General features: G+C 65.9%; 48 protein-coding genes, 3 tRNA genes and 1 pseudogene (1 of these 52 running past the window's edge). 26 read left to right on the top strand and 26 right to left on the bottom strand.

The genetic code is table 11. The features are described 5' to 3' along the window. Positions 1–1977: the 3' portion of a DEAD/DEAH box helicase gene (locus tag E3O18_RS14590; RefSeq protein WP_134394018.1), read on the top strand. It extends 165 nt beyond the left edge of the window; only the last 1977 of its 2142 coding nucleotides appear in the window; its start codon lies beyond the left edge, outside the window; the stop codon is at positions 1975–1977. Positions 1978–2071: 94 nt separating this feature from the next. Here the strand turns inward: E3O18_RS14590 and E3O18_RS14585 are convergent, their stop codons facing one another. From E3O18_RS14585 to paaI, 7 genes are all read right to left on the bottom strand, one after another. Beyond that, complete coding sequence (locus E3O18_RS14585; RefSeq protein ID WP_134394017.1) at positions 2072–4828, bottom strand: HAD-IC family P-type ATPase; 2757 nt, start codon at positions 4826–4828, stop codon at positions 2072–2074. 9 nt (positions 4829–4837) lie between these two features. Beyond that, complete coding sequence (locus tag E3O18_RS14580; RefSeq protein WP_198410568.1) at positions 4838–5350, bottom strand: universal stress protein; 513 nt, start codon at positions 5348–5350, stop codon at positions 4838–4840. 72 nt (positions 5351–5422) lie between these two features. After that, positions 5423–5767 carry a winged helix-turn-helix domain-containing protein gene (locus E3O18_RS14575; RefSeq protein WP_134418400.1) on the bottom strand — a complete coding sequence of 115 codons (345 nt, stop codon included), beginning with the start codon at positions 5765–5767 and terminating at the stop codon, positions 5423–5425. A 10-nt stretch (positions 5768–5777) separates the two neighbouring features. Further along, on the bottom strand, positions 5778–6176 hold the full coding sequence (locus E3O18_RS14570) for a hotdog fold thioesterase (protein WP_134394050.1): 399 nt from the start codon (positions 6174–6176) through the stop codon (positions 5778–5780). 54 nt (positions 6177–6230) lie between these two features. Further along, positions 6231–6866 (bottom strand): TetR/AcrR family transcriptional regulator, encoded by a 636-nt coding sequence (locus E3O18_RS14565; protein ID WP_134394015.1) that lies wholly within the window; start codon positions 6864–6866, stop codon positions 6231–6233. A 74-nt stretch (positions 6867–6940) separates the two neighbouring features. Beyond that, positions 6941–8260 carry a phenylacetate--CoA ligase PaaK gene (gene paaK / locus E3O18_RS14560; RefSeq protein WP_241973305.1) on the bottom strand — a complete coding sequence of 440 codons (1320 nt, stop codon included), beginning with the start codon at positions 8258–8260 and terminating at the stop codon, positions 6941–6943. A 24-nt stretch (positions 8261–8284) separates the two neighbouring features. After that, positions 8285–8719, bottom strand: a complete 435-nt coding sequence (gene paaI / locus E3O18_RS14555; protein ID WP_134394014.1) for a hydroxyphenylacetyl-CoA thioesterase PaaI — start codon at positions 8717–8719, stop codon at positions 8285–8287. 116 nt (positions 8720–8835) lie between these two features. Here paaI and paaA point away from each other — a divergent pair, with 116 nt between their 5' ends. Genes paaA through E3O18_RS14525 form a run of 6 tightly spaced genes read left to right on the top strand, consistent with a single transcriptional unit; the run spans position 8836 to position 13448 of the window. Then, positions 8836–9819 carry a 1,2-phenylacetyl-CoA epoxidase subunit PaaA gene (gene paaA / locus E3O18_RS14550; RefSeq protein ID WP_134394013.1) on the top strand — a complete coding sequence of 328 codons (984 nt, stop codon included), beginning with the start codon at positions 8836–8838 and terminating at the stop codon, positions 9817–9819. Then, on the top strand, positions 9819–10124 hold the full coding sequence (paaB, locus tag E3O18_RS14545; RefSeq protein WP_104102564.1) for a 1,2-phenylacetyl-CoA epoxidase subunit PaaB: 306 nt from the start codon (positions 9819–9821) through the stop codon (positions 10122–10124). Before paaA ends, paaB begins: the two co-directional genes overlap by 1 nt. Beyond that, positions 10121–10951 (top strand): 1,2-phenylacetyl-CoA epoxidase subunit PaaC, encoded by an 831-nt coding sequence (paaC, locus tag E3O18_RS14540; RefSeq protein WP_134394012.1) that lies wholly within the window; start codon positions 10121–10123, stop codon positions 10949–10951. The genes paaB and paaC overlap by 4 nt, the downstream gene beginning before the upstream one ends. Further along, complete coding sequence (gene paaD, locus E3O18_RS14535; RefSeq protein WP_134394011.1) at positions 10945–11472, top strand: 1,2-phenylacetyl-CoA epoxidase subunit PaaD; 528 nt, start codon at positions 10945–10947, stop codon at positions 11470–11472. The genes paaC and paaD overlap by 7 nt, the downstream gene beginning before the upstream one ends. A 2-nt stretch (positions 11473–11474) precedes the next feature. Further along, on the top strand, positions 11475–12626 hold the full coding sequence (paaE, locus tag E3O18_RS14530) for a 1,2-phenylacetyl-CoA epoxidase subunit PaaE (protein ID WP_134394010.1): 1152 nt from the start codon (positions 11475–11477) through the stop codon (positions 12624–12626). 48 nt (positions 12627–12674) lie between these two features. Continuing rightward, complete coding sequence (locus E3O18_RS14525) at positions 12675–13448, top strand: enoyl-CoA hydratase/isomerase family protein (protein WP_134394009.1); 774 nt, start codon at positions 12675–12677, stop codon at positions 13446–13448. A gap of 92 nt (positions 13449–13540) precedes the next feature. Here the strand turns inward: E3O18_RS14525 and E3O18_RS14520 are convergent, their stop codons facing one another. From E3O18_RS14520 to E3O18_RS14500, 5 genes are all read right to left on the bottom strand, one after another. Beyond that, positions 13541–14248: an ABC transporter ATP-binding protein gene (locus tag E3O18_RS14520; protein ID WP_134394008.1), complete on the bottom strand. Its 708-nt coding sequence runs from the start codon at positions 14246–14248 to the stop codon at positions 13541–13543. Beyond that, positions 14245–16161 (bottom strand): ATP-binding cassette domain-containing protein, encoded by a 1917-nt coding sequence (locus E3O18_RS14515; RefSeq protein ID WP_134418399.1) that lies wholly within the window; start codon positions 16159–16161, stop codon positions 14245–14247. Before E3O18_RS14515 ends, E3O18_RS14520 begins: the two co-directional genes overlap by 4 nt. A 4-nt stretch (positions 16162–16165) precedes the next feature. Next, positions 16166–17038, bottom strand: a complete 873-nt coding sequence (locus tag E3O18_RS14510; protein WP_166784560.1) for a branched-chain amino acid ABC transporter permease — start codon at positions 17036–17038, stop codon at positions 16166–16168. 2 nt (positions 17039–17040) lie between these two features. Beyond that, positions 17041–18225, bottom strand: coding sequence for an ABC transporter substrate-binding protein (locus tag E3O18_RS14505; RefSeq protein ID WP_134394005.1), 1185 nt, complete (start codon positions 18223–18225; stop codon positions 17041–17043). Positions 18226–18400: 175 nt separating this feature from the next. Then, positions 18401–19321 carry an EamA family transporter gene (locus E3O18_RS14500; protein ID WP_134394004.1) on the bottom strand — a complete coding sequence of 307 codons (921 nt, stop codon included), beginning with the start codon at positions 19319–19321 and terminating at the stop codon, positions 18401–18403. Positions 19322–19391: 70 nt separating this feature from the next. Here E3O18_RS14500 and E3O18_RS14495 point away from each other — a divergent pair, with 70 nt between their 5' ends. The 10 genes from E3O18_RS14495 (at position 19392) to E3O18_RS14450 (ending at position 32445) form a co-directional block, all read left to right on the top strand. Then, positions 19392–20048: a copper resistance CopC family protein gene (locus tag E3O18_RS14495; RefSeq protein ID WP_166784940.1), complete on the top strand. Its 657-nt coding sequence runs from the start codon at positions 19392–19394 to the stop codon at positions 20046–20048. Between the two features lie 39 nt (positions 20049–20087). Next, positions 20088–22115: a DNA helicase RecQ gene (gene recQ / locus E3O18_RS14490; RefSeq protein ID WP_166784939.1), complete on the top strand. Its 2028-nt coding sequence runs from the start codon at positions 20088–20090 to the stop codon at positions 22113–22115. 57 nt (positions 22116–22172) lie between these two features. Then, positions 22173–22871, top strand: a complete 699-nt coding sequence (locus E3O18_RS14485) for a class I SAM-dependent methyltransferase (RefSeq protein ID WP_134418398.1) — start codon at positions 22173–22175, stop codon at positions 22869–22871. Positions 22872–23114: 243 nt separating this feature from the next. Then, positions 23115–25142 (top strand): acyl-CoA dehydrogenase, encoded by a 2028-nt coding sequence (locus E3O18_RS14480; protein WP_241978208.1) that lies wholly within the window; start codon positions 23115–23117, stop codon positions 25140–25142. A gap of 201 nt (positions 25143–25343) precedes the next feature. Beyond that, a complete protein-coding gene (locus E3O18_RS14475) occupies positions 25344–26276 on the top strand; it encodes an ATP-binding cassette domain-containing protein (RefSeq protein WP_134418395.1) in 933 nt (310 codons plus the stop codon). After that, positions 26273–27154: an ABC transporter permease gene (locus E3O18_RS14470; protein WP_134418394.1), complete on the top strand. Its 882-nt coding sequence runs from the start codon at positions 26273–26275 to the stop codon at positions 27152–27154. The genes E3O18_RS14475 and E3O18_RS14470 overlap by 4 nt, the downstream gene beginning before the upstream one ends. Positions 27155–27164: 10 nt before the next feature. Continuing rightward, entirely contained in the window at positions 27165–28442 is a 1278-nt protein-coding gene (locus E3O18_RS14465; protein ID WP_241978204.1) for a histidine kinase, read from the top strand. Then, the gene (locus E3O18_RS14460) at positions 28439–29122 is read left to right on the top strand and encodes a response regulator transcription factor (RefSeq protein ID WP_134418393.1); all 684 of its coding nucleotides are present in this window, start codon (positions 28439–28441) and stop codon (positions 29120–29122) included. Before E3O18_RS14465 ends, E3O18_RS14460 begins: the two co-directional genes overlap by 4 nt. A gap of 46 nt (positions 29123–29168) precedes the next feature. After that, positions 29169–30125 (top strand): prolyl aminopeptidase, encoded by a 957-nt coding sequence (gene pip, locus E3O18_RS14455; protein ID WP_134418392.1) that lies wholly within the window; start codon positions 29169–29171, stop codon positions 30123–30125. 235 nt (positions 30126–30360) lie between these two features. Then, positions 30361–32445: an endo-1,3-alpha-glucanase family glycosylhydrolase gene (locus E3O18_RS14450; protein WP_134418391.1), complete on the top strand. Its 2085-nt coding sequence runs from the start codon at positions 30361–30363 to the stop codon at positions 32443–32445. Between the two features lie 87 nt (positions 32446–32532). Here E3O18_RS14450 and E3O18_RS14445 read toward each other — a convergent pair whose 3' ends face one another. Then, on the bottom strand, positions 32533–33987 hold the full coding sequence (locus E3O18_RS14445) for a polysaccharide biosynthesis tyrosine autokinase (protein ID WP_166784557.1): 1455 nt from the start codon (positions 33985–33987) through the stop codon (positions 32533–32535). Positions 33988–34441: 454 nt separating this feature from the next. Between E3O18_RS14445 and E3O18_RS14440 the strand changes: the two genes are divergently transcribed. After that, entirely contained in the window at positions 34442–34804 is a 363-nt protein-coding gene (locus E3O18_RS14440; protein ID WP_104102512.1) for a hypothetical protein, read from the top strand. Between the two features lie 125 nt (positions 34805–34929). Then, positions 34930–36315 (top strand): hypothetical protein, encoded by a 1386-nt coding sequence (locus tag E3O18_RS14435; RefSeq protein ID WP_206750815.1) that lies wholly within the window; start codon positions 34930–34932, stop codon positions 36313–36315. Here the strand turns inward: E3O18_RS14435 and E3O18_RS14430 are convergent. Further along, entirely contained in the window at positions 36254–37360 is a 1107-nt protein-coding gene (locus tag E3O18_RS14430; RefSeq protein ID WP_134393994.1) for a glycosyltransferase, read from the bottom strand. The genes E3O18_RS14435 and E3O18_RS14430 overlap by 62 nt on opposite strands. Beyond that, a complete protein-coding gene (locus tag E3O18_RS14425) occupies positions 37361–37963 on the bottom strand; it encodes a putative colanic acid biosynthesis acetyltransferase (RefSeq protein WP_233191495.1) in 603 nt (200 codons plus the stop codon). A 170-nt stretch (positions 37964–38133) separates the two neighbouring features. Between E3O18_RS14425 and E3O18_RS14420 the strand changes: the two genes are divergently transcribed. After that, positions 38134–39387 (top strand): hypothetical protein, encoded by a 1254-nt coding sequence (locus E3O18_RS14420; protein ID WP_134393993.1) that lies wholly within the window; start codon positions 38134–38136, stop codon positions 39385–39387. Next, entirely contained in the window at positions 39384–40088 is a 705-nt protein-coding gene (locus tag E3O18_RS14415) for a DapH/DapD/GlmU-related protein (RefSeq protein WP_104102499.1), read from the top strand. The genes E3O18_RS14420 and E3O18_RS14415 overlap by 4 nt, the downstream gene beginning before the upstream one ends. On the opposite strand, the gene E3O18_RS14410 is transcribed toward E3O18_RS14415, so the two are convergent. Further along, positions 40085–40687, bottom strand: a complete 603-nt coding sequence (locus tag E3O18_RS14410; RefSeq protein WP_233191494.1) for a CDP-alcohol phosphatidyltransferase family protein — start codon at positions 40685–40687, stop codon at positions 40085–40087. The genes E3O18_RS14415 and E3O18_RS14410 overlap by 4 nt on opposite strands. A gap of 397 nt (positions 40688–41084) precedes the next feature. On the opposite strand from E3O18_RS14410, the gene E3O18_RS14405 reads away from it, so the two are divergent. Both E3O18_RS14405 and E3O18_RS14400 read left to right on the top strand, forming a co-directional pair. Further along, complete coding sequence (locus E3O18_RS14405) at positions 41085–45158, top strand: LamG-like jellyroll fold domain-containing protein (protein ID WP_134393992.1); 4074 nt, start codon at positions 41085–41087, stop codon at positions 45156–45158. Then, the gene (locus tag E3O18_RS14400) at positions 45159–46661 is read left to right on the top strand and encodes a glycerophosphodiester phosphodiesterase family protein (RefSeq protein ID WP_134393991.1); all 1503 of its coding nucleotides are present in this window, start codon (positions 45159–45161) and stop codon (positions 46659–46661) included. A 32-nt stretch (positions 46662–46693) separates the two neighbouring features. Here E3O18_RS14400 and E3O18_RS14395 read toward each other — a convergent pair whose 3' ends face one another. From E3O18_RS14395 to E3O18_RS14370, 6 genes are all read right to left on the bottom strand, one after another. After that, positions 46694–47995 (bottom strand): glycosyltransferase, encoded by a 1302-nt coding sequence (locus E3O18_RS14395; protein WP_166784556.1) that lies wholly within the window; start codon positions 47993–47995, stop codon positions 46694–46696. Positions 47996–48003: 8 nt separating this feature from the next. Next, a complete protein-coding gene (locus E3O18_RS14390; RefSeq protein WP_134393989.1) occupies positions 48004–48981 on the bottom strand; it encodes a GDP-L-fucose synthase in 978 nt (325 codons plus the stop codon). Further along, complete coding sequence (gene gmd, locus E3O18_RS14385) at positions 48978–50105, bottom strand: GDP-mannose 4,6-dehydratase (protein WP_134393988.1); 1128 nt, start codon at positions 50103–50105, stop codon at positions 48978–48980. The genes E3O18_RS14390 and gmd overlap by 4 nt, the downstream gene beginning before the upstream one ends. Before the next feature lie 7 nt (positions 50106–50112). After that, a complete protein-coding gene (locus tag E3O18_RS14380; protein WP_134393987.1) occupies positions 50113–50622 on the bottom strand; it encodes an adenylyltransferase/cytidyltransferase family protein in 510 nt (169 codons plus the stop codon). Further along, the gene (locus tag E3O18_RS14375; RefSeq protein WP_241976517.1) at positions 50622–52160 is read right to left on the bottom strand and encodes a sugar transferase; all 1539 of its coding nucleotides are present in this window, start codon (positions 52158–52160) and stop codon (positions 50622–50624) included. Before E3O18_RS14375 ends, E3O18_RS14380 begins: the two co-directional genes overlap by 1 nt. Positions 52161–52453: 293 nt before the next feature. Beyond that, positions 52454–53446, bottom strand: coding sequence for an IS110 family transposase (locus E3O18_RS14370; protein WP_134393986.1), 993 nt, complete (start codon positions 53444–53446; stop codon positions 52454–52456). A 372-nt stretch (positions 53447–53818) separates the two neighbouring features. On the opposite strand from E3O18_RS14370, the gene E3O18_RS14365 reads away from it, so the two are divergent. Together E3O18_RS14365 and E3O18_RS16865 are read left to right on the top strand one after the other, a co-directional pair. Beyond that, positions 53819–54595 (top strand): neutral zinc metallopeptidase, encoded by a 777-nt coding sequence (locus tag E3O18_RS14365; protein ID WP_347232353.1) that lies wholly within the window; start codon positions 53819–53821, stop codon positions 54593–54595. Continuing rightward, entirely contained in the window at positions 54592–54696 is a 105-nt protein-coding gene (locus tag E3O18_RS16865; protein ID WP_347232352.1) for a neutral zinc metallopeptidase, read from the top strand. The genes E3O18_RS14365 and E3O18_RS16865 overlap by 4 nt, the downstream gene beginning before the upstream one ends. A gap of 10 nt (positions 54697–54706) precedes the next feature. Here E3O18_RS16865 and E3O18_RS14360 read toward each other — a convergent pair whose 3' ends face one another. From E3O18_RS14360 to E3O18_RS14345, 4 genes are all read right to left on the bottom strand, one after another. Next, entirely contained in the window at positions 54707–55291 is a 585-nt protein-coding gene (locus E3O18_RS14360; RefSeq protein ID WP_134393985.1) for an acyltransferase, read from the bottom strand. A 376-nt stretch (positions 55292–55667) separates the two neighbouring features. After that, positions 55668–55740, bottom strand: a tRNA-Phe gene (locus E3O18_RS14355). A 67-nt stretch (positions 55741–55807) separates the two neighbouring features. Further along, positions 55808–55881, bottom strand: a tRNA-Asp gene (locus E3O18_RS14350). 86 nt (positions 55882–55967) lie between these two features. Then, positions 55968–56040 (bottom strand) — tRNA-Glu (locus tag E3O18_RS14345). 238 nt (positions 56041–56278) lie between these two features. On the opposite strand from E3O18_RS14345, the pseudogene E3O18_RS14340 reads away from it, so the two are divergent. Further along, positions 56279–57215, top strand: a pseudogene (locus E3O18_RS14340) (hypothetical protein); the annotation flags it as partial.

Raw genomic sequence — 57215 nt, 5'->3', positions numbered from 1 at the left:
AATGACCGTCCCGCCTACGGCAACGGCCGCCCTGCCGGCAACGGCCGCCCTGCCGGCAACGACCGCCCGGCCTACGGCCAGCGCTCCGAGCGCCCCGCCTATGGCGACCGCCCGAATCGCAGCGACCGTCCCTCTTCCGGTGGAGCCCCGCGCGGAGACCGCCCGTCGTACAACAACGACCGTCCGCGCACGGACCGTCCGGCGTATAACAACGATCGTCCGTCGTACGGCGACCGCGCCCCGCGTACGGATCGTCCGTCGTACGGCGACCGCGCCCCGCGTACGGATCGTCCGTCGTACGGCGACCGCGCCCCGCGTACGGATCGTCCGTCTTATAACAACGACCGTCCGCGTACGGATCGTCCGTCTTATAACAACGACCGTCCGCGTACGGATCGTCCGGCGTATAACAACGACCGTCCGTCGTACGGCGACCGCGCTCCGCGCACGGATCGTCCGGCGTACAACAACGACCGTCCGTCCTACGGCGACCGTGCCCCGCGCACCGACCGTCCGGCGTACAACAACGACCGTTCGTCCTACGGCGACCGCGCCCCGCGCACCGACCGTCCGGCGTATAACAACGACCGTCCGTCCTACGGCGACCGTCCGGCCCGCACCGAGCGTGGCGGCTACGACCGTTCCGAGCGTTCGCACTCCGATCGTCCGGCGCGTCCGGCCCGCTCGGCATCCGATGGCGGCCACTCCAGCAACTTCTACCCCGACCGCGACACCAAGGCGCACTTCGCCGCCGGTGACGACGTCGTGCTTGAGCGCCTCGAAGCCATCGCGACCACGGCCGCCGAAGTCGTCGGCGTGACCTTCGGCGACCTGGGCCTCGGTGAGAACATCGTGCGCGAGCTCGCTACCCTCGGTGCCGCGACTCCGTTCCCGATCCAGGCCGCGACCATCCCGGACGTCCTCGCCGGGCGCGACGTGCTGGGCCGTGGCAAGACAGGTTCCGGCAAGACCATCGCCTTCGGCGCTCCCCTCGTGGAGAAGCTGCTGGAGAACAACGGCGCCAAGGACCGCAAGATGGCCCGCAAGCCTCGCGCGCTCATTCTGGCCCCGACCCGTGAGCTGGCTCTGCAGATCGACCGCACCATCCAGCCCATCGCCCGCAGCGTCGGCCTCTTCACCACCCAGATCTACGGCGGCGTTCCGCAGTACCGCCAGGTCAGCGCCCTCCAGCGTGGCGTGGACATCATCATCGGCACCGCCGGCCGCATCGAAGACCTCATCGAGCAGGGTCGCCTCGACCTGAGCGAGGTCGTCGTCACCGTCCTTGACGAGGCCGACTACATGTGCGACCTGGGCTTTCTCGAGCCGGTTCAGCGCATCCTGCGCCAGACCAAGAAGGGCGGCCAGAAGCTACTCTTCTCGGCCACCCTCGACAAGGGCGTCGCCCAGCTGGTCAAGGAATTCCTGATCAACCCGGCCGTGCACGAGGTTGCCGGCGAAGATCAGGCCTCCTCCACCATCGATCACCGCGTGCTCGTCATCGAGCACCGCGACAAGAGCGCCATCATCGGCCAGCTCGTCGACCGCCAGGGCAAGACGCTGATCTTCTCGCGCACCCGTGCCTACGCCGAACAGCTCGCCGAGCAGCTCGAAGACGCCGGCGTGAAGGCCACCAGCCTGCACGGCGACCTGAACCAGGCTCGACGCACGCGCAACCTGCAGATGCTGACCAGCGGTCGCGTCAACGTGCTGGTGGCGACGGATGTCGCGGCTCGCGGCATCCACGTGGATGACATCGACCTGGTCATCCAGGCCGACGCTCCAGACGAATACAAGACCTACCTGCACCGCTCCGGTCGTACCGGGCGCGCCGGCAAGTCCGGTACCGTCGTCACGCTCATCCCGAAGCAGCGTCGCCGCCGCATGGATGAGCTGCTGGGCCGCGCCGAGATCGAGGCCTCCTTCACGAACGCGGCCCCCGGCGACACGTCGGTGCGCGACCTCGCCGGAATGTAGTCGGCAGCAACTCCATCACCTCCTGAAATAACGCGAGAATGGGCATCCGCCGTCACGGTGGGTGCCTCTTCTCGCGTTGCGGGGCGGGCAGGCCTCAGCGGCGAGCTGCGCGATGCCCGGCTGCCCGCACGATGGCTTTTCGGGCCTCCTCGATCCAGAGCACCGACGACCCGACCAGCACGCACAGACCCCACTGGGCCGACGTGAGGGAGGTCGTGTCGAAGAGTCCCTGGAGCACGTCCAGCTGCACCACGAGGACCTGCAGGATGATCACGGCGGTGAGTGCCAGCCAGATGCTGCGGTTGGTGAACGTCTGGAGTGAGAAAACGGAGTGGGTGTCCGAGCGCACGTTGAGCAGGTTGAACACCTGGTAGAAGACGAAGGTTGTGAACGCGAGGGTGGTGGCGAAGGCCGCGTTGCCCGCACTGTCCGGGAACAGGGCGGACGCCTGGATCAACACGGTCAGGGTTCCCGCGGCCATGACGAGGCCGAGCCCGAGAATACGCAGCATCCTGTCCCGGGTGAGCAGAGGTTCGTCGGACGGGCGCGGAGGACGGCTCATCGTTCCGGGTTCGGCCGGATCCAAGCCGAGCGCCAGTGCGGGTGGGCCGTCCATGATGATGTTGACCCAGAGGATCTGAAGCGCCGTGAACGGCGCGCCCGCGGCCCACCCGGTGACGCCCGCGATCAGGAAGATGAGCACGAATCCCCACGCCGTAGTCAGCTGGAACCTGACGAACTTCAGGATGTTGGCGTAGATGCCGCGTCCCTCCCGCACCGCGGCGACGATCGTGGAGAAGTTGTCGTCGGTGAGGATCATGTTTGCGGCGCCTTTGGAGACATCCGTGCCGGTGATACCCATGGCGATGCCGATGTCGGCCTGCTTCAGGGCCGGCGCGTCGTTGACGCCATCACCGGTCATTGCAACGACATTGCCGCCGGCCTGCAACGCCCTGACCACCCGGATCTTGTGTGCCGGGGTGACCCGGGCGAGCACCCCGTAGTCAGCGGCCCGGGCGGCGAGCGCGTGGTCGTCGAGGTCGTCCAGCGTCGGACCGGCAGCAGCCTCTCCGGGCAGGCCCAGGTTGCGGGCGATGGCCGAGGCCGTCACAAGATGGTCGCCCGTGATCATGTGCACGCGGATGCCGGCGCCGAGCGCCACCGCGATGGCCTTGGCCGCCTCAACCCGGGGTGGATCGACGATTCCGACGATGGCGTAGAGGGTCAGCCCGGTGACCAGGGAGCGACCCGAGTCGTCGCCCGGAACGGTGCCGGCGTCGAGGGTGCGTCCGGCGACCATGATCGTGCGCAGACCCTCACCGGCCAGTTCCTGGATGGTGTCGTGGATTCGTTGCTGCATGGTGGCATCGAGAGGGCGGATGCCGTCGTCGGTGAGCACCGAGTCGGTCAGGGGCAGCAGTGCGCCCGGTGCGCCCTTGGCGAAGCAGCGGTGTCCGGGCGGTCGCGGCAGTCCGGTCGTCGGCTCTGCCGGCCGGTGGAATGTGGCCATGAATTTGTAGTCGGAGTCGAAGGGCACTTCGGCTACCCGGGGGTGGGTCCGCCTCGCAGCTGCGACGTCGATGCCGCCCTTCTCGGCGAGTACGGCCAGGGCTCCTTCGGTGGGGTCGCCGACCAGCATGCCGTCGTTCAGTACGGCGTCATTGCACAGGGCCATGGTCAGGAACGCCTCGGTGAGGTCAGGTAGGGGACGGTCATCGCCAGTGAGGATCCGGCCGTCGGTGGAGTAGCCCTCGCCGGTGATGCGGAAATCGCGGTCATGGGTGTGCAGTCGGCGGGCCGTCATCTCGTTCATGGTCAGCGTGCCGGTCTTATCGGTGGCGATATGGCTGACGCTGCCGAGGGTTTCCACCGCCGAGAGCTGCTTGATGATGGCGCCTCGGGCGGCCAGCCGCGAAGCGCCCATCGCCAGGGTGAACGCGACGACCGCGGTGAGACCCTCAGGAATGGTCGCCACGGCCAGCGAGACGGCGGTGATCAGCAGCTCGGTCCAGGAGTCCCCGCGCAGGAGGCCCAGCACGAAGACGATCGCCACCACGACCAGCGCCGCAACGGTGAGCAGCTGGGCCAGCTGGTCGATCCTCCGCTGCAACGGTGTTTTGTCGTTCTTCACCTCGTTCAACAGCACCGCGATGCCGCCGACGGCCGTGCCCATGCCGGTGTCGGTGACCACCATGGTGGCGCGGCCGCGGGTGACCAGGGTGTTCATGAAAAGCATGTTGGTGCGGTCTGCGAGCGGCAGTTCCGCATCGTCCAGAGCGGGAATCGTCTTCCCGACCGGCTCGGATTCCCCGGTCAGAGTCGCCTCGGCCACCTGCAAACCGGCATTCTCGATGATGCGACCGTCCGCCGGAACGGAGTCCCCGGCGTCGAGGAGCACGATGTCGCCCGGCACAAGATCGGAGAATTGCACCTCGAGTTCGGTTCCGTCCCGCCGAGCGACGGCCTTGCCTTCCGACAGTTGCTGCAGCGCCTGAAGGCTACTCTCGGCCCGCCGCTCCTGCACATAATTCAGAACGGTGTTGAGGATGATCACGACCAGGATTACGATCGGCGTCTCGAGTTCCCGCGAGACGACGGCGCTGACGACCGCGGCCACCAGGAGCACGATCGTCATCTTCTCGCCGAGAAGGCGCACGATCTTGCGCCAGGTCGGCACGCGGTTCGGCTTACGCAGCAGGTTCGGTCCGTATCGCCGACGGCGGTCGTCGACCTCGGATGCGGCGAGCCCGGTGCGGGCGTCGACGTCCTGCGCCGCCATGGTTCCAGCGGCCGAGAGGGTGTGCCAGGCGGCGTGCTCGGTGGCCGCCGCTGCGGGAGAGGTGGTGGGCATCCGTCTGGGTCAGCGATTCGGCCGTTTGCGCGTCACCAGCACCGGGCAGACCGAGAGCCGGGTGCACTGGTCGCTGACCGAGCCCAACAACAGTCCAGCCAGGTTGCCGCGCCCGCGGGAACCGACCACGAGCATCCGTGCCTCACGCGACACCTCGATCAGGCTGCGGGCAGGCCCCGCATGCACGGCCCGGTAGTCGACGCTCACGTGCGGGAAGGCATGCACCAGCACAGCGGTGTCCTCGATCAGTGCGGCCCGAACCGCCTCCGAGTATTCGGCGAACGTCGACACGTAGCCGAACTCCCAGTTCGCGGGCCTGGGTGCGGTGTCGATTGACCAGGCGCGCACGATCACGACCGGGGCGTGCAACGGTGCGGCGAGCTCGAACGCCGTGGTGAGCGCGTGGTCTGCGAAGGCCGAGCCGTCGTGGCCGACGACGATGCCACCGGCCGGCGACGGCGCCGGCGTGGATGCCTCGGCGGTTTCCGGTGTACCTGCGGGGGTGGTGCCTTCGGTGCTCACGGCGGACTCTCCGAACTGGGGGATGAATGACGCAGAAACGATCAGAACACTCCCAGATTAGCGAACTGCCGTTCAGGTGTCCAACGGGGGGGGTGGGACCGGCACGAGCACGGCGAGCAGCTCGTCGAGTTCGTGGCCTTCGGACACCGGATGCCGGAATGGTCGCCCGGGGGCGATCTGGTAGCTGTTGCGCCGCCCGACCCGGGTTCTCGTGATGTACCCGCTCGCCACGAGATCGGCGATGATCTTCTGGGCGCCGCGCTCGGTGACGCCCACCCGGGAGGCCACCTCGCGCATCCGGCACTGTGGATCCCGCGCGATCGTGACGAGCACGTGGGCGTGGTTGGTCAGGAACGTCCAGCGGGCGTCGCTCCCGGGGTTGGGCCGGGGCTCCTGGTCAGGGTCCGATGCGTTCATGTAAGTGAGATTAGTCCACCGGTCTCGCGCCGTCTTGCGCCCGGGGCACGAACGGCGGTCGGTCGGGCGCGTCGACGATCAGGTTCGTGATGCGTGCAGTGCACAGCCGACGGCCCTGGTCGTCGCTGATCACGATCTCGTGGCAGGCGATCGTACGCCCGAGCCGGATGGCCGTCGCCACCCCGGTCACGATTCCCGACCGCGCCGCGAGGTGGTGGGTCGCGTTGATGTCGAGGCCCACCGCGCTTCGCCCCGGGCCCGCATGAATCACGGCAGCCCACGAGCCGAGTGCTTCGGCGAAGGCGACGGATGCCCCGCCGTGCAGCAGCCCGAAGGACTGCCGGTTGCCCTCCACCGGCATCGTCGCGACGACCCGCTCCGCGGACTGCTCGACAATGGTCACGCCCATCTTCTCGTCAAGTTCGCCGAGCGTGATCTTCCAGTTCTCGTTCACTTTTCTCCTCTATCCGGTGGTCGGGCGCGCCGAGACCCGCGAGCCCGGCGCCACCCGCAGCCCGTCGAGCGCCACCGCGAGCACATCGTTGGCGAGTTGCCCGGCATCTTCCGGCCCCTCCGGCCGGTACCACTCCACGATCGAGTTCACCATGCCGAACAGCAGCCGGGTCACGATCCGAGGGTCGATGTCGCCGCGCAGGGAACCCTCGTCGCGGGCCTCCACCACGAGGGCGGACACGGCCCGGTCGAATGCGCGGCGGCGGGCGAGCGCGGCGCGCTCGACATCCGTGTTGCCGCGCACCCGCAGCAGCAGCGTCACGTAGGGCAGCCGGGAGGTGAGCACCTCCACGGCTCCGCGCAGCACCGCGGCGAGCCGGTCGATGGCCGGGCCGCACTGGGCGCTCTGCTTGAGCAGCACCCCTTCGAGTCCGTCGAGGGCCTCGCCGAGAGCCTGTTCCAGCAGCTCCTCCTTCGAGGTGAAGTGGTGGTAGATCGCCGATTTCGACAGGCCGAGGCGGGTCGCGAGCACGCCCATCGAGGTGGCGTCGTAACCGAACTCGTTGAAGGCGGCGACCGCCACCTCGAGGATGGCGGGCTGGTCGTATCCGGGGCGGCCACGTTTGGCCAGGGCTGGTTCAGACATAATCGAGAAGTCTGTCACGGGCCGGGTTCCCGGAGGAGCGACCGGCCCGTGGCTGCGCGGGTTGTGCGGCAGACTCAGCGCAGGTCGTAGACACGCTTGTGCTTGCCGGTGCTGCGCTCGAGCGTACCGGGTTCGACGATCAACACGTTGACGCTGGACCCGATCAGGTCCTTGATCTTATGGATCAGCAGCGCTGAGGCGATGTCGGAGGCCGCATCGCTGGCGTGCTCGTGCCGTTCGATCCGAACGGTCAGTTCGTCCATCCGATTCGGCCGGGTCAGCTCGATCACGAAGTGCGGGGAGAGGCTCGGGATGCTGAGCACGATCTCCTCGATCTGGGTCGGGAACAGGTTGACGCCGCGCAGGATGATCATGTCGTCGTTGCGACCGGTGATCTTCTCCATCCGGCGCATGCCGGGGCGGGCCGAGCCGGGCAGCAGGCGGGTCAGGTCGCGGGTTCGGTAACGGATGACCGGGAACGCTTCCTTGGTCAGTGACGTGAACACGAGCTCACCCTGGGTGCCGTCAGGCAGCACGAGTCCGCTGTCGCCGTCGATGATCTCGGGCAGGAAGTTGTCCTCCCAGAGGTGCGGCCCGTCCTTCGTCTCGATGCACTCGTTGCCCACGCCCGGGCCCATCACCTCGCTGAGCCCGTAGATATCGAGCGCGTCGAAGTCGAGGCGGTCTTCCAGCTCGAGCCGCATCTGATTGGTCCACGGCTCTGCGCCGAGCACGCCCGCTTTCAGGCTGGACGAGCGAGGGTCCATGCCGGCCGCAACCATCGCATCCGTGATCGTCAGCAGGTAGCTGGGCGTGGCCATGATGACGTCCGGTTCGAAGTCCTGGATCATCTTGACCTGCTTGTTGGTCTGGCCGCCGGACATCGGGATGGCGGTGGCGCCCAGCGCTTCGATGCCCGCGTGCGCGCCGAGGCCGCCGGTGAAGAGGCCGTAACCGTACGCGTTGTGCACGCGCATGCCGGGCCGCACGCCGGAGGCGCGAAGGCTGCGCGCCACCAGGCCCGCCCACATCCTGAGGTCATTCTTCGTGTAACCGACGACGGTCGGCAGCCCGGTGGTCCCTGAGGAGGTGTGGATGCGCGCGACCTGGTCCATCGGCACCGCGAACATGCCGAACGGGTAGGAGACGCGCAGGTCGTCCTTGGTCGTGAAGGGCAGCAGGGCCACATCGTCCAGGGTACGGATGTCGTCCGGGTGCACTCCCGCCTCGTCGAACTTGCGGGTATAGAGAGGTACGTTCTGGTAGGCGAGCCGTACGGTCTTCTGCAGCCGGGTCAGCTGTAACGCCTGCAGTTCGTCACGGGACATCCGCTCCTCGGGATCGAGTTCATCCTGGGCCGGGGCGTGCAAGCGGGTCTTGGTCATCGTTGACATGGGGCCTCCTGGTGGAATACGGATCTAAAGTAGGGGAGCGACGGAACCGGGCACGGGAAAGTTGGTGGTGCGGCTGCGCCCACGGAACTCCGCCACCGGCACACTGTGCTCGTTGGCAACGCGCACGTCATACAGTCCGGAGCGACCGCTCTTGGTGCGCAGCACGGCGGTCGCGGTGAGGGTCTGCCCGGCGGCGGTGGGCTTCAGAAAGGTGATGTCGGCGCCCGACGCGAGCGTGACGTGGTGGTCGTCGTTGCAGGCGATCGCAAACGCGGTGTCGGCCAGAGCGAAGACGATCCCGCCGTGCGTCACGTCGAAGCCGTTCATCATGTCGTCCCGCAGGAGCATGGAGACGACCGCGCGGCCGGGCTCTGAGGCGTGCACGACCATGCCGAGTGCGGCCGATGCCCGGTCGTTCTCCATCATTGCCCCGTTGGAGGGCGGTAAAACTTCCGTCATGTGGTTCTCCTCATTGAGTTCCGCGGGCCGCAACGCATGGTTGTGGGGGTCGTAGGGAAACCATATACTAACTGAACGATCGGTTGGTAAAAGTTCGCCAAACCCAGGAGTCAACGATGACAATCCCGCCAGTTCCCTACGCTATCGCTCCGGACAGCGCCGCCACGGTGTCGGCCGAGGAGCAGCAGTTCAACGACCTGATTGCCGCCGATTCGCGAATCGAGCCGCGTGATTGGATGCCGGACGGCTACCGCAAGACCCTCATCCGCCAGATTTCCCAGCACGCGCACTCCGAGATCATCGGGATGCAGCCGGAGGGCAATTGGATCACCCGGGCGCCCAGCCTGAAGCGCAAGGCGATCCTGCTGGCCAAGGTGCAGGACGAGGCCGGCCACGGCCTCTACCTCTATTCGGCCGCGCAGACCCTCGGCATCAGCCGTGACCTGATGACGGAGCAGCTCATCGCCGGCAAGGCGCGCTACTCGTCGATCTTCAACTACCCGAGCCCCACCTGGGCCGACATGGGCGCCATCGGCTGGCTCGTCGACGGCGCCGCGATCTGCAACCAGGTGCCGCTCTGCCGCGCGTCCTACGGTCCGTACGGGCGCGCCATGGTGCGCATCTGCAAGGAGGAGTCCTTCCACCAGCGGCAGGGCTTCGAGATCCTGCTCGAGCTGATGAACGGCACGACCGCCCAGCGCGAGATGGCCCAGGAATCGGTCAACCGCTGGTACTGGCCGGCCCTGCAGATGTTCGGGCCGCCCGATGACGACTCGCCCAACTCGGCGCAGTCGATGGCCTGGAACATCAAGCGGTTCTCCAACGACGACCTGCGCCAGCGCTTCGTCGGAATGCTCGTGCCGCAGGCCGAGGTGCTCGGTGTGACGCTGCCGGACCCGGACCTGCGCTGGAACGAAGACAAGGGCGCGTACGACATGGGCGAAATCGACTGGACCGAATTCCACGAGGTGCTCGCGGGCCGCGGACCGGCGAACGCCAGGCGTCTCCAGCGCCGCCGCGATGCGCACGACGAGGGTCAGTGGGTGCGTGAGGCTGCTGCCGCGTACGCCGCCAAGCAGGCCGTGAAGGCGGTCGCATAATGAGCGCTCCCGGTGCATCCGAGAAGGAGATCTGGCCCCTTTGGGAGGTTTTCGTGCGCTCCAGCCGCGGAATCAGCCACACCCACGTGGGTTCCCTGCACGCTCCCGACGCCACCCTCGCGGTGCGCAACGCGCGTGACCTCTATACCCGCCGCAATGAGGGCGTCTCGATCTGGGTCGTGCCTGCCGACGCGATCACCACGAGCGATCCGGATGCGAAGGGTGCCTTCTTCGAATCGCCCGCCGGCAAGAACTACCGCCACGCGAGCTATTACACGAAGAGCGAAGGGGTGAAGCACCTGTGAGCGACACCATCGAACAGGACGGCCACGGCCACGTCGACGTCGACACGGTCCAGCTCTCCGCGGAACTGGTCGAAGCGGCATCCGTCGCCTCGCACGACGTGGCGGAATACGCGCTTTGGCTCGGCGACGACTCGCTCGTGCTGGCCCAGAACCTGGGCTGGTGGATCTCCCGCGCCCCGGAGCTGGAAGAGGACATCGCCCTCGGAAACATCGCCCTCGACCTGATCGGGCACGCCCGTTCCCTGCTGCACTACGCCGGGGCCGAATCCGGCCGAACCGAGGACGACCTGGCGTACTGGCGTGACGAACCCCAGTGGCGCTCGGCGCACCTGTTCGAGCAGCCCAACGGCGACTTCGCGCACACGATCGCCCGGCAGTTCATCGCGGCACACTACCTGTTCGAGCTCTACAGTGCGCTGACGCGGTCGACGGATGCGACGCTCGCCGCGATCGCGGCTAAGGCCGTCAAGGAGGTCGACTACCACCGCGACCATTCCATCCAGTGGGTGCTGCGTCTCGCTCAGGGTACCGAGGAATCCCGCCGGCGCATGATCACCGGTCTCTCCGACCTATGGCCGTTCGTGGAGGAGCTCTTCGTCGACGAGCCGTCGATCGACCGGCTGGAGGGCGTCGCCGTGCGGCCGTCCTCCCTCCAGGCCTCAGTCCTGGGCGCCATGTTCCCCGTGCTCGCCGAAGCCGAGCTCGAGGTTCCCCGCGGCTTCATCTCCTCCGGGGGCGGGCGCCGCGGCGACCACTCCGAGAACCTCGGGCCGTTGCTCGCCGAGATGCAGGTGCTGGCGCGGGCGCACCCCGGCGCGAAATGGTGACCGCGGCCTCCCTCGCCCGTCCGCGTCCGGGCGACGCGGCGTCGCAGAAGGCCTGGGACATCGCCGCCGAGGTCTGCGATCCGGAGGTCCCCGTACTCACGATTGAAGACCTGGGAGTGCTCCGGTCGGTCGCCGTTTCGGCCGACGGAACCCACGTCATCCTTACGCCGACCTACAGCGGATGCCCCGCGATGGAGGCCATGCGCGACGACGTCCGGGCGGCCCTCACCGATGCCCACTACCAGAACGTCACCGTGGAACTCGTGCTCGCCCCGGCCTGGACCACCGACTGGATGAGCGAGGAGGGCAAGGCGAAGCTGGTCAGTTATGGCATCGCCGCCCCGACCGGCCACTCCGGCGTGCGCCCGACCGGCGCCGTCCGACTCCAACTCGCGGTCAAGTGCCCGCGCTGCTCCTCACTGAATACGCGGGAACTCGCCCGCTTCGGTTCGACGTCGTGCAAGGCGCTCTACGAGTGCCGGGACTGCCTCGAACCGTTCGACTACTTCAAGGTGTTGTAACCATGGCCGCACTCAATCTGGGCAGTACCGATTCAGCCGTTCTCGACCTTGCCGCCGAGCCTACGAAGCGCCGCGCCCGGTTCCACACCCTCGCCGTCGGCGAGGTGCGTCAGCTCACCCAGGACAGCGTCGAGGTGACCTTCCTGGTTCCCGAGGAATTGCAGGGGGAGTTCGACTACGACCCCGGGCAGCACCTGGCGTTGCGCGCCACGATCGGCGGCCGGGAGTTGCGCCGCAGCTACTCGATCTGTCGTCCGCACGCGCTCGGCTCGGTCAGCGTCGCGATCAAGCGCGACCTCGGCGGGGTCTTCTCCAGCTGGGCGAACACCGAACTCCGGGCCGGGGCCCGCCTTGACGTGATGAGCCCACAGGGTACGTTCACCACTGCGCTGGATACTCTGGACGACAAGCACATCGTCGGAATCGCCGCCGGCAGCGGGATCACGCCGCTGATGTCGCTCGCGCACACCGTGCTCGAACGCTCGGAGACCTCCCGCTTCACGCTCGTCTACACGAACCGCACCGCGCTCGACGTGATGTTTCTCGACGAACTCGCCGACCTGAAAGACCGGTACCCGGCCCGGCTGGCACTGCACCACGTTCTCTCGCGCCAGTCCCGCTCCTCCGCCCTGCTCTCCGGCCGGATCGACGAGGAGAAGCTGCGCCTGATGCTGGCCAGCATCATCCGTCCCGCCGCCGTCGACGAGTGGTTCCTCTGCGGGCCGTTCGAACTGGTGCAGTTGTGCCGCGACACGCTGGAGAGCGTGGACGTCGAGCCGGGCCACATCCGGTTCGAACTGTTCACGACGGGGGAGCCGACACACGCGGCCGGCGACACCGGGCGGCCGGTGGTCGTCGAAATCGGCGACAAGACCTTCGAGATCGAGTTCACGCTCGACGGCGAGAGCGCCACGGTGACCACGCCCGTCAACGCGAAGGAGAGCATCCTGAACGCAGCCCTGCGTGTGCGGCCGGACGTTCCGTTTGCCTGCGCCGGGGGAGTGTGCGGCACCTGCCGCGCCAAGCTCGTCAGCGGTGACGTCACGATGACCGAGAACTACGCCCTCGAACCGGACGAACTGGCCCGCGGCTACGTGCTCACCTGCCAGTCGCACCCAACGACCGACCGGGTCGTCGTCGACTACGACGTGTAGCGCCACTCGCCCATCAGGTATGGCGCGCAAGCGCAGAAAGCGGTTCCCGTGATCGAGCTGTCCATCCGGGACGACGTGGCCTACGTCGTCCTGAACGCCCCCGACAAGCTGAACGCGCTCGACGAGGCAGGCCTCGCCGAGCTCGCGGCCTCATACGAGACCGCGGAGGCGGCCGGCGTGCGCGCCCTCGTGCTGCGCGGCGAGGGCCGCGCATTCTGCGCGGGCCGTGACATCGCGGGCGTCGACCCGAGCGACGACGATGTGATGGGTTTCCTGGGGGGACTCGTCACGCCGTTGCTGCAGCGCATGAGCGCCTTCCCGGCGCCCACCTTCGCCGCCGCGACCGGGGCCTGCCTCGGGGTAGGCCTCGGCCTGCTGATCGCCACGGATGTCGTCTACGTGGCTGACACCGCGAAGATCGGGTCCCCGTTCGCGAACCTCGGTGCCACGCTGGATTCCGGCGGCCATGCCCTGTTCGTCGACCGGCTCGGCGCGCACCGCACTCTCGACCTGATCTACTCCGGCCGGCTCATGTCGGGCGCGGAGGCCGTGGCCTCCGGCCTGTTCAGCCAGGTCTTCCCGGCCGACGAGGTGACGGCTGCCACGTCGACGGCCGCCCAACGGGCCGCACAGGGGGCAACTCAGGCGTTCCTCGCCAGCAAGGAGCTCGTGCGCGCCCTCCGGGACGACCGGCTCGGCCTCTGGCAGAGCGTCGCCGCCGAGAACCGGGCGCAGGCGGCCCTCTGCGACACCGCTGATTACCGGGAGGGCTTCGCCGCCTTCCAGCAAAAGCGCAAGCCCGCGTTCACCGGCCGCGACTGACCGGCCGCGACTGACCGGCCGCGACTGACCGGTCCCGTCCCTGTCCGCCCGCAGCACCCGCGCGCCGCCCTTGGCGCGGGCGACGGATGCCGCTAGACGGCCGCGCCACCCAGGTAGGCGTTGTGCACCTCGGGGAGTTCCACGAGTTCGGCCGGGGTTCCCGTGAGGGCCACCCGTCCGCGGTGCATGACCACTGCCCGGTGCGCGATCTTGAACGAGGCGCGCACATTCTGTTCCACGAGGAGAACCGCGAGCTGCTTCTCGACGCAGAGCCGGGAGAGCACGTCCATGATCTCCGCGACCACCTTCGGCGCGAGGCCGATGGACGGCTCGTCCAACATGATCGCCGTCGGGTCCGCCATCAGGCCGCGCCCGATGGCCACCATCTGCTGCTCGCCACCCGAGAGGGTTCCGGCGGCCTGACCCATCCGGGTACGCAGCCGGGGGAAGAGCTCGAGGATCGAGTCGACGTCGCCGTGGCCCTTCTTCGTCCAGGCACCCAGCATGAGGTTGTCCCGCACCGAGAGGGTCGGGAAGCACAGCCGGTTCTCGGGCACATGGGTCAGGCCGAATCCGGCCATCTTCTCCGTGGGCTTCCCGGTGATCGTGCGACCCTCGAGGGTCACGCTGCCCCCGGTGGGCCGGATGAGACCACTGACGGCTCGCAGCAGGGTCGTCTTACCGGCACCGTTTGAGCCCACCACGGCCACGATCTCCCCGCGCGCCACCTCGAAGCTGACCTCGTGCAGCACCGCGAGCTTGCCATAGCCGGCGTCCAGTCCGGAAACGATCAGCGTCATGCGTGCTCCTCCAATTCGTTCAGTTCCGCTTCGGCCTCGTCGAGGTCCGTGCCCAGGTAGGCAACCACCACGGCGGGGTCGTTGCGCACCGACTCCGGGTCGCCGTGCGCGATGAGCACACCGTCGTCGAGCACCGCGACATGGTCGGCGAGGGACATCACCTGCGCCACATCGTGCTCGACGAGCACGATCGTGAGCCCGGCGGTCCGCAGCCGGCGCAGCAGCTCGGCCATCACCTCGCGCTCCGCGCCGGATAGGCCGGCCATCGGCTCGTCGAGGAGGAGCAGGGCCGGCTCGGCGGCCAGAGCCCGGCAGACCTCCATGATTCGCTGCTTGCCGAACGACAGATCTGAGGCCGAGTCGTCCGCGGCATCCGAGAGTTTCATCGACTGCAGGATCTCGAAGGACGCGGCGCGGTGGGTGCTCTGCTCACCCGACTGCAGCCCCAGCATTCCGCGGAGGACGCCCGCGCTTCCCTTGCGGTACCTGCCCATGTACACGTTGCCGACGACATCCGTCGAGGTGAAAACCTGCAGGTTCTGGAACGTGCGGGTCAGCCCGTGCGCGGCGGCGACGTGCGGCTTGCGGCCGGAGATGACCTGGCCGAGGAACGTGACGGTGCCTTCGCTTGGGGTCAGTGCTCCGGAGATCATGTTGAAGCAGGTCGTCTTGCCGGCACCGTTGGGGCCGATCAGACCCAGGATGCTGCCGGCCGGCACGGTGAGGTTCACATCGTTGACGGCGACGACGCCGCCATATCGTTTGCTCAGTCCCTCGAGGACGAGGATCGGCTCACCGGCCGCGACAGGGGTGCTGACCGCCGGGAGCTGCGGGATCGTCGTGGCATCCTCCGGTACGTGCGCATGCGCGTCGCCGGGTGGGCGCTTTCCGCCGAACGGCAACTTCTGCCACAGCGTGGTCGCCGCCTGGTGGAGGCCGCCGGGCAGGAGCAGGATCACCAGGATCAGGACGATACCGTAACCGAGCAACTGCACCTCTCCGGTGGCGCCGGGGAAGATGGCCGGGATGACGTCGCGCATGCCCTCGCCGAGGAATTGCACGAGGAAGGCGCCCGCGACGGCGCCCCAGACCGATCCCAGGCCTCCGATGACGACCATCAGCAGGATCGAGACCGACAGGTGGAATTCGGCGGTGGCGGGGCTCACGATTGCGACCTGGTAGGCGTAGAACACGCCGCCGAGACCCGCGAATCCGGCGGAGAGCACGAAGACTTTCAGCCGCAGCGCATAGGTGTTGACGCCGAGGCTCTCGGCGGCGAGTTCGGAGTCGTTGACGGCCGAGAGGGCGCGACCGGCACGGCTGTGGGTGAGGTTGAGGGCCAGGATGAGCCCGATCACCACGAACGGCGTCACGAACCAGAGGAAGAAGCCGCTGTTGTCGATCGGGATCCCGAGCACCGTGGGTCGCGAGATGCCGTAGATGCCCGTGGTTCGTCCGGTGACATCCCATTCGCGCACGCCGATCATCACGATGAAGCCGAGCCCCAGCGTCGCTAGCGCGAGGTAGTGGCCGCGCAGGCGCATCAGCGGAAGGCCTACGAGCAGGGCGACCAGCATCGCGGCGAGAACACCGACGGTGGCCGCGACCGGGCCGGGCAGATCGAGCTTGGTCAGCAGGATCGCGTGGGTGTACGCACCGATCGCGAAGAACGCGGCCTGCCCGAGGCTGACCTGCCCGGCCAGACCCATCAGCAGGTTGAGCCCGATGGCCGGCAGGGCGAAGATCATGGCGAACACGACGATGTTCATGACCGAGGAACTGGCCGTGAAGGGGACCACGATCATCAGCGCGACGAGCACGCCGCAGCCGATCAGCGTGCTCTTGTTGTTCGCCCAGAAACGCGCGCGGAGGGGGCGCGTCCCGGCGAGGCTAGGTGTGGTTGCATGTGTCATTTCGCTACACCCTGACCGCTGTGGGCTTGAGAACGAGGCCCTGGGGACGGACGACGAGCACAAGGATGAGGATGAGGAAGGCGGCGCCGTCCCTCAGGCCGGACGAGACGTACCCGGCCACGTAGGCCTCGATCACGCCGAGCAGGAGAGCCCCGACGATCGCGGCACGAAAGGAGACGAAGCCGCCGAGGACGGCGGCGACGAAGCCCTTGAGGCCGAGCAGCACGCCGCCCGACCAGAGCGAGAGGTAGATCGGGGAAGCCACCACGCCGGCGACACCCCCGACGAAACCCGCAATCGCGAAGGCCAGGACTGACGCGGTGACCGGTGAGATCCCCACGATGCGCGCCGCAACGGGCTGCTCCGCACACGCCCGCAGGGCCTTGCCCCAGCGCGACTTCTCGTAGAAGAGTACGATTCCGCCGCCGACCACGACGAGGGCGCCGATCATCCAGAACTCCTGAGAACGGATGCTCACCCCGCCGATCAGGATGTTGGTCCCCGGGAACAGGGGCACCCCCTTGGCCTCGGGCCCCCAGGCCAGGAGCATGATCGCCTGCAGCAGAGTCGAGACGCCAAGGGTCAGGATGATGGATGTGAGTGGGGTCAGCTTCTTCACCCGCGCGATGATCAGCCGTTCCATCGCAATGGCCACCAGGGTCACCGAGAGGATGGCGACCAGGACCGCGAGAAGGAGCGGCATCCCGGCCGCGGCGAGCCAGGCACTCCCGAGTCCTGCCAGCATCGCGAACTCACCCTGGGCGATGTTGATGACGTGGCGGACCGTGTAGACGGCGATCAGGCCGACGGCGAGCAGGGCGTAAACAGAGCCCTGTGAAAGCCCTGCCACCGTCAACTGCAGGAAATCAGTAAGCACGATCAGTCCTTGACGAGGTTCCAACGACCATCCTCGGCCTCAGCCAGGATGAGGGCGGAGGCGTCGAGGCCGGAGTGGTTCTTAGCGGTCATCTGGAAGACTCCGGAGATCCCGGTCCACTGGGCGCTCTCGAGTTCGTCGCGCAGGGCATCCGCGTCGGTGCCGGCGGCCTCGATCGCGTTGACGGCGATGTGCCAGGCGTCAAACGCGTGGCCCGCGAAACCGGACGGCTGCTCGCCGTAGGCCGCGTTGTAGTCCGCCTGGAACTGCTCGATGACCTCGCGCTGGGTGTTGTCCGCCGCCAGCTGGTCGGCGACGAGCAGGCGGCCCATCGGGGCGATGACTCCGTTAGCGGCGTCACCGGCGGCGTCGAAGAACGCCTGGTTCGAGATGCCGTGCGAGTGGTAGACCGGCTTGTTCACGCTGAGTTGCACATAGGCCTTCTGGGCCAGGCCGGCCGAGGGGTTGATGCCCCAGATGATGACGGCGTCGGAGTCCGAGCCGCGCACGTTGGTCATCTGCGGGGTGAAGTCGGTCGCGCTCGGCTCGAAGGCCTCCGTCATGACCAGGGTGATGCCGCGCTCGGCGCCGAGGTCCGTGATGTACTCCGCGACCCCTTCGCCGAAACCGCTCGCGTCGCGCACGAGGGCCAGCTTGGTGTATCCCTTCGCCTCGGCGTCGTCGAGGATGCGCTCGAGCACGACCACGTCGTTCTGCGCGGTCTTGAAGACCCACTCCGAGCCCTCGACGATGGCCACGTTGGCCGCGACGGAGATCATCGGGATCTTCGCGGCTTCCGCGATGGGGCGCATGGCCAGGCTGGGCCCGGTGCGTGAGGCACCGATGATGATGTCGACCTTGTCGCTCTCGATCAGCTTGCTCGTGGCCTTGGCCGCGCCGTCCTCGGTCGACTGGTTGTCGATGATGGTGAGTTCGACGTCGCGGCCGTCGATGCCGCCGTCGTCGTTGAGCTGCTTGGCCAGCATTGTGAGCGTGTTCTGCTCCGGCACGCCGAGGCTGGCGCCGACGCCGGTGACGTCGAGAACCGCGCCGATCTTGATCGGGCCGGCCTCCGCTGCAGGGTCGTCCTTGGCCGTTCCCCCCAGGTTCGAGGTGCTGCATCCGGCCAGCGCAAGGGCTGTGATAACGGCAATCGGCGCGATGAAACGCAGACGAGACTTCTTCATTGGAATCTCCTTCAGAGGAACAGATAATTAGTGACCGACCAGTCGTTCACTAATTCAGGTGTGGGCCTGACAGTACCGTGGCATCGCTGCGCGCGGCAAGGGTCCCGAGGCAGTCGTTCGTAACGAGTGGGTGACGGTGTCGGCGGTGACAGGATGTCCGTCGCCGCCCGGTCCGTCAGGCCAGCGCGAGCATTCCGGCCGCGCCGAGGGCGAGCGCGAGGCCCAACCACTGCACCGGTGCGATCCGTTCCCGGAGCACCACGGCGGCGAGCAGGATCGTGCCGGCCGGGTACATTGCCGTGAGTACGCTCATCACGCTGAGGTCCCCGGCGCGCATGCCGAGCAGCAGCAACACATTGGCCACGACGTCGATCACGCCGCAGGCCACGGCCAGCCGCAGCCCGATGGTGAGCGTCGAGCGGGGCTGCGGCGCGGCATCCGTCACCGGTCTGAACGAACCCGTCATCGGCGCGGTCGTCACCAGTGAACGTCGCCGCCGCAACGCGACCAGGGCGAGCAGCCCGACCACCGAGAACATGATCGCCGCATTCACCGCGCGGTTCATCACCAGCGGCACGAGCCCGCTGTCCGCGGGGGTCAGGTCGATCATCACCATGAAGGCGCCGATCATCGTGCCGGAGCCGAGGGCCATCAGCACGCCGAGCAGGCTCGGCCGCACGGCGCCGCGCTCGGGAACGAAACCCACGAGCAGCACCGCCACGAGCGCCAGGCCGAGCGCCCAGTAGCCGATCGGGGCGAGGCGGTCGCCGCCGGCCAGCCCCACCGTCATCGGCACGACCGCCGACACCACGGCCGTGAGCGGCGAGAGGATGCTCATCGGCCCGATCGCGAGGCAGGCGTAGAGCAGCGAGATCGCGATTGCACCGCTGACTCCGGACAATCCGCCCCACAGAACGGCCGACGGCGACCAGACCCCTACCACAAACGGTAGGGCGAGCAGCAGGGCCACGAGCCCGGATGCCGCGGCGACGGCCGTCACGAGCAGGGAACTCATGCGCTTGGCGGCGAGCCCGCCAAGGAAGTCGGCACTCCCGAAGATGAGTGCGCCGGTGAGGCCGAGGACCGCGGTAAGCATAGAAAGTGAGCTTAGCGAGTGGCCGGTATCCTGAAACCCACAACTGTGTGAGGCGGGGAGACAGGTCGCTGTGAAACGAGGAAACAGGGCACGGCAGTGGGCAGCGCTCGCGCTGGGCGCCGCGGTGCTGGGGTGGTCCGCCGCCCCGGCATCGGCCCACAACTCCGTGGGCGGGTCCTCCCCGGCCGCGGGCGCCGTCGTGACTGAACAGCCTTCGCTGTTCACAGTGACGACGAACGATGCCCTGCTTGACCTCGGAGACGGGGGAGCGGGCAGCGGGATGCTCATCAGCGGGCCCTCCGGTGTGGCCACGCCTCTCTACTACGGTGACGGCTGTATCAGCCTGCTCGGTCCAACCGTCGAGACCGAGGCCCAGCTGGGCCAGCCGGGCAAGTACACGGTGACCTGGCAGGGGGTCTCGATCGACGGGCATCCGGTGTCCGGCGACTTCACCTTCACCTGGCAACCGGCCGCCGACCAGGCATTGGCTGAAGGGTCCCCGGCCAAGCCGGTCTGTGCCGAGACCGCGGACGCCGCCGCGGATGCTGCTCCCCCGGATTCCACGGACACACGCGCCATCGCCCCCGCCGAAGCCCCCCTCGTCGCCGTCTGGTTCGCCGCCGCCCTCGGTGCCGTCCTCGTCGCCGTGGCGGGAACCCTCCTCGCCATCCGCCGACGCGCGCCTCGCCCACCGAATCAGCCCGAGCGGCCCGACCAGCCCGCGTAGCCGACCCGCACCATCGGAGGGCGAAGGTAGAGTTGCCGGGTGAGTTGGAACGCCGAAATACCGTGGAATCCTGACGAGTTCGAACCACCCGACGAATTCGACGCCCCGCCACCGCCCGACGGCTATGCCGGCGGAGCCAGGGAGTGGGAACCTGCCCCGGACCGGCCGGGCCCGGCAGGCCGCGCCGGTGCCGGCGCATCCGCCCTTCGCGTACCCGCCACCCCGCCCCGCCGCGCCACCGCGAAGTTCGCGACGGCTGGCGAGGCCCTGCGCACGGTCTTCGGCTACGACTCCTTCCGCGGCGAGCAGGCCGCCATCATCGACCAGGTCATCAACGGCAACGACGCCGTCGTGCTGATGCCCACCGGGGGCGGTAAGAGCCTGTGCTATCAGATCCCCTCGCTCGTGCGGGAGGGCACCGGCATCGTCATCTCGCCGCTGATCGCCCTCATGCAAGACCAGGTCGACGCGCTCACCGCCGTGGGCGTGCGCGCCGCGTTCCTCAACTCCAGCCAGGACTCCGCTGCGCGGGGCACGGTCGAGCGCGACTATCTCGCCGGCAACCTCGACCTGCTTTACGTCGCCCCCGAGCGACTCTCCTCCGAGGCCACCAAGCGTTTCCTCGACCGCGGCACCATCGCCCTCTTCGCCATCGACGAGGCCCACTGCGTGTCGCAGTGGGGGCACGACTTCCGGCCCGACTACCTGGCCCTGTCCGACCTGGCCGACCGCTGGCCCGACGTTCCGCGCATCGCTCTCACCGCCACGGCCACCGACGCCACCCATAAAGAGATCACCACCCGGCTACAGATGGGCGCTGCCCGGCACTTCGTCGCCAGCTTCGACCGGCCCAACATCCAATACCGCATCGTCGGCAAGGCCGAGCCGCGCAAGCAGCTTCTGGCCTTCATCAAGGCCGAGCACCCCACGGATGCCGGCATTGTCTATGCCCTCAGTCGCAAGACCGTCGAGGCGACCGCCGACTTCCTGCGCCAGAATGGGCTCAACGCGCTGCCCTACCACGCGGGCCTCGACCAGGGGGTGCGCGCCCGCACCCAGTCCCGGTTCCTCCGTGAGGAGGGCGTCATCATCGTCGCCACGATCGCGTTCGGCATGGGCATCGACAAACCGGACGTGCGTTTCGTCGCCCACATCGACCTGCCCAAGTCCGTCGAGGGCTACTACCAGGAGACCGGCCGCGCGGGCCGCGACGGCCTGCCCTCCACCGGCTGGCTCACCTATGGCCTGCAAGACGTCGTGCAGCAGCGCCGCATGATCGACGAGTCGCCTGGCGACCTCGGCCACCGGCGCAAGCTCTCCGCCCACCTCGACGCCATGCTCGCGCTCTGCGAGACCGTCAGCTGCCGCCGGGTCAACCTGCTGCGCTACTTCGGCCAGTCCAGCGAGCCGTGCGGCAACTGCGACACCTGCCTTGAACCCCCCGTCGGCTGGGACGGCACCGTCCCCGCACAGAAACTGCTCTCCACCGTGGTGCGCCTGCTGCGCGAGCGTAATCAGCGCTTCGGCGCCGGGCAGCTTATCGACATCCTGCGCGGCAAGGTGACCCCGCGCACCACTCAGCACGGCCACGACCGGCTGGCCACCTGGGGCATCGGCGCCGACCTCAGCGACCAGCAGTGGCGCGGCGTCGTGAGGCAGCTCCTCGCCCAGGGTTTCCTGGCCACCTCCGGCGAATACGGTACCCTGGTGCTGACGGATGCCGCCGCGGAGGTCCTCGCTGGTCGCCGCACAGTGGAGCTCCGCACCGAGCCCGAACGGGCCGCCCGCCCCGCGGCCGGGGCCCGCAAAAGCGCCGCGAAGGCGGCCGCGGCCGATCTCAGCCCCGAGCAGGAGACCCTGTTCGAGGCGCTGCGGGTCTGGCGCTCCGCCCAGTCCAAAGAGCAGGGCGTGCCGGCCTACATTATCTTCGGCGACGCGACCCTGCTGGCGATCGCCGCGACGAAGCCGGCCACTCTGGCCGACCTCGACGGCATCTCCGGCGTCGGAGCCAAGAAGCTCGACGCCTACGGTGCCGCCCTCCTCGAGGTCGTGTCCGCCGGAACCTGACGCCTCCCGTCCCTGCCCCAACCCGCAGCATCCCGCGAAACCGGGTAGAACTGGGTAATGGACTGGACCGAGTACTTCAACGCTCAGGCCGGTCGCCCTCCGCGTGCGGTGCTGCTCCGTGCCCTCGACCTCCGTGCCGACGCGTCACCCGCCCCACCCGGCACTGCGATCGACTTGGGCTGCGGTGCGGGCACCGAGACCCGGCACCTGCTCGCCGCCGGCTGGACCGTACACGCGTTCGACGCCGATCCGGGCTCCGAGGTCAGGGTCCGGACGGGCCTGCGCGCCGCAGAGCAGTCCCGCTTGGTCTTTCACCGGTCCCGCTTCGAGGACCTCCCCGAGCTGCCCGCCGCAGACCTCGTCTATGCGGGGTTTTCCCTGCCCTTCTGCGACCCCGCGGTGTTCCCCGACCTGTGGGCGGGCATCCGCGCGGCGCTGACGCCCGGCGCCTGGTTTGCCGGAGAATTCTTCGGCCCCCACGATGAATGGGCCGGCCGCGCAGACATGAACTTCCATGACCGCGGCCAGGTCGAGGCGCTCCTGGCCGGGCTGCACGTCGTCGGCCTCGTCGAAGACGACCGCCCCGGCCAGTCCGCATTCGGCCCTCGCCACTGGCACCTCTTCCACGTCACCGCCCGCACCCCGACGACCTGTGCCGTCAGGAGCGGCCGGGCCCTCGCTCCGGCAGAGGTGGTGCCCCGTTTGTGGGTAACCGTGCCGTCAGACCCTTTAGTGCTGTGGAAACCTACAAGATGAATGCCGGGCGGAGCATGCTTCGTTGTAGGCCCGTCACGCACTATTTCCCCGCTTCGTGAGAGCCGCCTAGCGTGTAAGAAAATTTCGAGTTCGCGCGAAGACGAAGGACCAATGATGGTTGACACTGCTCAGCGCTCCAACAGCACTACCCCCGCCAAAACGGACAAGAAGACGGACGCGACCCTGGCCACGACCGTCACCGTCACGCCCCCCGTGGCGCCCGGCGTCGACACCGGCCCGGTCATGATCGCCGGCCAGGCCGGTGCACCCACGGTCAACATCGAGTCGCTGCACCGACAGCTGCTCGGCACCTGGGCCGACGTGCGCCTGCTGGCCCGCGAGCTCACGGCCAAGCCCGAACTGCAGCGCATCGAGGGCCAATCCATGGCCGAGCACCGCGAACGCGTGCTGGGCCAGCTCCTGATCCTGGCCGAGAAAGGGCACGTGCACCGCGCGTTCCCGACGCACCTGGGCGGCGCCGACGACCACGGCGGAAACATCGCCGGGTTCGAGGAACTCGTCACCGCCGACCCCAGCCTGCAGATCAAGGCGGGCGTGCAGTGGGGTCTGTTCGGCGCGGCCGTGCTGCACCTCGGCACCAAGAAGCACCACGACGCCTACCTGCCGGGCATCATGACCATGCAGGTCCCGGGCGTCTTCGCGATGACCGAAACCGGCCACGGCTCGGATGTCGCGGCCATTGGCACGACTTCGACCTACGACCCTGCCACGCAGGAATTCGTTATCGACACCCCGTTCCGCGCGGCGTGGAAGGACTACCTCGGAAACGCCGCGAAGGACGGCATCGCCGCCGTTCTCTTCGCGCAGCTGATCACCGCGGGCGTCAACCATGGAGTGCACGCATTCTGGGTGCCGATCCGCGACGAGGCCGGGGATTTCCTCCCCGGCATCGGTGGCGAGGACGACGGACTCAAGGGCGGCCTCAACGGCATCGACAACGGGCGGCTCCACTTCGACGGGGTGCGCATCCCCCGCGAAAACCTGCTCAACCGCTATGGCGACGTCGCCCAGGACGGGACCTACACCAGCCCGATCTCCAGCCCCGGCCGCCGCTTTTTCACCATGCTCGGCACCCTCGTGCAGGGCCGCGTCTCGCTCGACGGCGCCGCCACCCAGGCTTCGGCGATGGCCCTCACGATCGCCATCACCTACGGCAGCCAGCGCCGCCAGTTCAACGCCGGTAGCGACACCGACGAGGAGGTCATCCTCGACTACCAGCGCCACCAGCGCCGTCTGCTGCCGCGCCTGGCCACGACCTACGCGCACACGTTCGCCCACGACGAGTTCCTGGTCAAGTTCGATCAGGTCTTCAGTGGCCAGGCCGACACGGATGCCGACCGGCAGGACCTCGAAACTCTTGCCGCCGCCCTCAAGCCGCTCTCGACCTGGCACGCTCTCGACACCCTGCAGGAGGCCCGCGAAGCCTGCGGCGGCGCCGGATTCCTGGCCGAGAACCGGCTGGTCGGCCTGCGCGCCGACCTGGACGTTTTCGCCACCTTCGAGGGCGACAACAACGTGCTCCTGCAACTCGTCGCGAAGCGTCTGCTCACCGACTACAGCCGCAAGTTCGCGTCAGCCGGCCCGGGCGTGCTCGCCCGCTACGTCGTGCAGCAAGCTGCCGGCCGCGCCTACCACGGTACCGGGCTCCGCACCCTGGGCCAGGCGGTCTCCGACTTCGGCTCCACCGCTCGCTCCGTGGGCCACCTCCGCGACACCGCGGTGCAGCGGGAGCTGCTCACCAACCGGGTCGAAACCATGATCGCCGAGATAGCGGGCAAGCTCCGCTCGGCCGGCAAGCTGGCACCGAAGGAAGCCGCGGCCCTCTTCAACGCCAACCAGGACCAGCTGATCGAGGCGGCCCGTTCGCACGGCGAGCTGCTGCAGTGGGAGGCGTTCACCCGGGCGGTCGAGACCGCCGAAGACGCCGGCACGAAGCAGGTCCTGACCTGGCTGCGCGACCTGTTCGGCCTCGGGCTGGTAGAGAAGCACCTGGCCTGGTACCTGATCCACGGGCGCCTGTCGGCCAAGCGGGCACAGTCGGTCACGGCCTACATCGACCGCATCATCGCCCGGCTCCGTCCCCACTCCGTCGACCTGGTCGACGCCTTCGGCTACAGCCAGGACCACCTCCGGTCGGCAATCGCCAGCGGTGCCGAGCAGGAGCGCCAGAACGAGGCCAGGGACTACTACCAAACCCAGCGTGCCAACGGCACCGCTCCCCGCGCCGAGAAGGCTCCCGCCAAGAGGTAGCCCCGATCCGGTGAAGAGTGCCCGTTCCGCCGGCCGCTCCCTACCGGAACGGGCACCGTCGTGTCGTACCCAGGTACGAGGCCGGCGGGCGCACAAGCGTCCGCCGGGCCGATGCGTGCAGCATCCGTCCCCCCGTAGCGTCGATGACGTGCCGATCTCACACGGTGAGACCGGCCCCACCGATGTACAACGAGGAGACGGATGATTCAGGCACAGTCCCTGACCAAACGGCACGGCGGCAAGACCGCGGTCGACGCGATCGACTTCACCGTGCAGCCCGGCAAGGTGACCGGGCTGCTGGGTCCGAACGGCGCCGGCAAGAGCACCATCATGCGCATGATCGTCGGACTCGACCGGCCGACCGCCGGATCGGTCACGGTCAACGGCAAGCATTACAGCGAGCACCGAGCGCCGCTGTGCGAGGTGGGCGTGCTGCTCGACGCGAGGGCCGTGCACACCGGCCGCTCGGCCCGCAACCACCTGCTGGCCCTGGCGGCCACCCACGGCATCCCGGCCGCCCGGGTCGACGAGGTGATCGAGCTCACCGGGATTGGAGCCGTCGCCCGCACGCGCGTCGGCCGCTTCTCCCTCGGCATGGGCCAGCGCCTCGGTATCGCAGCGGCGCTGCTCGGTGACCCTGCGGTGCTGATTCTCGACGAGCCCGTCAACGGGCTCGACCCCGAGGGCGTGCAGTGGGTGCGCCAGCTGATGCGGCACCTCGCCGCGGAGGGCCGCACCGTGCTGCTGTCCTCGCACATGATGAGCGAAATGGCTCTCACGGCCGACCACCTGATCATGCTGGGCCGGGGAAAGCTGATCGCGAATGCCCCGGTCTCCGAGATTATCGGCATGGCCGGCACGCACCGGGTGCGCGTGCGCACCCCTCAGTCCGCCCAGCTCGCGGCCCTGCTCGCCCAGCCCGACGTCACCGTCACTACCGGAGAGCAGGACCTGCTCGAGGTAGCCGGCATTTCGGCCGGTGACGTCGGCGAACAGGCCGCCGCCGCGGGTATCGTGCTGCACGAGCTGACCGGCGTGAGCGCGTCACTCGAGGAGGCTTACCTGGCCCTGACCCAAGACGAGGTGGAGTACCGCGCCAGCGGCTCCGCGCAACTGCAGGAGGCCGGACGATGACCGAGACAACCGCGACCAAGACGCCCGCACCCGCTGCTTCCTCCTCCCCGGCCGCGGACGGCACCGTGCCCGGCGCAGCATCCGCTGTGCACGGCCTGAGCGCGACGGGGTTGCTGCGGTCGGAGTGGATCAAGCTGCGCAGCGTGCGCTCGACGGCCTGGTCGTACGCCCTGCTCGTAGTGGTCTCGCTCGCCCTCGCGGCGGTCATGTCCTCCACTCTCGACCTGCAGGGTGCGGACGCCTCGATGATCCCCGCGGCGGACCAGGCGACTTTCATCGCCCAGACCGCGACATTCGGGGTGTTCTTCGGCCAACTCATCGTGGCCGTCCTCGGCGCGCTGACCATCAGCGGCGAATACTCCACTGGCATGATTCGGTCCACGTTGACCGCGGTGCCGCGCCGGCTGCCCGCCCTCGCGGCGAAGGCCGCCGTGCTGTTCGTCATGACCTTCGTGGTTGGGCTGGCCGCCAACCTTGGTTCCTATCTGGTGGCGTCGCTGGTGCTTTCCCGGCAGGGCTTGGGCGTCAGCATCGCGGATCCAGCCGTGTTCCTGCCGGTGCTCGGCGGGGCGCTCTACCTGGCCCTGATCGCGGTCTTCGCCCTCGGCATCGGCACCATCGTGCGCAGCGGGGCCGGCGGCATCGCGGTCGTGCTCGGCATCGTGCTGCTGCTGCCGATGGTGTTCCAGGTGATCGCTGCCCCGTGGGCCGCCACGGTGCTGCCGTATCTGGTGTCGAACGCGGGCATCAACATGTTCGGGTTGATGTCGTTCAGCCCGGTGCCGATCGAGTGGTGGGTCAACCTGCTGGTGGTCCTCGGCTGGCTCGCGGTCAGCCTGGTCGGTGCCGCTGCGGTGTTGAAGCGGAGGGACGCGTAGAGTCCTCTGAATGACCGAATCACATCTCACCCTCGGTCGGCAGCTTGTGCCGACCGAGGGTGAACTGCGTCTGCCGACACCGCCGGGGGTGGCCGGACGGTTCTGGGCGCGGCATCCGTGGCTCAGCGACGCGCTGGTCGCGGGCGCCTATTTCGTGCCGATGGCCGTCGGCTTCCTGATCGACCTGACACGGCAGGCCGGGCCCGGACTGCCGCCGCAGGCCCTCATCACCGCCGCCGTGGTGATGGTCATCACGGCCGCACTGCTGGTCCGACGGCACGCCCCGCTTCTCGTGCTCGGGGTGACCTGCGCCGGACTGGTCGCCGCTTTCCCCGGCCAGGGCGACACCCTGCCCGTGCTGATCGCGCTTTACACCGCCGCGGTCTACCGTGGCGTGCGAAGCGCATGGTTCGGCCTCGCCGTGGCGATCGGCATCGGCGCCCTGGGTGCTTTTCTGGGCGCGAGCAGCTACGCATCCTGGCTCGCGGTCGCCTCCCAATCCGCGGTCCTCATGCTCGCGGCCACCCTGATCGGCGTCACGGTCGGCGATCGCAAGCGTTACGTGGCCGCGCTGGTCGAACTGGCCGCACAGCTGGCTCGGGAGCGCGACCAGCAGGCCCAGCTCGCCCGCATCACCGAACGCGGGCGCATCGCCCGGGAAATGCACGACATCATCGCGCACAGCCTCTCGGTCATGGTCGCGCTCGCCGACGGGGCCGACGCGCTGCTCGTCAAAGACCCGGAACGTTCGCGCGCTGCGCTGCGCGAGGTGGCCCGGACCGGCCGTGGCTCGATGTCCGAGATGCGCCGGCTGCTCGGCGTGCTGAGTGAGGGTCCTCAGGAGCAGGGAGACCCCGAGGGGACGGATGTCCCCCTCCGGCCCCAACCCGGCGCCGACCAGCTCGTCGACCTGGTCGAATCGTTCCGCGCCGCCGGGCTGCCCGCCCGGCTGGAACTCACCGGGCGCATTCCCGGGAGCCAGAGTCTGCAGTTGACGGTCTACCGGATCGTGCAGGAATCGCTGACCAACGCGCTGCGGTATTCGGCGCATCCGAGCGCGGTGACCGTGCGACTGACCCGGGTGCCGGGTCGGCTCGAGGTGGTCATCGCCGACGACGGCCGGAACGCGTCGGCCACAGTGCCGTCGTCGACTGCCGGGCGGGGCATCATAGGGCTGCGTGAGCGCGTTGCGCTCTACGATGGCACCCTCGTGGCCGGGAGCCGTCCCGGCGGCGGCTGGCAGGTGCGCGCGACGATGACGGTCGACGAGACGGGGGAACGGGCATGACGCCGATCCGGATCTTGCTCGTCGACGACCAGGCGCTGCTGCGCACGGGCTTCCGGATGGTGCTCGAGGCCGAGGACGATTTCACCGTGGTGGCCGAGGCCGGCGACGGCGCCGCGGCGATCGCACTCGCCGCCGGCCTGCATCCCGACGTCATTCTGATGGATGTGCGGATGCCCGGAATCGACGGTATCGAGGCCACACGGCGGATCACCGCCACGTGCCCCGACAGCCGGATCATCATTCTCACCACTTTCGACCTCGACGAGTACGCCTTCGGTGGCCTCCGCGCGGGCGCGCGCGGGTTCCTGCTGAAAGACGCCCAGCCCGCTGAACTCACCGCGGCTATCCGGGCCGTGGCCTCGGGCGACGCCTCCGTTTCGGCGCGGGTGACCCGGCGCATGCTGGACCTGTTCGGAGCAAAGCTTCCGGGGGCAGAGCGGGAGACCGACGTCACCGGAGCGGATGCCGACGCCGGCCGACTCGGCCTGCTCACCGAGCGGGAGCACGAGGTGTTCCTCGCGGTCGCGGAGGGTCTGTCGAACCCGGAACTCGCCGAACGTTTCTTCCTATCCGAGTCCACCGTCAAGAGCCACGTCGGACGCATCCTTGCCAAGCTTGAGCTGCGTGACCGAGTGCAGGTCGTCATCCTCGCCCACAGGCTCGGCCTCGTCACTCCGTGACCGGCCCGATTCCGCGCCGGCGCACCCGGCGAATAGGCTCGGGGGTATGCGCACCTTCTACCCCGAGATCGAACCCTACGAAACCGGACTTCTCGAGGTCGGTGACGGGCAGACCATCTACTGGGAGACATCCGGCAACCCCGACGGCAAGCCGGCCGTCTACCTGCACGGCGGGCCGGGCGGCGGATCGAGCCCGAAGCAGCGCCGCGTGTTCGACCCGGAGAAGTATCGCATCATCCTTTTTGACCAGCGTGGCTGCGGTCAGAGCACGCCGCACGCGAGCGCGGCGGACGCCGACCTCACCACCAACACCACCTGGCACCTCGTGTCCGACCTCGAGAAACTGCGTGAGCATCTGGGGATCGATCGCTGGCTGGTCTGCGGCGGGTCCTGGGGCAGCACCCTCAGCCTCGCGTACGCCGAGACACACCCGGACCGGGTCACCGAACTCGTGTTGCGGGGCATTTTCACGCTGCGCCCGATGGAACTCGACTGGTTCTACGAGGGCGGCGCCGCGGCGATCTACCCGGACCTCTGGGAGAGCTTCATCGCCCCGGTTCCGTTGGAGGAGCGCGGCCACCTGATCAAGGCCTACAAGCGCCTGCTGCACGACCCCGACCAGTACGTGCGCGAGCGGGCCGGCGTGGCCTGGTCTACCTGGGAGTCCTCCACAATCACGCTGTTGCAGCAGCCCGACACGATCGAGCGCTTCACCGAGCCGGCGTTCGCGGTGGCCTTCGCCCGGATCGAGAACCACTACTTCACCAACTCCGGCTGGTTCGAACCGAACCAGCTGATCCGCGACGCGGACCGGCTGAAGGACATCCCCGGCGTCATCGTGCAGGGCCGCTATGACATGTGCACCCCCGCCTTCACAGCCTGGGAGCTGCACCAGAACTGGCCGGAGGCCGATTTCAGGCTGATCCCGGATGCCGGTCACTCCTTCGACGAGCCCGGCAACCTGGACGCGATCATCGAGGCCACGGACCGCTTCGCGGCCTGAGGCCGGCCGGGAGAATCCCGGCGACAGCAGGCCCAGACCGGTCGGACGGCGGTCCTGAATATGTGCTCGCTCCCGTCGAAATAATCCCTGCCGGTGGTCTGTCCAGGCCCTTGACACTCTCGTTTTATTTGGTAATCGCACTACCCTTCGATAGCATTCGAATATTGCTCAGGTGGCCCCTCTTCGGGGGTCACATCCCTCGCGCTCTCGATCGCGCACAATCTTGAGATGTTGTATGTCTGCTCTTTACGCTGCCCAAAAAACCCCGATCAAATTCCTGAACCGGCACCCCAATGGCAAGCCACGTCTCGCCAAGCTATGGCAACTCACGGCCGTCCTTGCGGCGACAGTGCTGGCCCTATCGGCTTTCGTTCCGTTGCCCGCGTCGGCGGTGACCTCTCCCCAGGCTGTCGCCGCTGCCCCGATCGCAGTGAAAGCGGGGGAGGCCACCTGGACCACTATCCGCGAACCCAGCACACCCCAGAACGCCACGCCGTACGTCAGCGCCACGTCGCTGGCTGACAAGACCTTCCTCAAATTCGACACGGCACAGTACACGGGCATGAGCGTCGTGTCGGCGACATTGGACTTGAAAGTCGCCAGCACCACCTCTACCGCACCTGGCGTGCAGGTCTATCCGGTCTCCTCGGACTGGAGCGCGTCGTCTCTGACTGAGTCGAACCGCCCGGCCCACATCGACACGGAACTGAGTGGGGCATCGGTTCGGGCTCTGACCGGACAGACAATTTCTGTGCCGCTCTCGGGTCTGAACGGTACAGCGTTGTCCGGGTCGACTGCGTTCGAGGTGCGCTTCGCCCAGAAGTTTGTCAGCACCTCGTTCGTAGGCAAAGGGGAGGCGCGCCCCACGCTGAAGCTCGTCCTCGCGGCAACCGGCTCGGCGACCGGCGCGGCGACCGGCTCGGCGACCGGCTCGGCGACCGGCTCGGCGACCGGCTCGGCCACCGGATCCGACAACCTGTCATTCGCGGTTCCCGGGCCGAACACCACCGGCAAAAAGGTCTTTGCACACTACTTTCCGCCGTACCCCATCTCCATCGAGAACAAGGCACCCGCATCCGATTACTACGCGATCAACTACCTCACCTCGCAGGGCGAGGGAGGCATCCACGCCAACTACGGCGGATTGCTGCGCGACCGCCCTGAGGCTCGCGCTCCGCGCTCGGGGGATTGGAAACTCACTGATATGAAAGAGGAAGTCACCGACGCGGCAGATGCCGGTATCGATGGCTTCACCGTCGACATCATGAGTCTGTCCGGCCTCAACTGGGAGCGAACACTCGATTTGGTGCAGGGCGCGGAGCAGTCCGGCAGAAACTTCACCATTGTCCCGAACCTGGATATGACGGCCAGCGCCGGAAAGGCCAGCATCGCGACCATCGCGGCGAAACTTGCCGAATTATACAAGTCCCCGGCCACCTATCGTCTGAGTACAGGCGAATTCGTTCTCTCCTCCTTCGCCGCCGAGCGTCAGAACGCGGTCTGGTGGGGGCAGCTGAAGTCGACGTTGGCTTCGCAGTATGGAATCAAGACGGCGTTCATCGCCGTATTCCTTAATGCCAGTGACGAGAACCTGAAGAGTTTTGCACCGATCAGTTATTCGTTGAGCAACTGGGGAACCCGGACGCCGGTGACCATCGAGAACGGTCCCGACTACGCGGCGAAGGCACGAGCACTCGGCGTGAAGTGGATGTCTCCCGTTGCCGTCCAGGACGTCCGGCCCCGAAGCTACCTCTACGACGAAGCCGGCAATACGGAAACCCTGAAGGCGTCCTGGAAACGGGCGCTGTCGAACGGTTCTGAATTGGTGCAACTGGTCACGTGGAACGACTACTCCGAGGGCACGTCGTTTGCTCCTTCGGCAGCGCACGGCGAGGCCTTCCTGGATATCAACGCGTACTACCTGAGCCAGTTCAAGAAGGGCTCGGCGCCGGCTATCGTCAACGACTCGATCTACTTGACGCACCGGATTCAGCCCTATGCAGCGACGCCGACCACGCCGCAGCAGCTCATGTCGCCCACGTTGAGCGGAACAGCCATGAAGCCTCGGGATACCGTCGGAGTGCTCACATTCCTCACGGCACCGGCGACGGTCACGGTCTCAATCGGAGGAAAAAAGACATCGTTCGAGGCGCCGGCAGGAGAATCAAGCAGGACGTTCCCGCTGGCGCTGGGCACGGTCGGTGCGAGTGCAGACCGGAACGGGGCGCAGATCGCCGCGGTCACCTCTCCTCACACAGTCGTTGCGCGCCCTGTCGTGCAGGATCTGCAGTATTACGCCGCAAGCAGCAGGACCCAGTAACCAGGATCATCGGAACATAGCCGGGTGCTGCCGAACTGCCTGCGGGTCGGCAGCACCCTTTTGCGTCGAGTAGATCGTGTGACATCGCTACCGTTTGCGGAGTGCGACTTCTTCCTCGTGGCTGCGGACGGATTGTTCCTGACGTGACGGCTCCTGCTCCGCCGCCGTGTGCGGCATGTAATACCTGCCTCGATTTCGACCGAGAAGCCGAGCGGGTGCCAGGTTCAGGATCGCGCCGAGCACCGGAGTCCCTGCCGTTTTGAGGCTCTCGACGGCTTTCCGGAGTTCCCGCGTTTCGACCTTTCCCGACCCGACGACGAGAACTGCCCCGCCGAAATACCTTCCGAGGATAGCTGCGTCAGTCACAGGCAGGAGAGGCGGGCAGTCGATGACGACGACGTTGAACCGGTCGCGCAGCGAGGCGAAAACCTGTTGGGCGTGTGTGGAGGAAAGCAGTTCGCTCGGGTTCGGGGGAACCTGCCCTGACAACAGGATCTGGAGGCCGTCCGGCCCCCAGGATTGGAGGACATCATCCACGTCGGCGTCGTGGGCCAGAATAGTCGAAAGACCGACCGATCCCTCGAGGTCGAAATAGTCGGCCAGGGACGGTCTCCGCAGGTCCGCTTCGACCAGACACACCAGGCTGCCGGAGGCCGCGAGTGTGATGGCGAGGTTCGCCGCCGTGACGGATTTTCCTTCGCCGGGAATGGACGAGGTGACGACGAACACCTTGTGGCGCTCATTCGCCTGGAGGAAATGCAGGTTCGTTCTGACCTGCTTGAATTCCTCGGCCCGAATGGGGCTGAAGCCTCGTTGCGGGACCAGCGGGTTGTTGACACTCCCGCGGTCGTACACAATCGTCCCGAGAAGTGTCAGACCAAACTGCCTGAGCTGTTCCGCGGTTCTCACTTTTGCGCTCGTCAGCTCCCGCAGGAGAATGAAGCCGAGCCCGGCAACGAAGCCGCCCAGCAATCCGGATGCCAGTGCGATCGACGGGCTGGGGGCGGAAGGCGCGGTGGGTGTCGTCGCACTCTGCACGGACTCGAGGCGTAGTGGTGTAGTGCCGTCGCTCCTTTTCGGGACCAGACGGATCACCGTATTGACCAGACTCGTCGCCACCGCGTCGGCAGTGGCGGCGGCGCGGTCCGGCGAGGTATCCGTGACAGCGATCGAAATGAGAGACGTGTTCAGTGGCACCGAGGCAGATACCCGATCACCAAGTTCACCGACAGTGGTTTTCAATCCAAGCGCGGTTATCACAGGGTCCAAGACGATCTGGCGGGTCGCCATGATGCTGTAATTGCGGGCCTGCTGTTGTGCATAATTGCTGCCCTGCGCGAGGTCACTGGTGTTATCGCTACCGATTGCCGAAACGAATAACTCTGCTTCCGCGGAGTACTCAGGCTCGGTGGTCAGCACGTAGACCGAAGCGGCGATGACGCCAAGAATGGTGAATGTGACGAGCGCAACCCATCGAGATCGCAAGAGGTTCCAGAATCCACGTTGATCCACGCGTTCGCCCTTCACCGTGTCGAGCGGCACCGGATTGACCAGCCAATACTGAGACTCTATCAAGAACCTCGTTATCACAGCGACCCACGTAGGGGGGGCATATGCGTGCCACTATGAGCACATGATAGCCCGACGTCTCATGCGGCCTCGGTGGTGGAAATTTCTCGTCGTCGCCGTGCTTTTCGTGGGTGCCATCGGGCTTGCACTCCTCGCGCTGCAACCGGTCGGCACGGAAGACGCAGGAGCGCCGAAAGACCCATACCCCACCATCACCGCCGTTCCACGTGCTCCTACGGCCGTGTTCCTCGGTGGGGCATCGACCTCGGGTGCCGGAGTCAGCGGCCAGGCCACCCGTTGGTCGACTGGGCTCGCTGCAGACAAGGGCTGGCAAGAGGTCAATCTCGCGACAAAAGAAGGTGTCATCGCGTTTGGAGTCACACCCGGAACCTGTGGGCCCTCGCCGTGTCCGAGCTACCAGGACTTGGTGGCCAAGACCGTCGGCCTGAATCCCTCCGTCGTCGTGGTGGCGGCGGAGCGGGCCGGCACGAATGTGGATCTGCCTGAAGCAGTGGCAACCATCAATGCCGCACTTGCCGCCCTGCGCGTCGGAGTGCCCGATGCTACTCTGGTCGTAGTCGGCCCGGCGGCGCTCAACGGTATGGACGATAGTCGGGCGGCCGAATTGGACAGTGAGGTTCGCGCCGCCGCGGCGCGCGTCGGCGCCACGTACGTTAGTCTGCTCGAACCGAATGTTCTCGATCCATCGATGGTCGCAAGTGACGGTGTCAGTGTGAACGAAGCAGGTCATGCCGCAATTGCAGTCCGTGTGAAAACTGCGCTTTCGTGACGGAACCTGGACCCGGCGCAACCGTCGGGACGTCGGGGTCGGCAACGACTTTTCGCACCGTCCTCGGGGTCACCGTTCTCGGTGCAATCCTTGCCGCTGTCGTACCGCTGGCTCTCCTGGTACAGGTGCCAGACGTCGGCAGAGGACAGGCGTGGATTCTGACTCTGATCCTCGTCGTGTGGGCGGGTCTGCGACTCGCCCTCATCATCGTTGTCGGCCGTCCGATGCTGTTCGACTTCTTCTTCTGGATGTTCGTCTACGTCTTCATGGGGATTGCTCCAACCGTCCAGATCCGAAGTGGTCTCATCTCGCGGACGACGCAAGGTATCGACGAGTCGCTCGAGCTCCCTACGGCCGCCTTGGTCTGTCTCGGCGTCGCCTGCTATGAAATCGGGCGATTGGGTGCCTACGGGCATGAGCGCAGCAAGCTGACGACCGGGATTCGAGAACGGGGGAGTGCCCCCGTTCGGGTGGTGACCCAGGTGCGAACCTGGCCGACCCTGGTGCTCGTCGGCGCGGGCATCGTACTCAGCTTGTATTTCATCTCCAGGGTCGGTGCGGGATCGCTTTTCGGTAGCAGGGATCAAGCCTTTGCCGCGCGTTCAGCGGCGTGGACGGACCCCGCGGTGCGCTCGATCATGTACGCCGGTGCTATCTATCCGTTGTTGGTGGGCATCGGTGCGCTCGTGCAGCTGAGGCGGAGGACGACGGGGCCGCTGTCGATGGCCTATCGCGGCCTGATCGTTGTCGGGATTGCACTCCTTCTCACCGTCGTGAATCCGGTCAGCAGTGCACGCTACAGCCTGGGCACTGTCCTCTTCGCCCTCGCCGTTTTCGCGGGAGCCCTGCTCACCGTCGCGCGTGTTCGAGCGACCCTGACTGCAGCACTCGTCGGATTGATTTTTCTGTTCCCTCTGGCGGATGCCTTCCGGCGCCCGGAAGTCAACTTGGTGCGCAACGGTTTCTTCGGGGAGTACGAGGGGAACCCTGACTATGACGCATTCTGGCAAGTCGCCAATGCATTCTCGTACGGCCTTGACGGGCTGATTGAACCGGGGCGCCAGGCGCTCGGCAGTGTTCTCTTCTGGGTGCCCCGAGGCGTCTGGTCGGACAAGCCTGTGGACACGGGAATTCTGCTTGCCCAATATCGCGGCTACAGCTTTCAGAACCTCTCTGCCCCACTCTGGGCGGAATTACTGGTCAATGGAGGTATCAGCGTACTCATCGTGGGTTTTCTCCTGCTGGGCTACTCCCTGCGTGTCATGGACAGTCGACTTCTCCCCGCGTTCAATGCCGCGGGCTATTGGGCCATTGTCGGCGCGATCTTTCCGGTCTATATGACAATTCTCTTGCGCGGTTCGCTGCTGCAGGCGACGGGAGTGGTGGCGGTCGCGTTGGCGTGTCTGCTTTTCGTCCGACAGCCGGGCAGGCCCCCCGGAAGCGACTCGCTCAGCGGTACGAAGTGGCCAGAGCTTCAGCGATCGCCTGCATCCCGAACCGGTTCCGGCTAGCCAGCGCGCCGGCGCGGCCCATGCTGTGAGTCAGAACGTCGTCGCGTAGAACCGTTGCAACGGCGCCGACGAGAGCCTCGAGAGAGTCATCCACCACAATTCCGCATCCGATCTCAGTGACCGCCGGAGCGAGTCCGCAGCTATCCGTGATGACCACTGGCACGCCGAGTGACATGGCTTCGAGAACTGACATCGGATACGGTTCATCGATGGAAGGCAGAACGTATACGGCGGCCCGCGACAACCGTTCGTTGGTTGCACCCGGGGCCAGGGGTCCCTCCCAGGACAGTACGCCTTTACGACCGGCCGCGTCGATGAGGCGCTGTACCGCTGGCCCCTCTCCCTCATCGGGACCGACCAGGGTAAACGACACCGTCGGGAATTCATCAGCGAGTGCGAGCGCCATTTTCACGAAGAGCTGCGGGCGTTTCCGGCGGGCGAGTCGGGCTAGGTAGAGAACTTCCGTGCCCTCAGCGGGACCGTTCGCGCTCCCCGGCGCCGGTACGCCATTGGCGAGATGCTTCAGATTGAGCGCCGTGCCCGCAACGGCACTGAGATCATTCCGTTCCTGGTCGGTGAGGTAGAACACCACCTTCGCCCCCCTCAGAGCCGGTCGGGTGACGAACGCGTCCAGAGGAATCGCCAATGGACTGTCTGAAGGGTCGATCATTCCGTGAGTCTGCACCACGTACGGTATCCCGGCCTTGCGCAACCAGCGCGCCGCAGGGAGCGTGACGAGGTCACGGGCGGCATGAATGTGCACAACGTCGAACGAGCGCGCGGCCTGCTTGAGCCAGTGCTGCAGGGCGGGTGCGCACAGGCCGGCGAAACCGATACCTGGGATGATCGTTCGGGCGGGGAACAGACGGAGCGGCACCCCGTCGAATTCATGGGGGGCCGCTTCGCCGAATCCGCGGGCGCCGCCGGCTACCACTACGTCGTGGCCTGCTTCACGGAGGGCTTTGGCCTGGTTCAACGCGACGCGAACGGGACCTCCATACTCACCGTTGGGACTGACGAGCGTCACGATGGAGAGCACACGCATTCAGGTCTGGTCCCGGTCCTGTGAGAGTGCTGGTCGTTCCGCGCGCGGAGCTCGCAGAAGTGCCCGGGCGGGCACGGTCCCGGAGACGAGAGCCGTCGCGCCGATAACGCTGTCATGGCCGATCCGGCTTCCACGGAGAACTGTTGCCCTGGCCGCGATCCAGGCGCCGTCTTCCACGATAATCGGCGCATTGTCGAATTCGAATGTCTGCGAGGTGCGGTCATGGCTGCCCGTGCACAGCATGACACCCTGGGAAATGCACACGTCACTGCCAATGATCACCGGCTCGAGATTCAGAATCCAGACCTCTTCACCGATCCACGAGTTGTCACCGACGACCAGTTTCCATGGCCAGTGGATGCGCACGCGATGGCGGATCAAAACATTGTCACCGATCGTGGCGCCGAAAAGCCGAAGGAGCGCCACGCGGAGACGGGGCGGGCACCACCACCGGACAACAACGAGTCCGGAGAGGAGAAGCCAGGCGATCTGCCAGAGCGAATTCCGCCCCCGTTCGTAGCCTGCGCCGGAGAATCCGGCCAGGTTCCGGCGAGGGAGACCTGACGGTTGGGCCATCGGTGGTCTCGCGTCGCTGACTGACATGACGGTCAGTGTACGCAGACAACCGATCAGCGGCTAGATATCCCGTTGAACCATGTGCTGCTAGCTTGTTCGCATGCAACCCCGTCGAACTGAGCGTGGGCAGGCGAGATGAGGGTCCGATGAAGGCAGGTGCGCCGAGGGGTAGACGGCTGAGGCGCGTTCGCGCCAGCATGAACACCATCGTCGGATACTCGATTTCGATGGTGCTCCTGGCTGTCGTCTCGCTTGCGGTCATCCCCTCAATGGTCATGGCAAGCGGCGCGGCAGCGTGGGGAATGATTGCGGCAGGCCAGTCCATCGGCGGCGTGGGTGCGGTGATCGTGGCTTACGGCTGGGGTCTCTCCGGGCCGGCCTCCGTGGCGAGGGCAGACGCGAACATGCGACTCACCGCATATGCGGAGTCGGTTATCTGCAAGCTGCTGATCATTGTGCCCGTCGGCCTTCTTGTTTTTTTGGTGGCCTGGGGTGTCGGTCGCGACTACGCCATCTTCGCCGGAGTCGGTGCCCTGTCCACGGCGACCGTGGGACTGACCGCGAACTGGTGGTTCGTCGGTCTCATGCAACCGTACCGACTCTTGGTTTTCGAAACCGTCCCGCGGGTTCTCGGGACCGGCATCGGCATTTTCTACATGACTCACGGGTCGAGTGCTCTCGTGGGTGTGCTCTGGCAGCTGATCGGTATGGTGACGGCATTCGTGGCCTCCACCATATGGATCCTGCAACCGTGGAGACTCCGTCGACTCCGGTCGCTTCCGCGCAGGCGGATAGGGATGGTGCTTTCTTCGCAGCGGCTGGGTGTCACCTCGACCGTGCTTTCCTCGCTGTATACCTCGACCCCGATTGTCATTGTGTCGTTGATCGCCCCGGGCGCGCAGCCGGTTTACGCCGTTGTCGAGAAGGTGCAGCGCCAGGTGATCGTGGGACTCGGCCCATTCGTCACGATCCTCCAGGGCTGGGTGCCCAAAGCTCGAAGGCAGGACCTCGTCCGCCGAGTCAGGACGGGGCTGGTCGCCGCCGTGGTGTTCGCGGTTGCGCTCGCCGGTCTCATGCTGGCCGTAGCCCCGGAACTGGTGCGTTGGCTCGGCGGCGGCCAGATCAAACCGTCCTTTGTCACCTTGATACTGATGGCGCTGATCACCGGAGTGAGCCTGATCGAGGCGGTCGTCAGCAAGGCCTGCCTGGCGGCATTGCGCAGACTCGATGTGGTGACCAGGGCGACGGCCATCGGAACTCTGGTCGGTCTACCCTGCGTCGCGATCGGAGCCGTGTCCTGGGGGGCAGAGGGGGCGCTCTGTGGTATCTTCGCTGGGCTTTCGCTCAGGCTTCTGCTTGAACTCATGGGCATGCGCCGCGCAATCGCCCAGCGCAGCGAGGATGCGCTCGACGTGACAATGGTTCCGGAAATCGGGGTGAGCGGCTCTTGAGTCAGATCAAAGACGCGATGAGGGCGCTGGCTTGGGCGCTGCCGGCGAGCACGGCTAAGAACCGGCTCCTTCGCTCGATCGGCCACGACATTCATCCGACCGCAATGGCGCGATCCTGTCTCGTCCTTCGGGTCACACAGGTCTCGATGGGAGCGAACAGCCGGATAGGCCGATGGAACCTGCTCAAAAACATGCGCCGGGTGTCAATCGGTGATCACGCAACCATCGGCCGCTTGAACGTTTTTTCATCCCACCCCGTGTACAAGCGGCTCTACCCGGACGGCGCGGCACTGGAAATGGGGCCTCATTCAAAAATTACGAGCCGGCATCAGTTCGATTGCTCCGGCTCCATAGTGATCGGCGAGTACTCCAGTGTCGCCGGGCACGAAACCAAGATTGTGACGCACAGCATCGACGTTCGACGAAATGCTCAGGCGGCATATCCGGTGCGAATTGGAGCCCGGAGTTTCGTCGGAGCGCGCTGTCTGCTCTTCGGCGGCGCTATCTTGCCGGATCGGTCGGTCCTGGCGGGAGGATCGGTGCTCGCCCGTGCGAGATCGGGCGGGTTGCCCGGACTATGGGCGGGTGTTCCGGCCGCGCTCCGCGGGCCGATCGACGGTGAGTGGTTCGAGCGTTCGACCACGGGAACCAGTCGGGTCTTCATCCCGGCTACGGGAGAAACGGTGGAAGACGCGCTTTAGCCGCGGGCAGACAGTGCCCGGAACCATTTGCCGAGCAGTAACGCCATGATCAGCGCGTTGGCGGCCAAGAGAAGGCTGTAGACCACCACGAAAGCACCGGGCCAGCCAGTGAGGATGAAGCTGAGCGAGAGGATCCCGTAGTCGGCCGGCAGCAGAGCAATGGCCCTGGCTCTCGAGGGGCGACGAGCCCCGCCCTCGCCGATGGCCGAGGTCGTGGAGGTTGCGTTGGCTGAACGGCGCAGGAGCAGCTCAGTCAGCAGGCCACCCACGAAGGTGACAACGGACACGACCTGGAATGCGAGGGGCACGAGATACCAGATCGGCTCCGTGGACCAGAAGCGGTACGCCGTGATGAGGATCGCTGCGTGGACGGCGACGATCTTGCCGGCGTCCACGACGTGGTCGAGCCACTCGCCAGCGGGGGAACCGCGGCCGGTCAGGCGCGCGACCTGACCGTCTGCCGAATCCAGCGCAAAGCCGAGAACGAGGAGGACCGCAACGCCGACGGCTCGGATCGGGCTTGGTTCTCCGCTGACCAGGAGAACAAGACCCGCCCCGGTCGCAAGGGCCGACAGCCCGGTCACCTGATTGGGCGTCATCCTGAGCCCAAAACACACCGAGGCCAGCACGCGCCCCAACGGTCGATTGACGTATCGCGTGTACAGCGACACCCCGGTCTGTGCCTTCTGCGCACTCGCAAGCTGTGCGTGAGCTTCACGAAACTGTGTCATCACGGGCCATCCTCGGATTGATTGAGCGTGGGCAGCGTGCCCCGTCCTCGGCACATGTTAGCCCCTCGTCGGACGTCACTCCTCCGGGGCATTGCGGGTGTGGCGCACAGGGCGTACGTTTCCGCCGATCCCACTTTTCGCTAAACGTGAGCAATGCTTTCTTACCCAAAGCGCTCCAAGGCCGCGTGAGGCTGGATTCCATAGTTCATTCGCGGTCATCAGAGCTTTTCGGCGATGAGGCTGTTCACCCGAGGGATAGGTAGCTATGCGTAAGCTTGCCGCAATTTTCACGACCGTGGCTGTCGTGGCCGGACTCGTCATAGCGAGTCCCGTGCCACAACCGGCGTCGGCGCTCTCCGGCGGCGTCGCCTTCAGTGCGGACAACCTGTCGACCTGGCAGACGAACGGCGTTGTCTACGGAGTCGGAACGGTGCACGGAAAAGTCGTGGCGGGCGGAACATTTTCTCAGATCAGGCCGCCCAGCGGCGGTGCGGGAGTGCCGAGGAACCAGGGAACGCTTGCAATTTTCAACGCGGAGACAGGAGCCCCTGACAGCTGTCAGTTCGCCATGACCCTTAATGGGGCCACGCCGACCGTGCGGTCGGTGGTTGCCTCACCCGACGGCAACACCATCTACATCGGGGGCAATTTCTCCTCCGTCGGCGGGGTGAACGCCGCGCGGGTAGCCGCGATCGACCCGGTCGCCTGCACCGTCAAGCCGTTCCGGGTGGCGGGGGTGTCTTCCCTCGTCCGCGGCATGGCTGCCACCTCGTCCACCCTGTACCTGGCTGGGGAGTTCCAGACCGTCGGCGGCCAGGCGCGCAAGCGCTTTGCAGCGGTGGACGCGACGTCGGGCGCGCTTCTGCCCTGGGCCCCGGCGGCTGACACTGTCGGGCGGGCCGTGGCCGTCTCTCCCGACCGCAGCAGGGTAGCCATCGGTGGGGACTTTTTCACGGTCAATGACCAGGATTCCCACTCCATCGCGGTCGTCGATGCGACCACCGGCGCAAACGTGCGTAATTACCCCCTCGGCTTCATCCCGCGTACCTCGGTGACCAAGACCCTGTGGTCGGACGGCACGGCGTTCTACGGGGGCAACGAAGGAACGGGGGGCGGAGTCTTCGACGGTCGCTTCGCCGTCAATTGGAGCACACTCGACCAGACCTGGCGGGACAACTGCCTGGGCGCAACGCAGGCGGTGCTCGAATACCAGGGCACCCTGTATTCCGCGAGTCACGCGCACGACTGCTCATCGAACAACGCCTTTCCTGACGGGAGACGGATGTTTTTGATGGCACAGAACACCTCGGACGCGGCTTTGCTGGGATGGTTCCCGACTTCCAATGACGGTACGGGCGAAGGAATCGGCCCGCGTGCTCTCACCATTGCCACCGGCGCCACAACGGGAAAGAAGTACCTCTGGTACGGCGGTGAGTTCACTGTCATCAACGGCGTAGTCCAACAGGGACTCACACGCTTCGGTCCGGATGACGTCGGTGCGCCGCCCACCCCGGTCGTTGCAGCCGAGGCGCTCACTTCGGGTGCCAATCAGATTCGCTTCCGCACCGTGGTCGACCCTGACGACAGTGCCTTGACGTACAACGTCTACCGGAACGGCGGAGCGACCCCAATCTGGACCGGACCAGCCAACTCGCTGTGGTGGACCCGTCCCCAGGTGACCGTCGTTGACACGAATGTCGCCGCGGGCACGAATTACACCTACCGGGTGACGGCGAATGACGGGGTCAACACCAGTCCGCTGTCGGCGTCAGTAGCAGCCCGCGCCGTCACCAAGGGGGTTGACTATCCCACTCAGGTGATCCAGGACGGAGCCAGGCTGTATTGGCGTCTGGATGAGGTTTCCGGTCCCTGGGCACAGGACAAGTCCGGTGCGACGGTCACCGGCCTGAACGGCCTATACAAGAACGGCGTCACCTACCGGGCGCCTGGCGCGATCGTCGGTGACACCAACACCTCCGCTACGTTCAATGGGACTGATGGCTACATCTGGAGCGACCAGCAGAAACCGGCACCCACCACTTACTCGATCGAAACCTGGATCAAGACGACATCCACCCAAGGGGGGAAGATCATCGGATTTGGGGATGGTCGGCCGAGCACCGGGACTGGCAACACGAACCTGAGCGGGAATTACGATAAACACATCTACATGGATAACCAGGGTCGCCTGACCTTCGGTGTCTACATCGGTCGCACCGAAACGATCAAGACGGCCTCGTCGTACAATGATGATAAGTGGCACCACATCGTGGCAACCCAGAGCGGGTCCGGGATGAAGTTGTTCGTGGACGGCGTCCGGGTGGGCCAGAACGCCACCAGCACCAGCCAGCAATACAGCGGTAACTGGCATGTCGGTGGCGACAACCTGAATGGCTGGCCCAGCCAGCCGTCTAGCGCTTTCTTCGGCGGCCAGATAGACGACACCGCGGTCTATGCATCCGCCCTGAGCGCCGCGCAGATCGCCCAGCACTACACTCTCGCTGGGGGAACCCTCGCCGTTCCGCCGACCCCGACAGACGCGTACGGAGCCAGGATCTACACGGACGAGCCTGATGTGTACTGGCGCCTCGACGAAACCTCTGGAAGCACGGCGAAAGACTCATCGTCCGACGCCCAGAGCGAAGGAGATTACGGCGCTGCAGTCCAGCTGCAGCAGCCGAAGGCGATCAAGGTCGGGACTGCCGTGCAGACCAGCGGAACTCAGGACGGCGGCATTGCGACCAAGACCGCACGCTCATCGGTTGCCCAGTTCTCCACGGAAGCTTGGTTCAAGACGGACACGACATCCGGCGGGAAGATCGTCGGCTTTGAGAACGTCGCAACCGGGCAGGGTTCGAATTACGACAAGCAGATCTACATGACCAATTCCGGGAGCATCATCTTCGGCGTGTACGTCGGGGGCTTCCAACTCATCGAATCACCGGCGGGATTCAACAACAACGCCTGGCATCACGTAGTGGGCACGCAGGGACCCGATGGGATGAAGCTCTACCTGGATGGCACAGAGGTCGGCTCGAACCCTACCAACTTCAACCAGGCGTTTGACGGCTACTGGCGTGCCGGTGGTGGCAACCTCAACAGCTGGCCCTCGCAGCCCGCGAGTCCCTACTTTGCGGGCACGCTCGACGAAATGGCGGTCTATCCGTCGGCCCTGAGCGCGGCGGCCGTCGCGGCTCACTATGAGCTGGGCTCCAACACCGCTCCCGACGTCATGGCGCCGAGCGCTCCCTCCGGCCTGACGTCAACCGTCTCAAACGGCTCCGTCGCGTTGGCCTGGATTCCGTCAACAGACAATGTCGGCGTCACTGGCTACGCGGTGCACCGCGGGTCTGCATCCGGCTTCGTCGCTGACGCCACCAACAAGATCGCCGACGTGACAGCTTCGTCCTATACGGATCCGGGGCTCGCCGACGGTACGTATCATTACGTCGTGATCGCCTACGACGCCAGAGGCAACGCCAGTCCGGCTTCCGCGTCGGTTCCCGCGACGGTGGCGACCCCCGACACTGTCGCACCAAGCGTTCCGACTGGTCTGACGGCGTCGGTGTCGGGGAGTGCGGTTTCGTTGGCCTGGACGGCGTCGACAGACAACGTCACGGTGACGGGTTACTCGGTGTACCGAGGGACTACGGCCGAGTTCGTCGCTGATGCGTCAAGCAAGATCGCGGATGTCTCGGGTGCGTCGTATTCGGATCCCGGTCTGGCTGCGGGGGTTTACTTCTACAAGGTGGTGGCGCGTGATGCCGCCGGCAATGTGAGTGCTGCCTCTGGTGCCGTGGAGGCGACGGTTCAGGCCGCCCCTGTGGGACCGGTGGTCCTTACGACCGGTGCCAGCGAAGACTCGACGACGTACCAGGTGCTTCCCACGACCAACTTCGGGTCCAATAGCCAGTTGTCGTCCCGGGGGGCGGGCACGTCGCTGATCGAGTCGTACCTGAAGTTCGCAATCCCGGCGGCGCCGGTGGGCACTGTGCTCAGCGGGGCGACCCTGCGGGTTCGAACCTCGACCGACTCGACCGCCGCCTCGGTGGACGCCCAGATGTTCAAGCTGCTGAGTGGGAATTGGACGGAGGGCACGGTGAACTGGAACAACCGACCCACCGGTCTGGGACCGGACCTGGGGAGCCTCACCGGCGCATCGGCGACGAACACGGCTTACTCGGTCCCGCTCGATGCGGCGCAGCTGAGAGCTCTCACTGGTTCAACGGTGTCCGTCGCGCTGGTCAGTGCCGGCCTGGACAACCTCCGGCTGTGGTCGACCAACAGCACCAGCGCCACCTATCGCCCACTGCTCACCCTGACCTACACAGCGGGCTGAATGTCCAGCGGTACCGAGGGGCGGAGCACGGCTGACACCAGCCGTGCTCCGTTCCTGCCGTCGATGAACCGCAGACAGCTCCTCCTGGCCGGCGCCTCGACGCTGCTGCTGTCGGCTTGCCAAGCCGCACCAGTGCCAACGCCCGCGCCCGCGGTCTCCGTTCCCCCGGCTGCTGCGGCACGATATGCGATCGGAGATCTCCTCGGAACGACACCGTTCTATGTAGCTCACCGTGGCTCCGGAGACAACTGGGTTGAGCACAGCTTCGATTCGTACAGCCGCTCGATCGCCAGTGGGGCCGAAGCGATCGAAGTCTCGGTCAGCGCCACCTCCGATGGCGTCTTCGTGTGCCATCACGATCTGACGACCAAGCGGATGACGGGTGTCGACCGCTCGATCGCGGAAGTCACCTGGGAGGAACTGTCGCAACTTCGCAGCGACGCGAGAGCCTGGCTCGGCCCAGCGGCTGAAAAGGAGCCGCTGCCGTTGCTCGCGGACGTATTGGATGCCTTCGCCACAACGCACGTGATCTTTCTCGAAGACAAGCAAGGCACCAACACGGAAGCCCTGCTCAAGGTCATGGACAGCTACTCGCACTCCACGGACCATTTCGTCTGGAAACAATGGGCAGGTGCAACCCAATACACACTGGCCGACAAGCACGGTTACACAACCTGGGGATACTTCACTCCGGAACTTTTCGAGCGTGCAGATGAACTTGCACCGCGTTTCGATCTGCTCGGGGTCTCACACCGGGCGACGGATGCGCAGGTGGCCATGTTGGTGGGCTTCGGAAAACCGGTTATTGCGTGGGAGGTGCACTATCGCTCGATGCGTGACCGGATGAGCGACCTGGGCGTGGCCGGGATGATGTGCTCCAATCTGCCCTACGTGACCGGGACGACCGCGGGGAGTCAAAGTGACTCCTTCGGAACCGGGCTGCGGGCCGCCGGCGACCTGCCCTGGACCATTGACGAGGGCACCCAGGTGCAGCCCCTGATCGATGCGGGTGCCGCATCCGTGGCACTGGGCCACCGGGACGTGCAGAGCTACCTAATGGGCTCAATGTGCCCGGTGAGTCCCGGCTCGTATCGGATCACGTGTGAGCTCCGTTGGCCGGAGTCGCTCCCGAGGGCGGAGCAGCACGCCGGGATCGCCTTTGGTGCCGCAGACGACCGGCCCTACCGAGTCAGGGCGGCTAGCGATGTGCCCGGGTACCACATGATTCTTCGGGCGAATGGCTCCCTTGAATTGTTCAGCCGGGTCGCGGGGACGACCGAGGGCACGCGGTTGAAAGCGGTGCTGACTGCCCCACCCCGGGCTTCGGAATGGGTGCGTCTCCAGATCGAAGTCCTCGCAAACAGTATTCGCATTTTGCGACTTGACGGTGAGGGCTGGTCGATGGACATCGATGATGCGAGCTACCGGGGAGGCTATTTCTGGCTGTGCAAGAACTACCAGGACGGACCGCCGGTCGAATTCAGGTCAATCCTCGTCAGTTGATGACCATTCGTTCTGGGCTGTCCATTTCCGCTTCATTTCGGTTCGACAGCATCCGTCGCCCCGGTCAGAAACGGACGTGCCAACCGACCTCTCTCGACACCGCTGTCACATGCTCCCTGCTCGAGAATTCGCCGAAACCGGCTGATTGTAGCGTCTGAGGAAAGGAAGCCGGCAGAGAACCGCCGCCCGGCCGCTCCGTAGGCGGCTGAAGACTCTGCATCACGACCGAGCATCTCCGCTGCGTCCACAAGGTCGCCGGGGACCGCGGCGTTGATTCTGATTCCGCCGCCGGCCAACGCCAGCTCATCGGCGGTGACACTGAATTCATCAGTTGCCGCGATGACAGGTAACCCGGTGTTGAAGTACGTCGTGAGTTTGCTCGGTACGCACATTTCCGTCAAGCCAGGCCGCTCATTGACGAGCAGGATGTCCGCGGCTGAGAGGGTCGCCTGGAACGCTTCTTCGGGTAGGGGATCGATGAATTCAAGACGGCGGTTTACGCCCATGGCTTCGAGTTGATGACGCTTGTTTCCGTCGCCGAGGAGAACGAATCTCACTTTCGATCCCCGCTGCTCTGCGATCTTCGAAGCGTGGACAACGTTCTCGAGGGCCTGTTTGGCACCCATGTTCCCCGCGTGGAGAACGACGATATCATCCGATTTCCAGCCGCGTGTGGTGCGCACTTCTTCCCGACGGTCACCGTTCGGGTAGCCGGTGTGGCACCAATTGCGAACGACCTCGACGGAGTCGGCGTCGATGGCCATCTCCTCAACCAGATAGCGCTTGAACCGCTCGTGGATCACGACGACTGTATTTGCACTGCGGAGGATGGACCGCTCGATCCCACGGAGCAGCCAAGTGGCCAGGTGGCCCCCTGTTCCGCTTTCGGACACTCCGAGGCTATAAATGTCCTGCACCCAAATACAGGTTTTGGTATGGACCAGGCGCGCGCGCAGCATTGCCGCGCCCACGGAGAATAAGGCAGGTGTAACCAGCACGGCTACGTCGGGCTTGTCCCACTTGCTGAATACTGCCCGAATCCCGAAGCTGAGTTCCAAGCCCAGGCGGTTCCACAGACGCGGTTTAGACGGCACACCGTGAGGGACCCTGGTGACGTTGACGCCTCTAATTCTTTCGTGCTCATGCTCGCGCCCGTCTCCGCGCTTGTGGCCGCCGTAGCCGTCGTAGATCCGCCATTGCGGGTAATGCGGATTGCCGGTGATCACCGTGACCGGGTGACCGGTCGCGGTCAGTGCTTCCGAGAGCCCAGCGGTGTAGACGGCGATGCCGGTTGGCTCGGGGGAATAGTTGAGTCCAATGATGGTGACCTTCATCTGCCCGCTCACCGCCCGCGTAAATCTGCTTGATGGGAAACAAACCAGGCGTAAGCGTCTTCCAAGCCGTCTTCGAGGTCGATCGTCGGCTTCCATCCGAGCGCCTGGATGCGAGTGACGTCCATCAACTTCCGAGGAGCGCCATCGGGCTTGCTGGTGTCGAAGGTCAGACGGCCGGTGAAGCGGGTGACTTTCGCGATCGCCGATGCCAGGTCGCTGATGCTGCAGTCAGAGCCGGTCCCGACGTTGACGTGCGACAGCATCGGCGTAGTACTGGTCTGGTACACCTCCCGGTCCAGTTCCATGATGTGCACGCTGGCCGCCGCCATATCGTCTACATGAAGGAATTCCCGTCGCGGGCTGCCGCTGCCCCAGATGACGACCTTATCCTCCCCGCCTTCTCGTGCGTCGTGGAACCGCCTGAGTAAACCGGGGATGACATGGCTGAAGGATGCGTGATAGTTGTCCCCGGGACCATAGAGATTTGTGGGCATCACGCTTCGGTAGTCCCGCCCGTACTGGCGATTGAAGCTCTCGCACAGTTTGATTCCGGCGATCTTGGCGATGGCATACGGTTCGTTGGTTGCTTCGAGTGCGCCGGTCAGGAGCGCATCTTCGGCCATCGGCTGGTTGGCGAACTTGGGATAGATGCAGGACGAGCCGAGGAAGAGGAGCCTCGGAACGCCGAAGTCGTGTGCTGACTTGATAATGTTGGCCTCTATCAGGAGGTTGTCGTAGATAAAATCCGCCGGCGAGGAGTTGTTGGCTTCAATCCCGCCGACTCTCGCGGCAGCGAGATAGGCCTGATCGATGCGATTGCCCGCGAAGAAGGCCCGAACGGCTCGCTGGTCGACAAGGTCGAGTTCCGAATGACTGGCGGTCACGATGTTGACGTAACCCAACGACGTGAGTCGGCGCACGATCGCCGAGCCCACCATTCCGTTGTGCCCCGCGACATAGACAGCAGCGCCGGTGTTGCGGTTCACCAGCTTTCCAAGGAAACGAGGGAGGGAAAACCAAGACTTTTCAGGAGGGCGGCCTTCTGCGCGATCATCAGGTCGGAGGCGACCATTTCCGCGCACATCTCCCGCACGCTGATCTCCGGCAGCCAGCCGAGCTTGAGCCGCGCGCGTGTCGAGTCGCCGAGCAGGGTGTCGACTTCGGCTGGCCTGAAGTAACGAGGATCGACTCGCACGATGACGTCACCGGGGTGAACGGCAGGCGAGATGTCGCCGACGACGCTGTCGACGATGCCGATCTCGTTCAGTCCCTCACCCTCGAATCTCAGGGTGATACCGAGCTCGCTCGCCGACCATTCGACGAATTCGCGCACAGAATACTGGACTCCCGTGGCAATCACGAAGTCCTCCGGTGAACCCTGCTGGAGCATCATCCATTGCAGCCGAACGTAGTCGCGTGCGTGGCCCCAGTCACGAAGAGAGTTCAGGTTTCCGAGGAACAGGCAGGACTCGAGACCTTGCGCGATGTTGGCGATGGCCCGGGTGATTTTCCTCGTCACGAACGTCTCACCGCGGCGTGGGGATTCGTGATTGAAAAGAATCCCGTTGCAGGCGTACATCCCGTAGGACTCTCGGTAATTCACGGTCATCCAATAGGCATACAGCTTGGCGACCGCGTACGGAGAACGGGGATAGAAGGGCGTGATCTCGCTCTGAGGTGTCTCCCTGACCAGTCCGTACAATTCAGATGTCGAGGCTTGGTAGAACCGGACCCTGTCCGTCATCCCCAGCAATCTCACCGCCTCCAGTAGGCGCAGGGTGCCCAGAGCATCGATGTCAGCGGTATATTCGGGCATTTCGAAGCTCACCGCCACATGGGACTGTGCACCCAAATTGTAGATCTCGTCCGGCTGCACGTCCTGGATAATCCGGGTGAGGTTTGATGAGTCGGAAAGATCCCCGAAATGGAGGAAGAAACGCGCGGTTTGCTCGTGCGGGTCCTGATAGATGTGGTCGATTCGCTGTGTGTTGAGCTGCGACGACCGGCGCTTGAGGCCGTGAACCTCGTAGCCTTTGGACAGGAGAAACTCGGCCAGATACGAACCATCCTGGCCAGTCACCCCGGTGATGAGTGCCCTTTTCGGAACCATGGTCGTCCTATCGCTCGCTGTTGCTGAAGTCATGAACCGGTTGGTTGCTCGGCGCGTTGGAGGACAGGGCCTTCAGTGCAAGGCGGAGGGCCGTGCTCGAGGTCGAAACGGTATACGGAAAGTAGATGATTTCTACGCCCACCTCGGCGAATCGGCGCTCAAGTCGGCGACCCTTCTCCGTGCCCTTCCAATCGTCGCCCTTGAAATAAACGTCGAAACGAAGCATGCGCCAGGTATCCAACTTGTCTTCGTCCGTTTCAGCTATCGCTTCATCGACGAAGTCGATATGACGAACGATCTCAAGCCTCTCAGCCAACGGCACCACGGGTAGCGAACCCTTGGTCACGAGGAGCATCTCATTGGTTGCTACCCCGGCGATCAGATGATCGCACTGGCTCCTCGCGTGCTTGAGGATGTTGAGATGGCCAATGTGGAAGAGGTCGAAAGCTCCGCCAGCGTAGCCGACCGTTTTTGCTAAGGCGCTTCCTTCATTAATCGAGACGCTTTCGTTCGCCATCAGTACGCTCCTTCTGCCCGCATGACCATGCGAAATGTGCGCCAGATTATGTAGAGGTCGCCGGTTAGCGACCAGTTCTCGACGTAATACAGGTCGAGGCGCACGCTGTCTTCCCAGCTCAGGTTCGACCGACCGTTGATCTGCCACATGCCGGTCAGGCCAGGCTTGATGTAGAGGCGACGCCGAACGTGAGTGTCATAGGATTTGACTTCCTCGGGCAGCGGCGGGCGCGGCCCGACCAGGCTCATCTCACCGACGAAAATGTTCCACAGCTGGGGAAGTTCGTCGAGCGAATATTTGCGCAGGAGTCGCCCGCACTTGGTGATCCGTGGGTCGTTCTGAATCTTGAACAGCACCCCGGAGGCCTCGTTCTGGTCGAGCAGGCCGGCCAGGTCGTCTTCCGCCGTCTGCACCATGGAACGGAACTTGACCATTTGGAAAGTACGCTCATTGCGCCCGCACCGCTCCTGGTGGAAGAGGATGGGCCCAGGCGAGTCGAGCTTCACTACGATCGCGATGGCCACCAGGAGCGGCCAGAAGATAAGAAGTGAGATCCCGGACACGCCGATATCGAGGATGCGCTTGAGTACGTGCTTTGCGCCCTCGAATTGGGGGATCTCCACGTGGATCAAGGGCAGCCCCTCGACCGGCCGGAAATGGATGCGGGGACCGGCGACGTCCGTGAGCTGGTTGGACAGTACCAGCTCGGCGGATGTCCCCTCCAGCTCCCAGCCCAGGGTGCGGATATACTCGCTCCCTCCGCTGGGAGCGCCTGCGACGATCACCGTGTCGATGGCGAAATTCGTGGCTGCGGCCCCGACATGGGCCAGGTCGGAAACCACCGGGATGGTCCGGTTTCGGACCTTAACCGGGGACTTCGAGCCATTTGCGAGTGCGACCCCCACCACGTAGTAGGTGGCGCCGGCGTTCTCGATCTGGCCGACCACATATTCGACATCGGCGCGATTCCCAACCACGATGACTCGGGCAAGGTAATGGCCGAAGGCCCTTTGGCGCAGCAGCCACCGTCGCCACAGCCAGCGTTCCAGGACCAGGCCGCACATACCGACGGGGAGTGCGAGCACGAAGAAGCCGCGCGCGACATCGACCTGAAACGCCAGGAAGCCGATGGCAAGCAGCCCGAAAGTGAGCGCGCTCGCGTTGATCACCTGCTTGTACTCGGTGGCGCCGATGCCGATGACGCGCGAGTTCCGGGTGTGGAATGCCCCCAGGGTCGCGATCCAGCTGAGCGCGATGAGCAGCGCGACGAGCCAGTAGTCTGCCTGATATCCGCCGACGGATGCCTGGGCACCCTCTCCGCCGAATCTCACGAGCAGGGCCGTCGCGACGGCGGTCATAACGATGCCCACGTCGCTCATCAGAAGTTTCGTCCGAAACTGTCTGGCCCAGACCAGGCCGGACGACTTCGCGTCGACGCTGACCGGGTTCTCGAGAGCCGGTGCCGGAACCAGGGCAAGCTTAGGCTGGGTGATGGGGAGGCGCCCGGCGAGGGGCAGGCGCGGTTGTGGGTGCGTCACCGTCTGCTCACCCCGCCAGCAAGACGCGGTGGAGCGCTCGGTACTCGGCCTGGGTGGGGCCGGTGAATATGGGTCGACGAATAGGTCGACACGTCGCGAACGTCTTCACGTGAATCCTCTGCATTTCGGGTGTACAGAGCGGGAGGGGATTCGCCCGGGAAGCCTGTCTAGGGAACGAGACAACCCGAACAAACAAACAAGTGATGAATCTTCAACTGCTTGCGAGGTGACCATACCCCCGAACGCCCAAGTCGGCTCGGACCCCGAATGGGGGGGGTGCCCCTATGTTCTTGTCAAGCCGCGAGTTGATGGTCGGTTTGATAGAGGGTGCCGTCGCGCAGCATGGCGTAGAGGACGTCGCAGCGTCGTCGGGCGAGGGCTATCAGGGCTTGGTTGTGGCGCTTGCCTTGGTCAATCTTGCGGTCGTAGTAGGCCCGTGAGACCGGGTCGCGGAGGGCGGCGAAAGCCGAGAGGAACAGCGCCCGTTTGAGGATCTTGTTCCCGCGTCTGGACGGGTGCTCACCGCGGATGGAGCTGCCGGAGCGCCTAGTCACGGGGGCCAGGCCAGCGTAGGCGGCGAGGTGGCCGGCGGTCGCGGAGTCCTTGCCGGAGACTTCGGTGAGGAGTCTGGCTGCGGTCCTGATCCCGACTCCGGGCATGCTGATCAGGACGGGGTGAAGAGAGTGAGCCTCCACAAGCCGCTCGACTTCGACGGCGATCTCGTCCCGTTGCCGGCGGAGGGCGGCGAGCTGTTCGGCAAGCTTGGGGCCCAGGACCCGCTCCAACGCAGGGTGGATCTGGGTGAGCAGGCCTCGGATGCGGTTGCTGGTGGCCGTGATCTGGCCGACGACGTCATCGTCGAAGCCGCAGAGCATGGAGAGCTCAGCGACCTGCTCATCGGCCAGCTGCAGTGACCGCAAAGCATGCGGGAGGCTCCTCGCGGCTTGGGCGATGATCGCGGCACCGCGGGCGTCGGTCTTGGCTTCGCCCGCGTGCAGGTCCGCGATGCGCCTCATTGCCAGCCCCGGCAGGTAGCCCACGAGCACGTCTTCGGCCTGGGCGACGGCGATCGGCAGGGCGCCGATGGTCGCGGGCTGATCGACGACGAACAAGACCTGGCCGTGTCGTTTCAGCTGCCCGATCAGCTCGCGGAGCTTCGCTTCGTCATTGGGCAGTGCCTTGTCGAAGAGTTGCTTGCCGGCCCGGTCGAGGGCGACCGCGTGGTGTTCTCCCTTACCGACGTCCACGCCGATGAAGACGTCAACGCTGTCGTAGTTCTCGATCATGAATCCTCCGTCTCAGGTTCCACAAGCCGGCCTGAACCGCGGCATCAAGTCTCGGCATCCACGTTACGAACGGCCTGAGACGAGTCCCGGTCCAGCCCCTATCAGCGATCACCTGATGCCAGTCAGGCCCGGTGACAACACCCCCCGGATCATGGGCGACTGGGGGCAAGAACCATGCCGGGCCTGACAGGCCAACACCCTCACATAACTACGCGATCAAGGGCTACGAAGAAAGTAACGGGGCGGGCGGAGCTCACTAATTTTGGCGGGCGGGCACATCGTGCGCAAGGCACCTGCTGTTGCATTAGCGAGCTTCATAACCCGGACGCCATCATCGCGGCAGCGGACCACTTCGACGGGTAGCTTTTTCTCATGACATTCAACGACAACGCGAACATCGGCGGCGGCCGGGTCAGCAAAAGGGGCCGCACCACGGGCATCGCAGTGGGCGGCGGCGTGGGTGCGATCGCCCTCTTTCTGCTCTCACAGCTCCTGGGTGTCGACCTGAGCGGCCTGGCCGGCGGCGGCACGCAGCCCGTCGACAGCGGCAGCGTGTCGAACCTGGCTGAGTGCACGACCGGCGCCCAGGCGAACGAAGACGTCGAGTGCCGGATCAAGGGCGCCGCGGCGTCCCTCGACGTATTCTGGGCTGAGGAACTGCCCGCCCGCGGAGCCGAATACCAGCAACCGCCGGTTGCGCTGTTCACCGACAGTGTCGGAACCGGGTGCGGCGGTGCCACCAGCGCCACCGGGCCGTTCTACTGCCCGCCGGATGCGACCATCTACATCGACACCGCGTTCTTCGGCGACCGGCGCACCCGCTTCGGCTCGTCGGGCGGCCCGCTCGCCGAAATGTACGTCGTGGCGCACGAATGGGGCCACCACATCCAGAATCTCGAAGGAACCCTCGCGGCCTCCCAGGATGGACAGACCGGGGCCGGCTCCAGCGCGGTGCGCGTCGAACTTCAGGCCGATTGTTTCGCCGGCGCCTGGGCCGGGTCCGCCTCCGACACCCGCGACACCGGCGGAGTGCCCTTCCTGAAGCCCATCACCCCGGCACAGATTCACGATGCGCTCAGTGCGGCATCCGCGATCGGCGTCGACCGCATCCAGGAGTCCATGCAAGGCCAGGTCAACCCGGAGGCATGACCCACGGCTCCAGCGAACAGCGCCAGCGGTGGTTCCAGACCGGCTTCGACGAAGGCGCCGGTAGCTGCGACACGTTCGCTCCGGCCGACGCGGTGCTGTAGAGCGGGCTGGTCAGTTTCGCCTGAGTATGCCGTCGAGTTCGGTGTACTCCTCGCCGGTGACCGGACACACGAACCGGCCGTCGCCCTCGGCCCGCAGGGGCAGGCCGCTGCGCCCGACCCAGCCGGTGCGCCGGGCAGGCACTCCGACCACGAGGGCGTAGTCCGGGACATCCTCGGTAACGACCGCGCCGGCTGCCACCATGGCCCATCGTCCGATCGTCAGCGGGGCGATGCAAACCGCGCGGGCGCCGATCGAAGCGCCGGCACGCACGGTCACCCCCACGAGATCGCGGTCGTCGATGACGCGGATCGTCCCGTCGGGAGTCACGGCTCGAGGATGCGTGTCATTGGTGAAGACCGCCGCGGCGCCCACGAAGACCCCGTTTTCCAGGAGGGTCGGCTCGTAGATGACGGCGTAGTCCTGGATCGTACAGTGCCGCCCAACCACGACGCCGGGTCCGATATAGGCGCCGCGGGCGAGAACGCACTCGGGGCCCAACCGCGCGTATTCGCGCACCTGCACCAGCGGGTGGATCGTGCAACCGGGGCCGATGACGGCGCTCGGATCGATCTCGGCCGACGCCGCGACTCCCATCACGGCCCCTCGGGCGGCAGGAAAAGGGTCGGGTGCTCCGCGAGGGGGCGGAGGAATCGACGAAGCAGAAGCGTATTCACGGTGATTCCCTGCAGTTCGGATTACAGGTCGGAGAAGTGCTGCCGCGGTGGGTGCCGCGTGCGCCGCTGCCGGGAATCCTCGCACGACATCTGCGAACAATCTGACGTTTTCTCAGCGTGTCACAGCACGGAATGTACCCCCGTTCGGACGCGAGCTACTAGGACCTCTTCGGGGGACAGCCTGGTTCGGGAAATGAACGCGCTGCGAGCCGGAGTCTTCCCCGATCGGCCTACGGACCGGGCTGCGAGGCAAAAAAAGAAGGCCACCCCAGTAGAAGCCTGGGAGTGACCTTCAGTGGCCCCGACCGGCGTCGATCCGGTGACCTTTCGATTTTCAGTCGAACGCTCTACCAACTGAGCTACAGGGCCAGAAGTGGCTTCGAAAAGCCGCTCCAAGGAAAAAAACCCTCTCTTCCGAAAGGGCTTGTTGCCTGTGCGACCCTGACCGGACTTGAACCGGCGACCTCCGCCGTGACAGGGCGGCGCGCTAACCAACTGCGCTACAGGGCCTCGTAAGAAGAACTAACGAGAGTGGAACTTTGTCTAGCTGTTTTCGTACTTTCTTATTCTTGCACATCCCAGACCGGCAGGATGCGTAGCCCCAACGGGATTCGAACCCGTGTTAACGCCGTGAAAGGGCGCCGTCCTAGGCCGCTAAACGATGGGGCCGAGACGCCATAGACCTCATGGCTTCCGACGCATAAGCATACGGTCTACCGCCCGGGAATCTCAAATCGAGAGCAAAAAGTGTTCCTCCCGGGGGTGTCGCAGGCATTGAGCCCGTGAATTTCCCCGGTTTCGCTTGACGGGCCGCTAGATTCAAGGGGGGTGATTTTGCCCTGTAGTTGTTACTCTGAGCCGTTCTCAAGCAGTAGCAGATGTGTGTAACGAGCCCGATCGGGGAGTAATGAAGCGCACGGCAGTTCTCTTCAGCCGGGAAGCACGAGCGGGAAAGGGGGGTGACGGATCCGCGGGCAGCAGGCGCAGTCGCCGCTACCGTGTCAGCCTGGCGACCGGTTTCGTCGCTGCCCTCTCCCTCTTTATCTCCCTCATCGGTCCGGCCAGCCCGGCCCAGGCCATCGACTATCCAACGTGGCAGGACGTGCAGAACGCCAAGTCCAACACGGCCGCCGCCTCGGCGCAGGTCAGCCAGATCCAGGGCCTGATCGCCGACCTGCAGACCCAGGTGGCGCAGACCCAAGCCGAGTCCGAGGCCCGCGGAGCGGAACTGCAGGCGGCGCAAGAGAAGTTCGACGAGGCCAGCCGGCGCGCCGCCGACCTCGAGGCGCAGTCCGCTGCAAGCTCCGCGGTGGCGGCGACCGCGACTCGCCAGGCCGGCCAACTTGCCGCCCAGCTCTACCGCACCGGCGGCACCGACCTGAGCGTGAACCTCTTTCTCGACGGCGAGGGGCGCGGCGAAGACGCCGATGCGCTCCTGTCCAAGCTCGGCAGCATGAGTAAGCTCGTCGAACGCAGCAGCAGCGTCTACGAGCAGGCGCAGACCGCCACCAATGTGGCCGAGTCTCTGGGTGACCAGGCCAAGGTCGCCCAGGCAGAGCGCGAGAAGCTCCGCATCGCGGCGGAGGAAGCGCTCGTCGCCGCGCAGGCCGCCGCGCAGGCGGCCGCCAAAGCCCTGGCCGAATCGGAGGCGAAGAGAGTCGAACTCGACGCCCAGCTGGCGTTCATGCAGGATGCGCAGGCAACCACGTCGGCCGGCTACGAGGCCGGCGTGGTCGAGCGGGCGCGACTGGCCGCCATCGAAGCGGAACGGGTGCGCGTCGAGCGCGCTGCGGCCAGCGCGCGGGCGGCCGCAGCGGCCGCGGCTGCAGCGGCCGCGAGGCCGA

It is taken from the genome of Cryobacterium sp. TMT2-42-4 (genome assembly GCF_004402645.1).
Classification (GTDB): Bacteria; Actinomycetota; Actinomycetes; order Actinomycetales; family Microbacteriaceae; genus Cryobacterium; species Cryobacterium sandaracinum.
This window is presented reverse-complemented; position numbering and strand designations above follow the sequence as displayed.

What these genes read in the sequence shown, in the direction of transcription:
- E3O18_RS14585 (WP_134394017.1), bottom strand. Translation starts at nt 4,828, where the DNA reads ATGCCCACCACCTCTCCCGCAGCGGCGGCCACCGAGCACGCCGCCTGG.
- E3O18_RS14575 (WP_134418400.1), bottom strand. Translation starts at nt 5,767, where the DNA reads ATGAACGCATCGGACCCTGACCAGGAGCCCCGGCCCAACCCCGGGAGC.
- E3O18_RS14570 (WP_134394050.1), bottom strand. Translation starts at nt 6,176, where the DNA reads ATGGGCGTGACCATTGTCGAGCAGTCCGCGGAGCGGGTCGTCGCGACG.
- E3O18_RS14565 (WP_134394015.1), bottom strand. Translation starts at nt 6,866, where the DNA reads ATGTCTGAACCAGCCCTGGCCAAACGTGGCCGCCCCGGATACGACCAG.
- paaK (WP_241973305.1), bottom strand. Translation starts at nt 8,260, where the DNA reads ATGTCAACGATGACCAAGACCCGCTTGCACGCCCCGGCCCAGGATGAA.
- paaI (WP_134394014.1), bottom strand. Translation starts at nt 8,719, where the DNA reads ATGACGGAAGTTTTACCGCCCTCCAACGGGGCAATGATGGAGAACGAC.
- paaA (WP_134394013.1), top strand. Translation starts at nt 8,836, where the DNA reads ATGACAATCCCGCCAGTTCCCTACGCTATCGCTCCGGACAGCGCCGCC.
- paaB (WP_104102564.1), top strand. Translation starts at nt 9,819, where the DNA reads ATGAGCGCTCCCGGTGCATCCGAGAAGGAGATCTGGCCCCTTTGGGAG.
- paaD (WP_134394011.1), top strand. Translation starts at nt 10,945, where the DNA reads ATGGTGACCGCGGCCTCCCTCGCCCGTCCGCGTCCGGGCGACGCGGCG.
- paaE (WP_134394010.1), top strand. Translation starts at nt 11,475, where the DNA reads ATGGCCGCACTCAATCTGGGCAGTACCGATTCAGCCGTTCTCGACCTT.
- E3O18_RS14520 (WP_134394008.1), bottom strand. Translation starts at nt 14,248, where the DNA reads ATGACGCTGATCGTTTCCGGACTGGACGCCGGCTATGGCAAGCTCGCG.
- E3O18_RS14515 (WP_134418399.1), bottom strand. Translation starts at nt 16,161, where the DNA reads ATGACACATGCAACCACACCTAGCCTCGCCGGGACGCGCCCCCTCCGC.
- E3O18_RS14505 (WP_134394005.1), bottom strand. Translation starts at nt 18,225, where the DNA reads ATGAAGAAGTCTCGTCTGCGTTTCATCGCGCCGATTGCCGTTATCACA.
- E3O18_RS14500 (WP_134394004.1), bottom strand. Translation starts at nt 19,321, where the DNA reads ATGCTTACCGCGGTCCTCGGCCTCACCGGCGCACTCATCTTCGGGAGT.
- E3O18_RS14485 (WP_134418398.1), top strand. Translation starts at nt 22,173, where the DNA reads ATGGACTGGACCGAGTACTTCAACGCTCAGGCCGGTCGCCCTCCGCGT.
- E3O18_RS14480 (WP_241978208.1), top strand. Translation starts at nt 23,115, where the DNA reads ATGATCGCCGGCCAGGCCGGTGCACCCACGGTCAACATCGAGTCGCTG.
- E3O18_RS14475 (WP_134418395.1), top strand. Translation starts at nt 25,344, where the DNA reads ATGATTCAGGCACAGTCCCTGACCAAACGGCACGGCGGCAAGACCGCG.
- E3O18_RS14470 (WP_134418394.1), top strand. Translation starts at nt 26,273, where the DNA reads ATGACCGAGACAACCGCGACCAAGACGCCCGCACCCGCTGCTTCCTCC.
- E3O18_RS14465 (WP_241978204.1), top strand. Translation starts at nt 27,165, where the DNA reads ATGACCGAATCACATCTCACCCTCGGTCGGCAGCTTGTGCCGACCGAG.
- E3O18_RS14460 (WP_134418393.1), top strand. Translation starts at nt 28,439, where the DNA reads ATGACGCCGATCCGGATCTTGCTCGTCGACGACCAGGCGCTGCTGCGC.
- pip (WP_134418392.1), top strand. Translation starts at nt 29,169, where the DNA reads ATGCGCACCTTCTACCCCGAGATCGAACCCTACGAAACCGGACTTCTC.
- E3O18_RS14450 (WP_134418391.1), top strand. Translation starts at nt 30,361, where the DNA reads ATGTCTGCTCTTTACGCTGCCCAAAAAACCCCGATCAAATTCCTGAAC.
- E3O18_RS14430 (WP_134393994.1), bottom strand. Translation starts at nt 37,360, where the DNA reads ATGCGTGTGCTCTCCATCGTGACGCTCGTCAGTCCCAACGGTGAGTAT.
- E3O18_RS14425 (WP_233191495.1), bottom strand. Translation starts at nt 37,963, where the DNA reads ATGTCAGTCAGCGACGCGAGACCACCGATGGCCCAACCGTCAGGTCTC.
- E3O18_RS14420 (WP_134393993.1), top strand. Translation starts at nt 38,134, where the DNA reads ATGAACACCATCGTCGGATACTCGATTTCGATGGTGCTCCTGGCTGTC.
- E3O18_RS14410 (WP_233191494.1), bottom strand. Translation starts at nt 40,687, where the DNA reads ATGACGCCCAATCAGGTGACCGGGCTGTCGGCCCTTGCGACCGGGGCG.
- E3O18_RS14405 (WP_134393992.1), top strand. Translation starts at nt 41,085, where the DNA reads ATGCGTAAGCTTGCCGCAATTTTCACGACCGTGGCTGTCGTGGCCGGA.
- E3O18_RS14400 (WP_134393991.1), top strand. Translation starts at nt 45,159, where the DNA reads ATGTCCAGCGGTACCGAGGGGCGGAGCACGGCTGACACCAGCCGTGCT.
- E3O18_RS14395 (WP_166784556.1), bottom strand. Translation starts at nt 47,995, where the DNA reads ATGAAGGTCACCATCATTGGACTCAACTATTCCCCCGAGCCAACCGGC.
- gmd (WP_134393988.1), bottom strand. Translation starts at nt 50,105, where the DNA reads ATGGTTCCGAAAAGGGCACTCATCACCGGGGTGACTGGCCAGGATGGT.
- E3O18_RS14380 (WP_134393987.1), bottom strand. Translation starts at nt 50,622, where the DNA reads ATGGCGAACGAAAGCGTCTCGATTAATGAAGGAAGCGCCTTAGCAAAA.
- E3O18_RS14370 (WP_134393986.1), bottom strand. Translation starts at nt 53,446, where the DNA reads ATGATCGAGAACTACGACAGCGTTGACGTCTTCATCGGCGTGGACGTC.
- E3O18_RS14365 (WP_347232353.1), top strand. Translation starts at nt 53,819, where the DNA reads ATGACATTCAACGACAACGCGAACATCGGCGGCGGCCGGGTCAGCAAA.
- E3O18_RS16865 (WP_347232352.1), top strand. Translation starts at nt 54,592, where the DNA reads ATGACCCACGGCTCCAGCGAACAGCGCCAGCGGTGGTTCCAGACCGGC.
- E3O18_RS14360 (WP_134393985.1), bottom strand. Translation starts at nt 55,291, where the DNA reads ATGGGAGTCGCGGCGTCGGCCGAGATCGATCCGAGCGCCGTCATCGGC.